Origin of the sequence: Rhizobium sp. R339 (assembly GCF_002211395.1) — a bacterium.
In the GTDB taxonomy this organism is placed as follows: Bacteria; Pseudomonadota; Alphaproteobacteria; order Rhizobiales; family Rhizobiaceae; genus Rhizobium.
The window spans coordinates 619,851-675,050 of the sequence record NZ_LOKV01000001.1; the positions used below are offsets into that span (position 1 = coordinate 619,851).

The window sequence follows — 55,200 nt, forward strand, 5'->3', positions numbered from 1 at the left end:
GCTACCGCATGATCGCGATCCGTTCGAGGGCTGGAAGGAATGACGGCCTGGATGCTCGATACCAATATCGTCAGCCATATCATCAAGGGCGATCGGCCGGAGATTATCGAACGATTGGCCGTGCTTCCGATGGAGGACATCGTCATCTCATCAGTCACGGAAGGGGAGCTGCTTTACGGTCTCGCTAAGCGTGGATACCCGAAGGCGCTGTCGGAGAGGATCAGACAATTCCTGCTCCGGGTCGGTGTCCTCCCTTGGGATCACGATGTTACGCGAACCTACGGCGACCTGCGCGCCACCTGCGAATCCAAGGGGGTAACCCTGGCACCGCTCGATGTGATGATTGCCGCTCATGCCGTCGCAACCGACGCGACCCTGGTCACACGCGACAAAGCTTTTGCTCAAGTTTCGGACCCTTTGAAGACCGACAGCTGGGCAAGCAACCGAAGCTGACGTTTACGTTGCCTTTTGAAAGCTTGTACTCGTGGCTTCGAGCTTTCGAGATCGCGCCTGTTGATGACGATCTTCACGACTTCCGTGGGGAAGCGACAGCGCCGCCCTCGCGTGAGCCGTCACGAGGCGTAGGCCGGCCGGGCCGCGCGCCAGACCAGGGGAACCAAAACCAGGGCCACAGCCGGAAGCACGATCCAGTTGATCGTTTCCCAGCCGGAGCTGTGCAGCAGCGATCCCGATGAGAAGGAGGCGCAGGCGACCGTTCCGAAGACGAGGAAGTCGTTCGCGCCCTGAACCTTGCTGCGCTCGGCCGGCGTGTGGCAGTCCGCCACCATGGCGGTGGCGCCGATGAAGCCGAAGTTCCAGCCGATCCCGAGCAGGACGAGCGAAATCCAGAAATGGGCGATGTCGAAGCCGGAAAGCGCAACCGCTGCCGAGCCGCCGATGAGCAGCAGGCCGACGGCCGCCACCCGCTCCTTACCGAAGCGCACCATCAGCCGCCCGGTCACGAAGCTCGGTCCGTACATGGCCAGGATATGCCACTGGATGCCGAGCGCGGCCTGGTCGATCGAATGGCCGTGCCCCACCATGGCGATCGGGGAGGCGGTCATCACGAAGGTCATCAGCCCGTAGGAGACGACGCCCGTCGCGATCGCCAGGAGATAACGCGGCGATGAGAGGATCTGGAACAGCGGACGCTCCGCATGGCTCTCCCGGCCCACGGTTTTCTGCGGCGAGGATGCGCGCAGCAGAAAGAGGATCGGGAAGGCGAGTGCGGCGAGGGCGGCTTGGCTGACGAAGCTTCCGGCGAAGGGTGTTCCCGGAACCGCATCGCGTGTCCAGATGACGAGCTGCGGCCCGATGATCGCTGCCGCGAGGCCGCCGATCATCACACGGGCGATCGCCTTCTGGCCCTCAGCGCCACTCGCATTGTCGGTCGCGGCGAAACGGTAGCTCTGCACATAGGACGAATAGAAGCCGGCAAGGCAGGTGCCGAGGCAGAAGATGATGAAACTGCCGAGCACGATGCCGGCCGCGGCGATCAGGCCGGAGACGGTGCCGATCATCGTGCCGAGCAGATAGCCCGCCCGCCGCCCGAAGCGGCGCATCACATAGGCCGCCGGCAGGGTTCCAAGCGCCAGCCCGAGATTGAGCAGGCTGACCGGCAAGGTGATGAGATCGGGATCGGGCGACAGCTGCTGCCCCACGAGCCCGCCGAGCGAAACGACCACGGGCGCGTTCGCACCGCCGAAGGCCTGGGCGAGCGTCAGGATCCATGAGTTGCGCCTTGCGATCTCAGGGTCTGCCGAAACTTGCTGGATGACGTTCATTCTCTATCCATCTTGGACCGGATCTCGGCGACCGCCCGCTTGGCGGCGATGACGGCGCCGGCGAGATAGCCGGGTTCGGTTTCGCTGGTCTCGCTTCCGGCGAGCAGAAGGCGGGCTTCCCATGGGCCGGATACCCAGCGCGGGCTTCCTGGTATCGGATGTCCGCCGCCGGAACGGTCCGCTGCGGTCGACGTCAGCGAATCGGCAGCCCAATCCTTCAGCAGGGTTGCGCCCGGGGCAAGCGCATCGGGGCCGAAAAGTCTCGCAAGCTGCACGAGGCATGCCTGCTTCAAAACCTCCTCGCCGAGCGCGGCGCGCTGATCCGCCCCGACGCCAAGGAAGCCGAAGAGCGCGGCCTTGCCCGAGGCGGTCGTCGCATCGTGGATTTCGACCAGCGGCCCGACCATGCTTTGCGCCGTCCCGGACAGGCCGTTTACGCGCCAGAAGGGCTTGTCGTAGATCGCGAAGAACTTCGCATGCGGCGCCATCCACGTCGGCGTGTCGCGCCAGCGGGCGGCGGTAGCCGGATCCTGCGGGGGCGTAAACGTGACCGTCGCTTCCAGGAGCCGCGGCGGCAGGGCGGCGACGACGAGTTCCGCATGCAGGCTCTCCGCGCTGCCGTCGCGCGCGTGGACGGTGAGCCGGACGCCGTCTGCAGCGAGGTCCATTGCCGTGACCTTTGTGTCGAGAAGGATGCGCTCCGTAGGAAGCTCTCTTGCCAGGGCGCGGATCGCCGCCACGGTGCCGCCTGCGAGCCGCATCGACTGCTGGTCCAGCGCCGCCGGCAGATAGCGCTGCGGCTTCTCACGCGACATGCGTTCGAAGACGACAGCCCCCTCGCTGTTCTGCCCGAAGGAGCGCAGCCCGAGTTCCCCGACGAGGCTCGCCATGGCCGGCTGCATCTCGGGCCAGTACCAGGAAGGGCCGAGATCGAAGCCGTCTTCGGCCGGCATGCCGGATCGATCGGCCGTCAGGATGCGGCCGCCGAGCCGGCCGCGCGCTTCCACCAGCAGGGTGTCGATGCCGGACGCGTGGAGCGCACGCGCCGCATAAAGCCCGGCGAGACCACCGCCGATGACGGCTACTTTGCAAGCCTTCATTTTCACTTGTCCTTGGGGAGTTCGGGATTGTCGAAGAGGCAGACGTCCTGATGCAGGAGCGGCGCGGATTTATGCCAGACGCGGGCGCCTTGCCCTCCTGTTCTGGCGTGAGGCTGCTGCCCGGCCGGCAGGCGAAGCCAGCTCCAGCGGCCGAGCGCGTCGCCCGCCTCGGTAAAGCCGCCGTCGATCACCAGCAGCTCCAATCCTTTGGGGTTGGCGACCTCGACGTCGGCATTCGGGCGCCAGTCCTCCAGCATCACGCACTCGTCCGACCCGTCGAAGAGTATCCTCGACGAGGCGACGCCGGCCCGCGGCTCAGATGGCCGGCCTTCTCCGGGCAGGCGAACGACGCGTTCGCGATCGGTTGCTTTGAACTGCCAGAGCTTGACCAGGATCGTGCATCCGTGCTCGCTCCGCGGCGCATGGCCTGACCCGGGCGGGTTGCGGACATAGCTGCCGGCGGGGAAATCGCCGCTCTCGTCCTGGAATACGCCGTCGAGGACGAGAAACTCCTCCCCGCCGGGATGCTGATGGTGCGAGAACCGGCTTTCGCTGATGTAGCGGACGATCGATGTCGCGCGGGCCTTCTCGCCGCCGATCCTGAAAAGCATGCGGCGGTCGACGCCCTTTATCGGGCTCGGCACCCAGTCGAGCTCTGCGGCATGGACGAGGGTGCGTTTGGAGAGATCTTCGTTCAAAAGCATGGTCAAAGCTCCGATCTGCCGCCGTCGACGACGATCTCCGCTCCGAGCATATAGCTCGAAGCCTCGCTTGCCAGGAAGAGCACGGCGGCCGCGATCTCCTCCGGCCTGCCCATGCGCCCGAGCGGCACCTGCGCGCCGACCCGGCCGGCATAGGCGCGGAACTCTTCCTCGCTCTGGTTCTTGCCGCGATGGATCGGCGTCTCGATAGAACCGGGGCTGACGGCATTGACCCTGATCTTCCTGTCGAGCAGTTCCGCCGACATCGTTCTGGCGAAGGAGCGGACCGCCGCCTTGGAGGCGGACAGGATCGCCCGGCCCGGCGTTCCGACCTGGTTGAGCCAGGAGGTGTTGAGGACGATCGAGCCGCCCTCGCGCATCAGCGGCAGCATTGCCTGCACCGTGAAGAAGACGCCCTTGACGTTCACATCCATGATCTTGTGATAGGTGGCCTCGTCCGTCGTCGCGAGCGGCGTGCCGAGGGCGGCGCCCGCATTCGCGAACAGGATGTCCAGCGATCCGAACGCCTCCTTTATCCTGCCGCTTGCCAGAATCAGATCCTCGCGGGAGGAAACGTCCGCCTGGATCGGGAGGACATCGCCGCCGATCTCGGTGGCCGCAAGGACGAGTTTTTCCTCGGACCGTCCCGTGATCGCGATGCGGGCGCCGTTGTCGCGCAGCATCCGCGCGGCCGCGAGGCCGATGCCGCTCGAACCGCCGGTCACCAATGCGGTCTTTCCTGTCAGAACCATGCGTCAATCCTCTTGTTCGCGACGAGTCTAGCGCTGGAATTTGCGTTCGCGAGGAAAAGACGCCATATCGGATAGAAAGAAAAACTTTGTCGTGAAGCCATGAGAAACCTCACCAGACTACGCTCGCTGCAGGCGCTGGAGGCCTCCGCCCGGCATGGCAGCTTCGTCGGGGCGGCCACCGAACTCGACGTCACACCGCCGGCCGTCGGCCAGCTTGTCCGCTCTTTGGAGGACTGGGTCGGATATCCCTTGTTCCGGAGAAGCCGTACCGGCGCGGAGCGCCTGACGCCGGTCGACGAGGCGCAGGACGCCCTCGAAGACATCGCCCAGGGGCTCGACCTTCTCGAATCCGGCCTTCGGAAGCTGCGCGGCCGCAAGGCCCGTTCGGTCGTGGTGGTGACGGCCTCGCAGGCGCTGGTCGCGAACTGGCTTATATCAAGGCTCGAAGATTTTTCCTCGGCCTATCCCGGCATCGACGTCCGGCTCGACGTTTCGGACCGGGTTATCGATCTCGCCCAGGACGAGGCGGATATCGGCATCAGATGCGGTCTCGGCTCCTGGAAGGGCGTGCGGTCCACCTTCCTGATGGGCGAGGAGATCATCGCCGTCTGCCATAACCGGCTCCTGCCTGCCGATCGCGACGCGACCGCAGGCTGGATCGCCGAGCAGACGCTGATTCACGACGGGACGCCGCATCCCGGCGGCGACTTTCCGAGCTGGGGTGAGTGGCTCGCCCGATCCGGCGCCAACCAGGCGCCCGCCGACGGCGGCCTGAAGATCAATTCGACCGCCGCCGTCATCCACGCGGCGGTCGCGGCAAGAGGGGTCGCCCTGGTGCGAAAGGCGCTCGTGGCGCAGGAACTGGACAGCGGCCGATTGGTGCATCTGCTGCCGGAGGTCCGCTGGCCCGTCAAATGGGCCTATTACATCGTCGCCGCGCCCAAGGCTCTGCGACGGCACGAGGTCGCCGCGTTTCACGACTGGCTGGCGGGGCGCTCCCTGCAGCGATGATCGCGGGCGGCCGTCGCCGCCGCTATTCGAGCATGACGACGGCTTCGACTTCGAACAGCATGGGGTCGATTGCGAGCTTGGGCACGGGGATCAGCGTCTGCGCCGGCAGCGCGTCGCCGAACATCTCCTTTACGTTTCTGGTCAGCACCTCGAGCTTGGACATGTCGTGATCGACCACGAAGACCGTGAGTTTAGCGACCTGATCCGGCCTTGCGCCAAGCGCATCGAGGGCGGCGCTGAGGTTTGCGTAGGCCTGCTTCACCTGCACGGCGAAGTCAGGCGACAAGGTTCCGGTGCCGTCCTGGCCGCCCTGTCCGGAGATATAGGCCAGCCGCGCTTGGCGGGGCACGATGACGGCAGTGCTGTAGCCGTTCGGCGTCGGGTCGTAGAGCGTCTGCGGATTGACGATGGTCAGCTTGCGGTCATCCGCATTCGCCGTCGTCATGTTTTGAACTCCTGTCGTCATGATGATGATGCCTCCAATGAGCAGATGCTTGATTGCGCGTGACATGGTTTCCCCTGCAGGATCGAATTGACTCGTACGATGTACGATTGGATGGCATCGTACATCGTACGAGTCAACCGTTCGGGATCGACATTCCCCAAGTCTCGGCTTAAATCGGCATGGTGATCGGCAGGGAAGACGGATGGCAGCCAAACGCAGCGGCGCGCAGAGCAGACGGCCTCGAGGGAAAGCCGCGTCACCGCGCTCCGCACGAGAGCCTGGCAATGAGCCGGCTTTGTCTCTGGAACGGATCGTGACGACCGCGGTCGAACTGCTGGATGCCGAGGGCATCGACGGATTGACGATGCGCCGGCTCGCCGATCGTCTGGGTTCAGGTGCGATGAGCCTCTATTGGCATGTCGAAAACAAAGAGAAAGTCTTCGATCTGGCGCTCGACTCGGTGCTCGAATATCGAGTGTCCGAGCCGGCCGGATCGCAGGACTGGCGCGGGGAAATCGTCCAAATGCTTGAGGACTGGCGCGCCAACATGCTGCGCCATCCCTGGTCGGCATCGCTGCTGCCGCGCCGGGCGCTCGGCCCGAACATCCTCGCCCGCCTGGAGCGGCTGAACAAGATCCTGTCCGGCGCCGGTGTCGCCGAGGCCGATTTGAACGTGGCGATATGGTCGCTCTGGAACTACGTGATCGGCGCTACCGTCACCCGGGCGAATTTCGATCTTTCGCAGGAGGACAGGGCGGCCGCGCAAGAGCGCCTTACCGATCTCGGCGAACGCTACCCGGCACTCGCACGCTCCCGTCTGCTGCTCGATGACGATTGGGACGGCGCTTTCAGGAAAGGCCTCGACTTCCTGCTCGACGGTCTCGCTCCGAGATAACGAGTTGCACCACGCGCCGACCATCGGCAATTATCGGTGGCAAGAAACACAAAGGCTTAGTAACGTAGGCTCGCTGCAACCGCCCATATTGCCTGGGCCAGCTTCAGTCTATGCAGCGATCTTCGGACGGCGCGGAGACGAGGACCATGAGTGAAACGCGGCGCAAGCTGACGACGATCTTCTGTGCTGACGTGCAGGACTATACACGGCTGATGGGCGCCGACGAGGAGGGGACGCTGGCAACGCTAAAGCGTTGCCGGGAGGCGATGGGGCACCTGATCGAAAGCCATGGCGGCCGCGTCGTCAACACCTGGGGCGACGGGCTGATCGCTGATTTTCCGAGCGTGGTCGAGGCGGTGCGTGCTGCCGTCGATACCCAGAACGAACTTGCCGGCTTCAATGCCGGCCGTCCGAGCGACGGGCGCATGCTCTTCCGCATCGGCATCAATCTCGGCGATGTGATCGTCGAAGGCGACGACATCTATGGCGACGGCGTCAACATCGCTGCGCGGCTGCAGACGTCGGCAGCGCCCGGCGGCATCGTCATTTCGAGCACCGTCTACGACCAGGTGCGAAACAAGGTGGCCGTCGGTTTCGAGTTTCTCGGGCCGCTGGTCGTCAAGAATGTCGAAGAAGGCGTGCCGAGCTATGCAGTCAGGATCGGCGGCGGGAGCGAGGAGGCGGCGCCTGCCGAAAGGCCGGCTGCCCGGCCGCAGCCCGTCGCCGCCGCCGCCGTGGATGCGGCAAGGCCGGTTCCCGGCAAACGCAGGCTGTTTGCCGTACTCGGCGTCATCGCCGCCGTGCTGATCGGCATCAATCTGCTGTCGTGGCAGGGCGTTTTCTGGGCGCGTTTCCCCGTGCTGGTGCTTGCCGTCGTCGCGGCGCTCATCTGGAATCGCGGGCAGACCTGGTTCGACCGCAAGGCCGCTGCCTTCGCGATCGTGGCGCTCGGCATTATCGGCATCAACCTGTTCACCTGGGAAGGCCGCTTCTGGGCGGTCTGGCCGATGCTGGGGCTGGCGGCGGCGGCCGGCCTGCGGTGGTCGTTGCGCCGCTAGAGCCGCCTCTGGTTTTGCCGCGCAATCTTGCCTCGAAATCGGTCGCGTCAAGACGTTTTCCAGCTTCGTTCAAGCAAAAGTGAGCGCCGGGGTTATTTCCATTCTTTGCTGATATTACAAATCGGTAATGCCGGGTGCTTATGCTTGCCGTTAAGCTGTAAACGCGCGATATTGTCGCATCAGCAGGGAATCTTGTTCCCTGGGGATCCGGACCCCTGGGGGATCTCGATCCCGCAGCGCCTCTTTCGACCGACCCTGGTCCAACCTCGAGTCCCTCCGGAGACGTGAATGGCCTTTTGGAAGCAGTTTATACTTTCGCTCATCGTCATCATTGCCGGCTTTGCCGCATGGGTTTTCTTTGTGCCGGGTGCCGGCGATACGATGCGCGCTGCAGGCATTCCGGAGAGCCTCGTTTCCAGGATCGCGCCCAAAACTGCTGAAACCGCCGATGCCGACGCTCCCGCCCGGGCGGAAGGACAGCAGCGCGGGCAAGGCCAAGGGCAGGGGCAGAATCGCCGCGGCGGCGGGCGCAACGGCGCCGTTCTCGTCGCCACCGAAGCCGTCGTCCAGGGCGTTGTCAACGACCGGCTGAACGCGATCGGCACCGGCGATGCGATCCGCTCGGTGGCGGTCACGCCGCAGGCAACGGGCACGATCCGCGAAATCCTCATCAAGTCGGGCGACAGGGTGAAGGCCGGCCAGGTGCTCGCCAAGCTCGACAGCGAGGAGCAGGTGATCGCTCGCGGCCAGGCGGATGTGGCGGTGAAAGCCGCCGTCGAGAAATCCAACCTCTATCACAACATCAAGTCCAGCGTGTCGCGCATGGACGTCTTCGATTCCGAGATCGCCGAGCAGGGCGCCCGGCTGCAGCTGCAGGCGGCCGAACTCAATCTCGCCCGGCGCAACATCACCGCGCCGATCGACGGCATCGTCGGCATCGTGCCGGTCAATATCGGCGACAACGTCACGACCACTACGCCGATCGTTACTCTCGACGACCGTTCGGAAATTCTCGTCGATTTCTGGGTGCCGGAGCGTTTTTCCAATACGGTCGCGGTGGGGCAGCCGGTCGAGGCGATGTCGGTGGCAAAGCCGGGGCAGATGTTCTCGGGCGTGATCGAGGCCGTCGACAACCGCATCGATGCGGAGAGCCGCACGTTGCGCCTGCGCGCCCGGATCGACAACTCGTCGGACGAGCTGCGCGCCGGCATGTCCTTCAGCGTCAGCATGAAATTCCCCGGCGACAAATATCCGGCGGTCGATCCGCAGTCCGTGCAGTGGGATTCGCAGGGCTCCTTCGTCTGGCAGGTGACCGACGACAAGTCGCACAAGGTGCGGGTCAGCGTCGTGCAGCGCAATCCCGATTTCATTCTCGTCAAGGCCGACCTCAAGGATGGCGACAAGATCGTGACGCAGGGCCTGCAGCGCGTGCGTGAGGGCGGTGCGGTGCGCGTTTCCGCCGATGTCGCTGCGAATGCGGAGGTCGCGACCCAATGAGCGTGACCGAAATTCATCAGGGCGGATCGTCGGGCAAGCAGAGCTTCACCGCGCTTTTCGTTCGCCGGCCGATCCTGGCGCTGGTGTTCAACACGCTGATGGTCGTCGCCGGGCTTGCGGCTTACGTCGGCGTCGAGGTGCGCGAGCTGCCGGATGTCGACCGTCCCGTCGTCACCGTGCGCACCACTTTCGACGGCGCATCGCCGCAGACGATCGACCAGGAATTGACCAAGGTGATCGAGGGCGCGGTCGCCCGCGTCAGCGGCCTGAAATCGATCTCGTCCACCTCTTCCTTCGGCCAGAGCCGGGTGACGCTCGAATTTTCCGATGCGATCGATCTCGCGGTCGCCGCCAACGACGTGCGCGATGCGATCGGCCGCATCACCCAGAACCTGCCCGACGAGGCGGATGCGCCGCAGATCGTCAAGGCGGATTCGGATTCCTCGGCGATCATGCGCCTTGCCGTCACCTCCACCAACCTCAACATGGACGACCTGACGCAGCTCGTCGAGAACGAGGTGATCGACCGGCTGGCGTCCGTCGACGGCGTGGCCGATGTCGAGGAATATGGCGACCAGGAGAAGGTCTTCCGCGTCGATGTCGACCAGGGGGCGCTCGCGAGCCGCGGGCTCACCATCGGCGACCTGACGAAGGCGCTCGACAATGCCGCGCTCGACGTGCCGGCCGGCTCGCTGAAGAGCGCGACGCAGGATATCGTCGTGCGCGCCACCGCCAACCTGCAGACGCCGGCCGATTTTTCCAACGTCATGCTGCAGGACCGGGTCCGCCTCGGCGACGTCGCGACGGTGACGCTTGGGCCGCGCGACGGCGACACGACGCTGCGCTCCAACGGCAAGCCCGGTATCGGCCTCGGCATCATCCGCCAGGCGCAGTCGAACACGCTGAATATCTCGACCGGCATCAAGGCCGCGGTCGAACAGCTGTCGAAGACGCTGCCCGAGGGAACGACGATCTCCATCACCAGCGACGACGCCGTCTTCATCCAGGGCGCGATCCATGAGGTGGTGCTGGCGCTGGTGCTCGCCGCCGTCATCGTCACGGCCGTCATCTATCTCTTCCTGCGCGACTGGCGGGCGACGCTGATTCCGGCGGTCAGCATGCCGGTGGCGCTGATCGGCACGCTGGCGGCGATCTACATGGTCGGCTTCTCGATCAACATTCTGACGCTACTCGCGATCGTGCTGGCGACCGGCCTCGTCGTCGACGACGCGATCGTGGTGCTCGAAAACATCGTGCGCCGGCGCGCCGAGGGCATGGGGCCGCGCGCGGCCGCCGTGCTCGGCACGCGCGAGGTGTTCTTCGCGGTCGTTGCCACGACCGCGACGTTGGCGGCCGTGTTCATCCCGCTCTCCTTCCTGCCGGGGCAGGTCGGCGGCCTCTTCCGCGAATTCGGCTTCGTGCTCGCCTTCTCGGTGGGGCTGTCGTCGATCGTGGCGCTGACGTTGTGCCCGATGCTGGCTTCACGCATGCTGACGAAGCCGATGATCGAGGATCACGGTGCGCTCGGCCGCTTCGGCGGCGCGCTCGCCCGGCTCTACAAATGGGCGCTGCATGGCTGCCTGAATGCGCCCTTCGTCGTCATCCTCTTCTCGGTGATCTTCGCCGGCGCCGCCCTCATCGCCTTCTCCACCGTCAAGAGCGAGCTGACGCCGGAGGAAGACCGTTCGATGGTGATGATGCGGCTGACGACGCCGCAGGGATCGAGCCTCGAATATACGCGCGACAAGATGCAGCTCGTCGAGGAATATCTGCAGCCGCTGGTCGACAGCGGCGACATCCGCAACGTCTTCTCGATCTCCGGCCAGGGCGGTTCGCTGAACAGCGGCTTCATGGTGCTGACGCTCGCTCCCTGGGGCGAACGCCAACGGTCGCAGGCGGAGATCGTCGCCGACATCAACCAGGCGGCGGCGAGGGTGCCGGCGCTGCGCGGCAACGCCATCTCGTCCAACAGCCTGCGCATCCGCGGCGCCGGCAGCGGCGTGCAGATGGCGCTGGTCGGTAACGATCACGAGGCGCTGACGGCGGCTGCCGCCAAGCTGGTTCAGGCGCTCGAAGCCACCGGCCAATATGATACGCCGCGCCTGACCAACGAGCCGAGCCAGGCGCAGGTGTCGGTGGCGATCGACCGCGAGCGCGCCTCCGATCTCGGCATCGACATTACCGGGCTTTCGACGGCGATCCAGTCGCTGCTCGAAGGGCGCTCGGTGGTCGATGTCTTCGTCGACGGCGAATCCTATCCCGTGCTTCTGACCTCGACGACGCGGCCGATCGATGATCCCACAGACCTCGAAAACGTCTTCCTGAAGACCGGCGACGGCAAGATCGTGCCGATGTCCGTCATCGCCACGATGAAGGAGGGCTCGGTCGCGCCGCAGCTGAACCGCGAGCAGCAGCTCGCCTCGGTCGCGATCACCGCCGGGCTCAAGGACAACATGTCGCTCGGCGACGCGGTCAAGCAGGTGACCGAACTCGCCGAGCCGCTGCTGCCGCCGGGCGCGCGCCTTCTGCCGCTTGCCGAAGCGGCGACGCTGGAAGAAAACTCGAACGGCATGGCGCTGACCTTCGGCTTTGCCATCGTCATCATCTTCCTGGTGCTGGCCGCGCAGTTCGAAAGCGTGCTGTCGTCGCTGATCATCATGTCGACGGTGCCGCTCGGCCTTGCCTGCGCCGTGTTCGCGCTCATCATCACCGGCTCCAGCCTCAACATCTACAGCCAGATCGGCCTGGTGCTGCTGGTCGGCGTCATGGCGAAGAACGGCATCCTGATCGTTGAATTCGCCAATCAGCTGCGCGACAGGGGCGAGGACGTGCGCTCCTCGATCGAGAAGGCCTGCGCGCTGCGCCTGCGCCCCGTGATGATGACGATGATCGCCACCATTCTCGGCGGCGTGCCGCTGGTCTTTGCGCATGGCGCCGGTGCCGAAGCGCGCGTGGCGCTCGGCTGGGTGATCGTCGGCGGCCTGGGCTTCGCGACGCTGGTGACGCTGTTCATCACGCCGGTCGCCTATCTCCTGCTTGCCCGCTTCGCCAAGCCGCACGCCCATGAGGAAGCGCGTCTGCACGAGGAAATGTCGGTTGCCACGCGGCCGCGGCCGGCGCCCGACGAGGAGCAGCTGCAGGCCGCCGAATAGGCCTTCCATCCCGCATCGAACGCGCCGCCGGATTGCCGTCCGGCGGCGTTTCTTATGGTGTATGAAGTCTTGGGAAATAAGATAAATTTCGTCTGAAGATTAGCCGTTTGTTAAGTATAAGCGGCAATGATCGTGACCAGGAACCGACTGGTCTTCTTCGTTTTTTTGAAGACTGCATGCGCTGGAACGCAGCGACCCCGGACATGAGTGTCTGCGCGGAAGGTTCATTCCTGTTCAGTTGCGTTCTGTTGTGTTTTTGGAGTTTAGTTCCCGTGAGTATTTATCAGCGCGTCTCCGTGGATGCAGCGCTCTATGTGCTGCGCGATATCAATCGCAATATGACGGTCACGCAGAATCACATCACGACGGGCATGCGTGTCGCAAAAGCGGCCGACAACGCCGTCTACTGGTCGATCGCCACCACCGCACGCACCGACAACAAGGCCGTTTCGGCCATTCAGGACGCGCTCGGCATGGCGGCTGCGACGATGGGCACGGCCTATACCGGCGTCCAGAACGTCATCGACGTCGTCTCCGAGATCAAGGCTAAGCTTGTCGCCGCCACCGAGGAGGGGGTCGACAAGACCAAGATCAACGAAGAGCTCAAGCAGCTGCAGGAGCAGCTGCGCAGCGTGTCGGAATCGGCGACCTTCAACAGCGACAACTGGGTGATCCTCAACAATGACGCGACGCCGACGCAGCCGCGCCAGATCCCGGCTTCCTTCATCCGCAATGCCGACGGCACCGTCTCGATCGGCATGCTGAGCTACCATATCGACAATACGCCGGTCGGCGCCACGACCTCCAAGGATGCACGCTACCTGATCGACGACCGCGCCACCGGCTCGGGCGAATACGGCGTGCTGACCTCGAGCTATTTCGCCACCGAGCTCGGGGCCGCGCAGAACTACGTGCTGATGACCAGCAAGAACGGCACCACCACAGGCCAGGTCGTCATTTCGCTATCGTCAGCCACGACGAAAGGGCAGATCGGTCAGATGATCAGCGTCGTCGACGCCGCGCTGACGCAGCTGACGACGGTCGGCTCTGCCTTCGGCGCGCTGGAAAAACGCATCGAGCTGCAAAACGATTTCGCCACCAAGCTGCACGACAACATCACCGCCGGCATCGGCCGGCTGGTCGATGCCGACATGGAGGAGGAGTCCAGCAGGCTGAGGGCGCTGCAGACACAGCAGCAGCTCGGCCTGCAATCGCTGAACATCGCCAATGCGACCTACGACACGGTCAGGCAGCTGTTCCAGAATTTCTAAAGGTTTGATTTGAAGAGCGGCGCAGCGCTTTCTATCCGACCATTGATCGCCCAGGCTATCGGCGGTCGATTTGGAGGGCGCGCTAACCCACCCTCCTTCATTCCTGTGCTCGTCACAGGAATCCAGCGCGCCCAAGTCCTTGGGCGCGAAAGACTTTTTCTATTGTCGTATTAGGTTATTCACCGCGCGGACGCGCGGTGGCTGGATTCCTGTGACGAGCACAGGAATGAGGTAGGCAGAGTGGGCGCGCCGCGAAAACTGGTGATATCAGCGCATTGCTGCAACATCGCCGTTGTTTCGGCGCCTGAAATTCCCCTATCAAGAGAATATTTTCATTTTCTTGCCGCAATCCTTGCCATTTGCTCGCAGCAGCTTCGAACGGAGACCGTCCTGTCCATGATCAAGAAATTCATACTTCTGGCTGTCGCAGCAAGCTATCTCAGCGCCTGCACGACCACCGATCCCTATACTGGTGAGCAGAAGGTTTCCAATACGGCGGGCGGTGCGGCGCTCGGTGCGCTCGGCGGCGCTCTCGTCGGTGTGGCCGTCGGCGGCGGCGGGCATGGCAAGCGCAATGCGGCGCTGATCGGCGCCGGTATCGGCGCGCTCGCCGGCGGTGCGATCGGCAACTACATGGACCAGCAGGAAGCGGAGCTTCGCGCACAGCTCGAAGGCACCGGCATTTCGGTGACCCGCAACGGCGACAACATCATTCTCAACATGCCCTCGAACATCACCTTCGACGTCGATCAGGATGCGGTGAAGCCGGGCTTCTATCCGACGCTGAATTCGGTGGCGATCGTGCTGCGCAAGTTCAACCGCACGCTGATCGACGTCAACGGCCATACGGATTCGACCGGCAGCCTGCAGCATAACCAGGATCTGTCGCAGCGCCGCGCGCTTTCGGTTGCCGATTATCTCGGCGGCCAGGGCATCGACCAGCGCCGCGTCTCCGCCGTCGGCTTCGGCCCGTCCCAGCCGGTCGCCTCCAATGCAAGCGAGGCCGGCCGCGCCCAGAACCGCCGCGTCGAAATCCAGATCGCGCCGATCACGCAGGGCTGAGCCCCGTCTCGCAGCGTTTGCGGAAAGGCCGGGTCATGCCCGGCCTTTTTCGTCAATGCTGCGTCGTCGCGCCCTTGGTGATCCTGTCGCCTGATTCCCTGGGGCGTTTAGGCATTCGCGTGACTTTGACGGTCACATGACGATCGAGCGCATTGAGGACACGCACGAGCCGGTCGATGGTGAAGCGGCCAAGGTCTGCATTGCGAATACGGGAAAGATCGGCAGCGGTGATGCCGGTCAGCTTTTCTCCTTCCCGCACGGTCAGCTTACGCCGATCAAGCGCTGCAATGATTTCGGCGGCAAGTTGAGCCTTCATTTGCTTCGTGTCGGCGTCGGGGTCGCCAAGGTCGGCGTAAATGTTGCCGCTGCCTCGAATGACTTCAAAATCACTGTCACTCATCGCAACATCTCCTTTAGTCGTTTTAAACGTGCTTGGATCAACTCAATCTCTTTTTGAGGTGTCGCTATTCCTTTGGTGGATTTCTTCTGGAAGGCGTGAACCACCCAAATGACATCTCCGAATTGAACCGCATAAATGGTTCGATAGGCATCCGTACGATAGGGCAGAGCTATTTCGAACACACCGGAACCCAAGCCTTTCATGGGTTTCGCGATGTCGGCCTTTTGACCCATGCTTGCGATGGCAAGGGCGTCCTTCATTCTATCCTGAACGGCTCGGGGAAATTCCCCGAAGTCCTTCAGTGCCGCCTTTACCCACGCAATCTCCTTCATGGGCCGATGTTGTCATATGTGACAACGATTGGCAAGTATTTCGCTAAAACGGAACCTATAGAGAGAAGGCTCGGGCAAGCGCAGGGCCGAAGATCGGGAAACGTTCCGGCTGCTTCCATCAATGCTGCATCGTCGCGCCCTTGGTGATCTTGTCGACGATCTTCTTTTCGGCGCGCAGAGCAATGCCCACCACCCTGGCATCTTCGGGCGCGAATTCGGCGAAGACGGCGCGGTTGGCGGCATCGTGGCCGGTCGCGAACATCTCCTCGATGAAGAGCGAAGCGGTGACATCGCGCTCCAGCGATCGGCGATGGATGGCCGACATCACCGCCTCGTCGGCGGAGAGCACAATGATCGGCTGGATCGATAGCGGGTTGTAGAGATTGCCGGCGCGATCCTTATAAGGTTCGCCGATGATTTCGGGGTGGCCGCCGGCGATGCCCGTCATCAGGAAGGCGGTGACGTTGAGCTTCTGCCAGCCGGCAAGATTGTTTCGCAGGACGACGGCAATTTTGGTATCAAACATCGGACGGTCTTTCACCTATATCAGGGTTATGGAGTATCGGGCGCCTTGAGCCAGGATCTACATCCGCAGGTCTTCGAAGGTCTTGAACGTTTGTGCACGGGGCCATCCGGCAACGGCATCCTGACGGCGCCCGCCTTTCCCGGCATCGAGCGCATCGAGGCGCAATTCTCCGGCACTGCCTTCGAGCCGCACCGGCACGATACCTATGCGCTCGGCGTGACGCTGAAGGGGGTGCAGACCTTCCGCTATCGCGGCGAGCGGCGCTTCAGCCTGCCGGGGCAGGTGATCGTGCTGCATCCCGACGAGGAGCATGACGGCGGAGCGGGGACCGAGGACGGGCTGCAATACCGCATGCTCTATCTGGAGCCGGCGCTGCTGCTCGAATGCCTGGAGGCGGACGGTGTCGGCCTGCCTTTCGTCAGCGAGCCCGTTATCGGCGATCCCGCGCTCGCCGGCGTGCTGCTGGCCGCCCTCGGCGAACTCGACCGCGAGCTGGACGAGCTTTTCGTCGACGATTTCGTCTCAAGGGTGACGGGTGGGCTCTCCCGGCACGCACGCCTTCCGCGCCGGCCGCTCGGCGGCGTGGCCTGGCGGCAGGCGCGGGCGGCGCGGGATTATCTCGAAGCGCATGCGACGCGGGCGGTACGCTCCGGCGAGCTGGAAGCGGTGACGGGGCTCGACCGTTTCGCGTTGTCGCGGCATTTCCGGGCGGCCTTCGCCACCAGCCCGCACCGTTATCTCCTGATGCGGCGGTTGCAGCAGGCCCGTGCGATGATCGGCGCGGGTGAGGGCATTTCGGATGCGGCGGCGGCAACCGGCTTTGCCGACCAGAGCCACCTCAACCGCCATTTCAAGAAGGCCTATGGGATGACGCCCGGGCAGTGGTCAGCACTCGTTCATGGCAACAGGACGCCCGCAGCGCTTCCTGTCGCACGCACGCCAGGCTCTTGATGGTGCAGCCATCACCGCGGCCCTCGCAGATTCTATCGCCTGCTTTGCGCCAATGGCGGTCATTTAAAAATGTGCTGGGCCAAAAAAACCGGGCGGCGCATCCGGCGGATCAACCAATATGTTTTTGAAGCAACTCGCGTGAGCATACCATACCTGCCATTTGCCATCAGATGTCTCGGCGGTGACACGAATGGGGTCAGGAGACTTGGCTTCAATGTCCTTGCCGCAAAGGCAACATGGGCCCCATTCGACGTGCTGACCATATTTCCCCACGCTAGTTCCTCATCGGCTCGCAAGAATGCTCCGTTCCATTCGGAACGAGTGAAGCCTTCGTTCAATCCCAAGACCCCACACTTTTTAAAGCCCATGAGGCAATCGGAGCTTCGTTAGCGCGGACATCTTTGTAGGCCGAGCCAATCTTGTTCAGCACGGTCTCGTCATCCGTCTCGACCTCGTAGAAAGTGCCGTCGGCGGCCCGGATGATCACCCATGACTTGCTCGGCTCTGTGGGTAGAGAGCCAACGAACTCTCCCCAGATTACCTGCCGCGTCTTCTCGGCTAATGTCGCCAAGTCAGAGCCGGAATCGTTGCATTGTCTTGTGCGAGAGCTTCAAGTTTCTCGCCGCCTTCACCTGTAGCCTCAAACCACTCATGTCCCGGTATCGAAGACTTAACGGTTGAAACCACCCAATTTGCTCGGTGGGACCGAGGAGACAACAGGCGTAGCAAATCGCGCAGCTCAGCGGCTAAAACGTGTCCGTCGAGATCGTAAATCCGAACTGATGGCATCGTGGCCTCCGGAGACAAAGTCGCATTGGCCAGAACACTTTGTCAACACGCCCTGGCATTCCGCAAAGGGGCCGGAAGGCGACAACAGCCTCATTCAGCACAGCGCCAGCCGTAAGGCTAGACGCTCAGGTGAAGGACGTTAGGCATTGTTTTCTGGCTTCGACATGCGCTTTTCCCATTCATCGTTTTCTCGAACGTTGTCGGCAATGATATCGTAGATTAGATCGCCTTCCAGAACGTCCTCATTTCCGAAAAAACGGGACAACTCGACGTGGTCGTCTTCAAATACGGAAATCTCTATACGCTCACCGACCAACGTTGCGTGGATATCGATCGTATCATCGCGATACCGGTTTAAGAAATATTTGATCCCGGCTTCATCAAGGACCTTCAAAATTCGAAAGACTGGCGAAGTCATGCGCTCGACCTTCCAACTTCTATTCACATCGTGTCGGTGACCTTATCGGTTGGTTGGCACGCCGCAAAGCACCACCTTCTGAGGAACGACTTGTCCGCTTCGGGCCGAACTAAGACGAGACTTCAAGTCCGGATTGTTGGGTCGATCTGCATCAGGCGGGATTTTCCGCAAGGCCGGAGCGGCGAGCGATGAAGCGGGCGAGCGCCGGGCCGATCAGCAGAATGACGAGGAAGCGGCCGGTCTGCATCGCCATGACGAAGGGCACGTCGACATCGCTGGAGGCGGCGATGATGGCGACGGAATCGGCGCCGCCCGGACTGGTGGCGAGATAGGCCGTCAGCGGATCGATGCCGGCGAAGACGTGAAGGGCGGCCGCCATGCAGCCGCAGAGCGCCATCAGCACGACTATACAGGCAGACACGCGCGGCAAGGCGCGCGCCACGTGGCTGATGATCGAGCGGGTGAAACGCAGACCGATGCTCCAGCCGACGAGCGCATAGGCGATGGCGAGCAGCCACATCGGCAGCTCGATCTTCAAGAGGCCAACGCCCTGCAGGAAGGCGCCGAGAAAGAGCGGCACGATGATCATGCCGCCCTGGATGCGCAGGCGGCGTACGCCATAGACGCAAAGGCCGGCGAAGGCGATCGTCGCCGCAAGGGCCGGCCAGTCGACTGCGGGGAAGAGGACGAGCGGCGGCGGTTCGCCGCCGTCGGCCGCCACCCAGAGGCGCGAGATCACCGAAGCGCCGACCGCGACGAAGACGACGCGAAGGTATTGCATGAAGGCGACGAGACGGGCATCGGCGCCATAGGCTTCCGACATGATGACCATGGCCGACGCTCCGCCCGGCGAGGAGCCCCAGACGGCGGTCGTCCCCGGCAGGACCTGCCAGCGCGTCAAGAGCCAGCCGAGGCCGGTGGCGATGGCGATGACCGAGAAGATGAACAGCAGGAAGAGCGGCGCGTCCTTGGCCATGGTGCCGAGAATATCGGGCGTGATGGTGCGCGCCATCATGAGGCCGACGAGGACCTGGGCGAGTTGCAGCGGCCAGAGCGGCACGCGCAGCTTTCCCTTGCCGACGGTCAGCGCCAGAACGATTGCCGCGACCATCGGCCCGATCAGCAGCGAGGCGGGCAGGGAGAAGAGTTCGAGGAAGACGGTGAAGGCGGTGGAAAGCGCGAGCAGCAGCGCCCATTTCGGCAGGCCGGCATCCCGCAGCAGGCGGCGTGCGTGGCTGATTGGCATGATTCCCCATGTCTTTTCCGGCCGGTGCAAGCCCTGAGGCTGAAGATGGGAGGAAGCTCCGGCATGACGAAGAGAGGCCGGCTCAAGGGCCGGTCGGCGCGGCTCCGGTATAGGCGGGGGCCGCAAGCACGGTCAATTGCGAAATCTGGCTTCCCGGCGATCCCTGATGCGAATTCGATTCAAGCCGCCGCTTCAAGTCATTGATCTCTCTCAGAGACGCACATGGCCGACGAGGAAATCGAGCAGGGCGCGCACGCGCGCCGGCAGCGGTCCGCCCTGGCCCATATAGAGGGCGTAGAATTCCTCGGTGTCGCCGGGATTGGCCGCTTCCAGCACCGGCGCCAGCCGGCCGGCTTCGATATCGGCGCGCACGGTGAAGGCGGCCAGCCGCGCCAGGCCGGCGCCTACGAGCGCGAGATGGCGCATGGCTTCGCCGTCTCCCACCTGCACGCCCGGCGTGATCGGCACCGTCACCGTCTCGCCGTCCTCGCGGACCGGCCAGCCCTCGACGGCGCGGGCGTAGGAAAAGCCGATGCGGCAATGGCGGCGCAGATCGGCGGTGCTCAGCGGTTCGCCGTGCCGCCTGAGGTAATCCGGCGAAGCGACGATGATCTTTCTGGCGGTGCCGAGCTTGCGGGCGATGAGGCTGGAATTCTTCAACGGGCCGGTGCGGATGGCGACATCGGCGCGCTCTTCCATCAGGTCGATCACCTTGTCGGTGTGGGAAATATCCAGCGTCACGGCTGGATGGAGCGCCATGAAGGCCGGCAGGAGCGGCGCCAGCACATGGTTGCCGAAGGAGCCGCTTGTGTTGATGCGGATGCGGCCCGAGACTTCTTCGCCAGATGAGGCCTGGCGCTCGGCCTCGGCGATATCGGCCAGGATCGCGATACTGCGCTCGTAGAAGGCGCAACCCTCCGGCGTCAGCTGCAGCTTGCGGGTGGAGCGGTTGACGAGGCGAGCACCGAGGCGCGCCTCCAGCCGGGCGACGAGCTTACTGACGGCAGAAGGCGTCATCCGCCGGGCGATGGCGGCCGCGGAAAAACCGCCGCGCTCGACAACGCTGACGAAGACTTCCATTTCGCCGGAGCGGTTGATGTCCTGACGGCTCATGATGAATTCAAGTCACAGATGATGTGCTGTGAGGCAATCTATATCAACGGAGCGGCCGGGTCTATCTCAGGAGAAGAAGGAGACAGATCCATGGAATACAGACATCTCGGTGCATCCGGTCTCAGAGTGCCGGCCTTGAGTTTCGGCGCGGGCACCTTCGGCGGCAGCGGCCCGCTGTTCGGCGCCTGGGGCAATACGGATGCGGATGAGGCGCGGCGTCTCGTCGACATCTGCCTCGAAGCCGGCGTCAATCTCTTCGATACGGCCGACGTCTATTCGGCCGGCGCTTCGGAAGAGGTGCTCGGCCAGGCGATCCGCGGCCGGCGCGACGGCGTGCTGATTTCGACGAAAACAGCGCTGCCGATGGGCGAGGGGCCGCAGGACTGGGGCACCTCGCGGGCGCGGCTGATCCGGGCGACGGAGGATGCGCTCCGCCGGCTCGGGACCGACTATATCGACCTGTTGCAACTGCACGCCTTCGATGCCTCGACGCCGGTGGAAGAGGTGCTGTCGACACTCGATCTCCTCGTGGCATCGGGCAAGATCCGCTATACCGGCGTTTCGAACTTTTCCGGCTGGGAGCTGATGAAGTCTCTCGCGGCGGCCGAGCGCTTGGGCTATCCGCGCTACGTCGCCCATCAGGTCTATTATTCGCTGGCGGGGCGCGATTATGAATGGGAGCTGATGCCGCTCGGCGCCGACCAGGGTGTCGGCGCGCTCGTCTGGAGCCCGCTTGCATGGGGGCGGCTGACCGGCAAAATCCGCCGCGGCGAGCCGCTGCCCAAGGCAAGCCGGCTGCACGAGACGGCGCAATACGGGCCGCCCGTCGATGAGGAAAAGCTCTACGACATCGTCGAGGTTCTCGATGCCATCGCCGCCGAGACCGGCAGGACGGTGCCGCAGATCGCCATCAACTGGCTGCTCGGCCGCCCGACCGTGTCGAGCGTCATCATCGGCGCCCGCAATGAAGAGCAGCTGCGGCAGAACCTCGGCGCGGTCGGCTGGAACCTGTCGAAGGATCAGATCGAAAGGCTCGATGTGGTCAGTGCCGTCACGGCGCCTTACCCGTACTTCCCGTATCGGCGGCAGGAGGGCTTCGCGCGGCTCAATCCGCCGATCGTTTAAGGCTCAGCTCCTGTCGGCCCGGTAGGCGACGCAGTCGACCTCGACCTTGCAGTCCACCATCATCCGCGACTGGACGCAGGCGCGGGCCGGCGGGTGCTTGCCGAAATACTCGGCATAGACACCGTTGAAGCCCCAGAAATCGCGCGGATCGTCGAGCCAGACGCCGACGCGCACGACGTCCTCGATGCCGTAGCCTGCCTCATGCAGGATGGCGATCAGGTTTTCGATCGCCTTGCGGGTCTGGGGAACGATGCCGCCGTCGATGATCTCGCCCTTTTCCATCGGCACCTGGCCGGAGACGTGCAGCCAGCCGCCGGCTTCGACGGCACGGGCAAAGGGCAGGGGCTGTCCGCCGGCGCCGGTTTCTCCGGCGCCGTAACGCTTGATCGTCATGGGATCTCTCTCTTCTTCAATTGAAACTGGATGTTTTCAGGAATTCCGCCAGGCGCTGCGTCTTCGGCTGCACGAACATCTCCTTGGGATCGCCTTCCTCGCAGATCACGCCCTTGTTCATGAAGATGACGCGGGAGGAGACCTCGTAGGCGAAACGCATCTCGTGGGTGACGAGCAGCATGCTCATGCCGTCGGCAGCGAGCCCCTTGATGACCTGCAGGACTTCGCCGACGAGTTCCGGATCGAGCGCCGAGGTGACTTCGTCGAACAGCATCAGCCGCGGGTTCATGGCGATGGCGCGAGCGATTGCGACGCGCTGCTGCTGGCCGCCGGAGAGCTGGCCGGGATAATGATCGGCGCGCGACGCCAGTCCCACCCGATCGAGCCATTTCTCGGCGACGGCGCGGGCCTCGTCGCGCGGCATCTTCTTCACCTTGACGAGGCCGAGCATGACGTTGCGGGCCGCCGTCATATGCGGAAACAGGTTGAACTGCTGGAAGGCCATGCCGGTCAGCGCCCGTTGGCGGGCAATTTCCTTTTCGCTCTTGCGCTTCCTTACGCCGCCGGACTGCTCGTAGCCGATCTCTTCGCCGTCGAGCAGGATGTGCCCGCCCTGGAAGTCCTCCAGCATGTTGATACAGCGCAGCATCGTCGTCTTGCCGGAGCCGGAGGAGCCGATGATGGAGATCACCTCTCCCTGCTGCATGGTGCAATCGACGCCCTTCAGCACCTCGACCGTGCCGTACTGCTTGTGAAGCCCCTGAATTTCGAGAAGTACCTTGCTCATGAACGAGCCCTCACGATGGAACGACCGTCTTGCGCTCGACATATTTGCCGAGGCGCTCGATGCCGTAATTGATGACGAAGTAGAGAAGCCCCGCGAAGAAATAGAACTGGAGGCTGAGGAAATTGCGCGAGATGATCTCCTGCGTGCGCAGCAGCAGCTCGGCGACGCCGATGACCGAAAGCAGCGTCGAGGCCTTGACCATTTCGGCCGCCGTATTGACCCAGGCGGGGAGGAACTGGCGCAGCGCCTGCGGCCAGAGCACATAGGCGAAGGTCTGGTTGAAGGTCAGCCCGATCGCCTTGGCCGCCTCGGTCTGTCCCTTGGGGATGGCCTGCAGGCCGCCGCGCACGATCTCGCCGACATGCGAGGAGCAGAAGACCGCAAGCGCCAGCACCCCGGCCTGGAACGGGCCGAGCTCGATGCCGACGGTGGAAAGCACGTAATAGCTTGCGAGCACCAGCACCAGAACCGGCGTTCCCCTAATGAAATCGGTATAGGCGCGCACGACGAGCCGCAGCACGCGGTTACCGTAGACGAGCGCCAGCCCGACGAGCACGCCGAGCAGCGATCCGATGACGATCGCCAGCAGCGAGATCGACACGGTGACGCCGAGCCCCTTGAGGATGACGAATCGGGCGATCCAGAGCTGGTCGAGAAAAGCAGCAAAACCCATCATGACATCACCTCGGAACGGCAAGCCGGCGCTCGACGACGCGCATCAGCGCGGCGAGCACGGAGCAGGTTGCAACATAAAGGCCGGAGGCGACGATCCAGGTTTCGATGACGCGGAAGGTTTCCACGTTGATCTTCCTTGCTTCGAAGGTGAGTTCGGGCACCGCGATCGCGGCGGCGAGCGAAGTGTCCTTGAACAGCGAGATGATCGTCGAAGACAACGACGGTAGGACGTTGCGCAGCATCAGCGGCGTGATGATCGACACGCGGATCTGCATCGGCGTCAGGCCGATCGCCAGACCCGCTTCCGTCAGCCCTTTCGGAATGGAGAGCAGGCCGGCCCGGAACACTTCGGCCAGATAGGCGCCGGAATAGATCGACAGCACGGCGATGAAGCTCTGGATCTTGCCGATCCTGAGGCCGAGCTGCGGCAGTGCGAAGAAGGCGAAAAGAACGAGAACCAGGATCGGCAGGTTGCGGATGATGGTGACGTAGAGTGCTGCGGGGCGCTGCAGCCAGCTGCTTTTCGAGATCAGGGCAAAGGCAATGATGAGGCCGATCGCTGCGCCGATGAGGATGGAAATGAACGCGAGGCCGAGACTGAGCAGCAGACCTTCGAGCAACTGGTCGAAGCTGCGCCAGACGGCAGCGAAATTAAGCGTATAACCCATGGCGCAATCCTGCAATCAAGGGTGAAGAACGGACGGAAGGGCCTTCGTCCCGGGAGCGACAATTCGGGGAGAGCGAATTTCGTGCCTGGGAGGAAGGCCCGCCGTCCTCGGCGGCCTTACTTGTATTCGACCGGGAAGCCGATCTGCGGCGGCGTCAGATCCTTGCCGAACCAGGTCTTGAACGACTTGGCGTAGAAGTCGAATTCGACGCCGGTCATCGCCTCGTGCAGAGCCGTGTTGACGAAATTCAGCCAGTCCTGATCGCCGCGCTTGACGCCGCAGGCATAGGTCTGCGGGTTCCAGCCGTAGCCGGCATCCTTATAGCGGCCTGGGTTCTGCGTCATGTACCAGGCGAGCGACGACTGGTCGGTGGCAACCGCATCGGCGCGGCCGGATTCCAGCGCCTGATAGATGAGGTCGACGGATTCATACTGATCGACGGTCGCTTCCGGCAGGGCCGCATGCACCATGGTTTCGGCATAGACGTTCTGCAGCACCGACACCGTGACGGAGGAGCCGGCCGCCTTGAGCGCGGCATAGTCGGCATATTTGCCGTCCGACTTCAGCATCAGGCCGACGCCCTCGCGATAGTAGGGAATGGTGAAGGCGATCTGCTGGGCGCGTTCGCCGGTGACCGTCATGAACTGGCAGGTGATATCGACCTTGTCGGTGGTGATGTTGGGAATGCGGGCATCGGACGATTGGTTGACGAACTCGATCTTGTCGGGGTCGCCGAACAGCGCCTTGGCGACGATGCGGCCCATATCGACGTCGAAGCCCTGAAGCTTGTCGTCGGCGCTCTTGAAGTGCCACGGCGCGTTGGTGCTGCCGGTGCCCATGACGAGATGGCCGCGGGCCAGCACTTCATCGAGCTTGCTCTTCGCCTCCTGGGCGGCGGCGGGCATGGCGGAAAGAACGAGAGCGGTGGCCAGCGAAAGCGCGCTGGTGCGGAGCGAGACGGTCATGATGGTTCCCCTTGTTTGAACGCTCAATTTGAGAATCCAATATATTGGACATGTGTCTTGTTTATTGGATTGGCCTATCGAGCGGCATGACCGGTGACTTGTCAATAGGCAGGTTCAAGAAAAAGGCATGACCGGCGCGCCGGCAGGGCGGAGCGGCCGGGGAGGAGGGCCGCTACAACAAAGGGGGAATGAAAACTTCTGCCAATCTTAACTGGACAGCCGCTTTGACTTGCCCCATACCCGGCCTATCTGCGAAAGAGGATAAGCATCCGCGGAATGGCAGGGAGATCAAAGGGATGGCGCTGAAGGACGCGAAGGCCGGCATACGCAACGAGGCGGGGATATCAGCCGTGCTCGGCATTCTCAAGCAAAGCTTCGGTGAGCGCTTCCAGACCGGCCAGTCCTTCCGGGCCCAGCATGCCCATACGACGACCTACATCCCCTCGCAATTGCCCGACGGGGTGCTCTTTGCCGAAAGTGCGGAGGATGTGAAGGCGGCTGTCAGGGCCTGTGCCGCCCACAAGGTGCCGGTGATCGCCTTCGGCACCGGGTCCTCGCTGGAAGGGCAGATCAATGCCGCAAGCGGCGGCATTTCCATCGATTTCAGCCGCATGAACCGGGTGCTCGAGGTCAATCCGGAGGATCTCGACTGCACGGTCGAGCCGGGTGTGACGCGCGAGGAGCTGAACGTCTACCTGCGCGATACCGGCTTGTTCTTTCCGATCGATCCGGGCGCCAATGCCTCGATCGGCGGCATGACCTCGACGCGAGCCTCCGGCACCAATGCCGTGCGCTACGGCACGATGAAGGACAATGTGCTTGCCGTCACCGCCGTCACCGCCAATGGCGAGGAGATCCGCACGGCCCGGCGCGCCCGCAAATCGTCCGCCGGCTACGACCTGACGCGGCTCTTCGTCGGCGCCGAAGGCACGCTCGGCATCCTGACCTCGGTGACGCTGCGCCTGCAGGCGATCCCGCAGAAGATCGCCGGCGGAGCCTGCGCCTTTCCGAGCGTCAAGGCGGCCTGCGACGCCGTCATCATGACGATCCAGATGGGCATTCCGGTGGCGCGCATCGAGCTGCTCGACGCGGTGCAGATGCGGGCTTGCAATGCCTATTCGGGGCTTTCCTACACCGAGAGCCCGACGCTCTTCCTCGAATTCCACGGCACCGACGAGACCGTGCCGCTGCAATCGGCGGCTTTCGCCGAGATCGCGGCCGAATGCGGCGGCGGCGAATTCCTGTGGACCGCCAATCCCGAGGAGCGGACGAAGCTCTGGAAGGCGCGCCACGACGCCTATTGGGCCTCGAGAGCGCTGGCGCCCGGGCTTGCCGCACTTTCGACCGATGTCTGTGTTCCGATATCGAGGCTTGCCGATTGCGTTTCTGAAACGCAGGCGGACATCGAGGAACATGGGCTGCTCGGCCCGATCGTCGGCCATGCCGGCGATGGGAACTTCCATGTGCTGCTGCTGTTCGACGACAAAAGCGCCGAAGATATTGCCAAGGCCGAGCGCTTCGTGGAGCGGCTCAACAGCCGGGCGCTCGAAATGGACGGAACATGCACCGGCGAACACGGGATCGGGCAAGGCAAGATGGCATTTCTCGAGCAGGAGCTCGGAGGCGCCGTGGATCTGATGCGACAGGTGAAACGGGCGCTCGATCCGGACGATATCTTCAATCCCGGCAAGATCTTCCGCCATGGCTGAAAACGAACATCCTCATGAAGTTGGGCCTTGCCCCCGGCATGAATAGCGCTAGAACAGGATGATTTCAGGCTGCGGCGGCCTGATGTCTGAATCCTGTTCTTCATTAAAGGGTTAGAGAATGATGTCGCCCGAAAACCACGAACGCTTTTCGGCATCATGCTCTAGCGTCGGCAACACCATCCCGAACGGAGACTCCTTGCATTGGTAGGCCGGTTCCTCGTCTTTCTGGGGGGATTGATCGTCGTAGTGCTCTTCGTGGCGCTGCTTGCGCCGCTGTTCATCGACTGGACGGACTTCCGCAAGAACTTCGAGGATCAGGCAAGCCGCATCATCGGCAAGAAAGTCACCGTTTACGGCACGGTGGATGCGCGGCTCCTGCCATTCCCGTCGGTGACGCTGCATGACGTGCGCGTCGGCCAGGAGGCGGACGGCACGCCGATCGTCAAGGTCGAGCAGTTCTCCATGGATGCCGAGCTCGCACCTTTCCTGTCGGGCGAGGCGCTGATCTTCGACATGCGCGTCGTCAATCCGAAGGTGCGCCTGAGATTGCTGAAGGACGGAACGCTCGACTGGATGCGCGGCAGCCGGCCGGAAATTCCGGCAAAGACCGTCGTTCTGGAAAACGTGCATGTCAACGGCGGCGAGATCGAGTTCATCGACGATCAGTCGGGCCGCTCGCGAGAGATCACCGGCCTCAATGCGGAAATGTCGGCGAAGTCGCTCGCCGGTCCCTGGCGCATCGAAGGCGATGCGGCGCTCGACGGCGAGCACGGCAAGTTTTCGATTTCCAGCAGCCAGCCGGACGAGAAGGGCGTGCTGCGCATGCGCACGAAGCTTTCTCCGGACAAGCATCCCGTCAGCATCGATCTCGATGGCGAACTGAAGCTCGTCGACAGCAAGCCCAATTACCAGGGCCAGCTTTCGGCGGCGATCGAAAACCGCAACAGCGCCAGGTCGGCCAACAAGAACGAGCAGCCGCCGCGCGTCAAAGGCCGCTTCGAGCTGACCAACGAACGCATCCGCATTCCGGAATACCGCATGGAGATCGGCCCCACGGACGATCCCTACGTCATAACAGGCGAGGCGACTCTCGATACCGGCAATGCGCCGGAATTTCTGCTGACCGCCGACGGGCAGCAGATCGACGTCAACCGCATCGGCAATCAGGGCGCCTCCGGCAAGACGACACGCGATGCGGCGGTTTCGGCGCGCCAGCGGCTGAGCTCGCTGATCGATATCGTCGCCCAGGTGCCGATCCCGCAAGTGCCGGGAAAGGCCAGCGTCAAGCTGCCGGCGATCGTCGCCGGCGATACGACGCTGCGCGACGTGCAGCTGGAGCTTGAACCGGCCGGCACCGGCTGGATGATCGACAGCGCCACCGGCACCCTGCCGGGGCGCACGCAGGTGGAAGGCAAGGGCAAGCTCCTGCTCAAGGGCGAGCCCTCGTTCAACGGGCAGATCGTCGTTGCCTCCAGCCAGCCGACCGGGCTCGCCTCCTGGCTCGCCGGCTCGGTCGATCCAGCCATCCGCCAGCTGCGGCAGGCGGGCTTTTCCGCCAATGTCAGCCTGACGCATGAATTGCAGCGTTTCGAAAATCTCGAGGTCGCCATCGGAGCGGCAACGCTGAAGGGGCGACTGGAGCGGCAGGCGGTCTCCGGCCAGACGCCGACCATGTCGGTGGCGCTGAATGGCGACAGCCTCGATCTCGACGCGCTACGGGCGCTGACGGGGCTGCTGACCGGCCAGGAGGCCGGCGACGATGTGCTCGACCACAGGATCGCCGCCCAGCTCAAGGCCGACAAGTTCACCGCTTTCGGCGTCGAGGCGGAAAATGTCGAGACCACCTTCACGATCGCCGACGGCGCGCTTGCGGTCGACCGGCTGGCGATCAAGAACATCGCGGGCGCCGAACTGACGGCGACGGGCAGGGCGGAAGGCTCGCTGCTCGACTATAAGGGCGCCGGCGAAATCACCTTCAAGTCGGCCGATCCGGGCGGCTTCTTCACCATGCTGCGCGAGCATCTGCCGCATCATCCGGCGCTCGACCGGCTGGTGCGCAATGCCGGCTGGTACGGCAATACGGCGCTGCGCGGCGCGCTGACGCTCGGCGGCGACGAGGGCAATGCGCTGACGGTCACGCTTGCCGGCGTGGCGAACGGCAGCCGCGTCAATCTCGATTACCGCATGTCCGATCTGCTGGCTTTGACCGGCAGCGGCACGACGAGCCTCGAGGCGACGCTGGAAAACGCCGTGCCGTCGATCCTGTTCGGCCAGGCTGGGCTCGATCCGCTGCCGGTCGATGTCGGCGCCAATGGCCGCCTGACGCTTAAAGTCCAGGCTTCGGACAACGATCCCGCCGAAGCGGCGCTGACGTTTGCGACCGACCGGACGTCCTTTACCGCCAACGGCAAGGTCGACGTACGGCCGGACAGTTTCATGAACGGAAAGATCGCGCTGTCGCTCGATAGCGCCGATCTCGACCCCTATCTCATCATGAACGGCATTGCCTTGCCACAGACCGGGACGGGGCTGCCGTTCGGCCTGCAGGCCAAGGCCGCCGTCGACGGCGACAAGATCGTGTTGTCCGATCTCAAGGGCCATGCCGCCGACAATGAGTTTTCAGGGGCACTGACCTTCGATCGCAAGGCTGCGAAGACGACGGCGAGCGGTGAGCTGGCGCTCGCCAAGGCCGATGCCGGCTGGCTCGGCGAGGCGGTGTTCGGCCAGATCGTCGATCCCGCCAACGGCGCGCTGACGAAGGCGCCGCTCGGCATGCCCGTTTTCAAGGACCTCGACGTCAATGTGAAGCTTTCGACGAAGGAGTTTTGGCCGGGCCTGCCGGAAACGGCGGTCTCCGACTTCACCAGCAACGTCGTCTACAAGGGCGACGAGCTGCAGCTCAACGACATGACCGGCAACTGGGACGGCGGCAAGCTTTCCGGCAACCTGCTCTTCACCAATGCCGACGGCACCGGCTTCCTGCAGACGAAGCTTTCGCTTGCCGATTCCGATCTTGGCGGCGTCGTCTGGCTGCGCGACGGCGCGCCGATCGCCAATGGCAAGTTCGGCCTGTCGCTGTCGATGGAAGCTTCGGGCAAGACGATCGGCGAAATCGCAAGCTCGCTCAACGGCTCCGGAGAGCTGAGGCTCGGGGAGAGCAGCATACGCGGACTGAACCTTGCCATCCTGCCGCCGCTGCTTGCCGCAACCGATCCGATGGAGGAGCAGATCAATGCCGGCAAGGTGCATCCGATCGTCGAGACGTTGCTCAGCAACGGCGAGGCGAAGCTGCCGCCGCTCGGCATTCCTTTCAACATCGCCGACGGGACGCTGAGGGTGCAGAATGTCAGCGTCGCCAACGATCTCGCCCGGATCACCGCCGATGCGCAGATCGCGCTGCCGGAAAAACGGATCAGCGCGACGCTCGGCGTCGGGCTCGATCCGGGCAAGGAGGCGCTTTCCGGCGCCGAACCCTCGCTCCGGCTGAATTTCTCCGGCATGCTCATGTCGCCCGGCAAGACGATGGATGTGACTGACATCACCAGCTATCTCTCGCTGCGCGCCTTCGAGCGCGAGCGCCGCCGCGTCGAGCGGCTGCAGGCGATTGTGCTCGAAAAGCAGCGGCTGCGCCGCGAGGTGGCGCTCTACCGGTTCAATGATGCCGAGCGCGTCAAGGCGGCAGAGATGGAGCGGCAGCGGCAGGCGGAAGAAGAGCGTTTGCGCACGCTGGCGCAAAAAGCAGCCGAAGAGAAGGCTGCTGCCGAGGCCGAAGCCGCCCGCGCGGCGGCGGAAGCCCAGGCCAAGGTGGATGCCGAGGCGAGGGCGGCTGCCGAAGCGGAAGCGGCGCGGCGCGCCACCCCGCTGCCGCCCGGTTCGCTCAATTTCGACCAGGTGCCGGGCGTTCAGGCGCAATAAGCGCCGTGAGATGAGAAACTGATTCAGGCGACTGGCTTCAAGCCCTTGTTTTCATATGTTCCACCGCTTCAGAAGCGCCGCGCCTCACGGCTCGGTGCCGCCGCGCTTGAGCCAGGCGAGCACATGGAGCCGCAGCGCCGAGGATAGGTTGCTGTCGGCCGGACGGGTGTCGTCGATCTCGGAAATCAGGGCGGCAAGCGGCATCGCACGGCTTGCGGCAATCGTCTTCAGTTCGCTCCAGAACTCATCTTCCAGGGAAAAACTGGTGCGATGGCCGTGCAATGTCGCCGAATGCTTGCGGATCATGAAGCGGCTTCACATCCCGGTTGGATATTGGCAGATCGATTCAAGGAAGCCGCCTAAGTGGCTGATCGCAGACTCCATTCCGGCTGTTCAGGCTCTGCGTGAGGGTTTCAGGCGCCGTCGTCATCCGTTTCGATGCGGCCGGCGCGATGGGCCTTGTCGGCCCTTTCGTTCAGGCTGCGGGTCAGCTGCTTCTCGGTCTTGGTGCGGCCGAAGGAGATGCGGTTCTGCTCGGCCTGCTTCTCCTTTTCCGAGCGGGCCTGCTTCTTGCGGAACTGGCGCAGATTGACGATTTCGGCGCTCATGCGGTGCCTGGCTCCTTATGAAAAAGGGAGGCTGGAGCCTCCCTTGAGATCACTGCTTCTTGCGGAAGGAGTCGAGCGAGACGACGGAGCCCGGCTTTTTCTCCTCGCCGTCGGCGGGCTTTGCCGCCGCGTCATCGGACTTGGCTGCCGCATCGACCGGATAGGCGGTGATTTCGCCGGAGGGCAGTTCCTCGCCATCGGCAAGCGGCACGTCGAATTCAAGCTCGAAATTGACGGAAGGATCGTAGAAGCCGCGGATGGCATTGAACGGGATGACCAGCTTCTCGGGCACGTCGGAGAAGGAAAGGCCGATCTCGAAATGCGTCTCGGTGATCTTCAGGTCCCAGAACTGGTGCTGGATGACGATGGTCATCTGCTCGGGATATTTCGACTTCAGATGCTGGGAGATGCGCACGCCGGCCGCGCCTGTGAGGAAGGTGATGAAGAAGTGGTGATCGCCGGGCAGACGGCCCGTCGTTGCTACCTCCGCCAAAACCTTGCGGATGACGCCGCGAAGTGCATCCTGCGCCAGAATGTCGTAGCGGATATGATCCTGCCCCATGCTTTTCCTGTCTTTCGTCGGTTCTGAAGTCTTTTCACAAGGTATATGCCACGTTCAGGCGCCTTGGGAAAGTCCGGAGCCGAGTCACGCTAAGATCAGCATACATGATTTCGTCAGGAGGGAGAAGGTGAAGGCTTCTGTTGCCAGGTGCCTTCGGACCCCGCCTAGAGGTGCGAACCACTAGGACTTTGATTGAAGTGTCACACTGCGATTAAGCAGCGAGACGAGCTTCCGCATAGTTGTCGTTTGCAACTACAATTTTAGCCCGATAACGGCGGTACAATGCCGAGCAAAAAGACGATCTTTACACCCTTGTCGATCCTGTTTCGCCCCCATCAAAAGCCGGCCTTCAAGCCCGCCGGTTTTTGGTGGAGGCGCCGGGTACCGCCCCCGGGTCCAATAGGTTTATTACACCGCTCATTTATCGCCATAGCCGGCCCGAAAGCCGGCAGGGTTGATATAGTGATTTCCTCTGCGCATGGAAAGGGCAATCGTCACAAAAGCTTTATCTCCCGCTGCAGAAATTGCGGGAAAACGCCTGCGGGCTGCTGACGTCCCGCCGCTGAAGACTTAAATTGAGGGAAACGGAATCAGCGCGACATGAAGCAATATCTCGATCTCCTCAACCATGTGATGGAAAAGGGCTCCGACCGGGGCGACCGCACCGGCACCGGCACGCGCTCGGTCTTCGGCTATCAGATGCGCTTCGATCTCGAAGAGGGCTTTCCCGTTCTCACCACCAAGAAGCTGCATCTGCGCTCGATCTTCCACGAGCTCCTGTGGTTCCTGAAGGGCGAGACGAACATCGGCTACCTCAAGGAGAACGGCGTTTCCATCTGGGACGAATGGGCCGACGAAAACGGCGATCTCGGCCCGGTCTACGGCGCCCAGTGGCGCTCCTGGCCGGCGCCGGACGGCGGCCATATCGACCAGATCGCCAATCTCGTCAAAGGCATCGTCAACAATCCGAATTCGCGCCGCCATATCGTCTCGGCCTGGAATCCGGCCGAGGTGGACCAGATGGCGCTGCCGCCCTGCCATTGCCTGTTCCAGTTCTACGTGGCCGACGGCAAGCTTTCCTGCCAGCTCTACCAGCGCTCCGCCGACATCTTCCTCGGCGTGCCCTTCAACATCGCCTCCTACGCGCTGCTGACGTTGATGGTGGCTCAGGTGACGGGGCTCAAACCCGGCGATTTCGTCCACACGCTCGGCGACGCCCATCTCTACCACAACCATTTCGACCAGGCGAAGCTGCAGCTGACGCGCCAGCCGAAGCCGCTGCCCTTCATGCGCATCAACCCCGATGTGAAGGATATCTTCGGTTTCAAGTTCGAGGATTTCGAGCTGGTCGGCTATGAGGCCGACGCCAATATCAAGGCGCCGATCGCCGTTTGATCCGGGACATTCCATGGCCGACATCCTGAAGACCATCATCGTCGCCGTTTCCCGCAACGGCATCATCGGCCGCGACGGAGATATGCCCTGGCGGCTTTCGAGTGATCTCAAGCGCTTCAAGGCACTGACGTCGGGCAAGCCCGTGGTGATGGGCCGCAAGACGTACGAGTCGATCGGCAAGCCGCTGCCGGGGCGGCCGAACGTCGTCATATCAAGGCAGGTGGTGATCGATAGCCCCGATGTCGACATGGCGCAGTCGCTGCCCGACGCGCTCACGATCGCCGAGAAGATCGCGGTCGAAACCGGGGCCGGCGAGATCTGCATCATCGGCGGCGGGCAGGTCTATGCCCAGGCGATCGGCCTTGCCGACCGGATGTGCGTCACGCATGTCGAGGCCGACCTCGAAGGCGATGCGGCATTTCCTGACGTCGATCCCGCCGTCTGGCAGGCGGGCGAGACGATCGAGGTGCCGGCCGGCGAAAAGGACAGCTATGCGACGCGCTACGTCGTCTACGATCGCCGGCGGACCTGAAAACGAACTATTTTCCAATTAAATTGACCAAGTTTCTCACGCTGCGTTGAAAGCCGGTGCGGCGATACCTATAACGGTCGCAACGCATCCGCCGGGTCGGCCCCCACGGTCCCCGGATGCGGGGAAGACTTAACGAACAACGAGGTTTTGATGCCCTGGAGCAATCAGAATGGCGGCGGCGGCCCTTGGGGCGGCGGCGGCGGTAACAATCAGGGACCATGGGGCCAGGGGCCGAACCGCCCGCGCGGCGGTGGCGGCGGCAAGGGCGGACCGCCCGACCTGGAAGATATCATTCGGCGCGGCCAGGATCAGCTGCGCAGCATCGTTCCCGGCGGCTTCAACGGCGGCGTCGCCGTCATCGTCGTGGCGATCGTGGCCGTTTTCTGGCTGATCCAGTGCGTCTACACCGTGCAGCCGGATGAGCGCGGCGTCGAACTGCGCTTCGGCAAGCCGCGGGAGGAAATCTCCATGCCGGGCCTGCATTTCCATGTCTGGCCGATCGACACGGTCGAGATCGTCAAGGTGACCGAGCAGCAGCAGAATATCGGCGGCCGCAACAACAGCAACTCGACGGTCGGGCTGATGCTTTCCGGCGACCAGAACATCGTCAACGTGCAGTTCTCGGTGCTCTATACGATCAACGATCCGAAATCCTATCTCTTCCGCCTCGAAAATCCGGCTGAGACGCTGCAGCAGGTTTCGGAAAGCGCGATGCGCGAGATCGTCGGCCGGCGCCCGGCGCAGGATGCCTTCCGCGACAATCGCGGACCGATCGAAACCGAAGTGCGCAACATCATCCAGGACACGATGGACCGCTACGGCGCCGGCATCGCGATCAACCGCGTGACGATCGAAGACGTCGCTCCGCCGCGTGACGTGGCCGACGCTTTCGAGGAAGTGCAGCGCGCCGACCAGGACAAGCAGCGCCTCGTCGAAGAGGCGAACCAGTACGCCAACCAGAAGCTCGGCCAGGCCCGCGGTGATGCAGCCCGCATCCGCGAAGCCGCGGCAGCCTACAAGGACCGGATCGTCAAGGAGGCGCAAGGTGAAGCCCAGCGCTTCGTTTCCATCTACGACGAATATTCCAAGGCTCCTGACGTAACGCGGGAGAGGCTGTTCCTGGAAACCATGGAGCAGGTTCTGAAGGGTTCGAAGAAAGTGATCATAGACCAGAAGGCGGGCGCAGTGCCCTATCTGCCTCTCAATGAGATCAGCAGGCCGACGCAGCAACAGCAGCAGGGAGGCTGAGACCCATGTCGAACAGGCTTCCCATTATCCTCATCCTCCTGGCGGTCGTGCTGGTGGCGGTTTATTCCTCGATCTTCGTGGTCAATGCCCGCGAGCAGGCGATCGTCGTTCGCTTCGGTGAAATCCAGTCGGTCAAGACCGATCCCGGCATCTACTTCAAGCTGCCGTTCTCCTTCGCCGATGCCGACCGGGTACAATATGTTCCGAAGCAGGAACTGCGCTTCAACCTCGACAATATCCGCGTTCAGGTTTCAGGCGGCGCATTCTACGAAGTGAATGCCTTCATCATCTACCGCATCAACGACGCGCGCCGCTTCCGCGAAACGGTGTCGGGCGACAGGGAGGCGGCGGAAGCGCGGCTTCGCACGCGTCTCGATTCCGCCTTGCGCCGGGTCTACGGCGTTCGCAGCATCGAAGCCGCGCTCTCCCGCGAGCGTGTGGCCATGATGCTCGAGGTGCGCAACGAGCTGCAGGCCGATGCGGAAACGCTCGGCATCACGCTCGACGATGTGCGCATCAGCCGCACGGACCTGACGCAGGACGTTTCCGAGCGCACCTTCAACCGCATGCGGGCCGAGCGTCTGGCGGAAGCCGAGCTTCTCAGAGCGCAGGGCACGGAGGAGGGCCAGCGCCGCCGCGCCATCGCCGACCGCCAGGTCGTCGAGTTCACGGCGGATGCGCAGCGCGATTCCGAAATCCTGCGTGGTCAGGGCGATGCCGAACGCAACCGCGTCTTCGCCGAGGCCTTCTCCAGAGACCCGGGCTTCTTCGAGTTCTATCGCTCGATGGCGGCCTATTCGGCAGCACTCGCGTCGCAGGACACGACGCTCGTCCTGTCGCCGGATTCGGAATTCTTCCGCTATTTCGACAACGCCGCCGGCGCCTCTCAGCAGGCGCCCGCCAACCCGGCCGCGCCGGCACCAGGAGCGACCGCTCCGGCAGCGCCAGCCCAACCGGCGAATTGAGAATAGGGAACCCGTTCCCCGCCAGAAATGACAAGGGGCCGGCCTCAGCGCCGGCCCTTTTCAGTTTCCACGAGCGATGGCTCAGGCATTCGTGACGATCCGTCGGATTGCACGGGGATTTCGCGAAAAGGTGATTTCGCCCTCCATCATTCCGCCTTATGCTGGTGCTCAATGTGCGCATTTACCCCCTTATGAGGAAGCTTATGGCCCCCACGACTCGCTCGCCCTTCAGACGAACGCTCGCGCTACTGGCCAGCGCCGCAATCCTGGCCCAGGCCGGCGTGAGTGGGGTTGCTTATGCGCAGACCGCGCCTGAGGCGGCCGCACCCGGGGTTGCCACGCCTGCGCCTCCTGCCGCTGTGCAGACCGCTCCGGCTCCTGCCGCGCCGCAGCAGACTCCGGCGATCCAGTCCGCGGTGCCGGGCAATGGTCCGGCTTCGGTCGCCGATCTCGCCGAAGGCCTGCTCGATGCCGTCGTCAACATCTCGACCTCGCAGAACGTGAAGGACGACGAGGGCGTCGGCCCGGCGCCGCGCGCGCCCGATGGATCGCCTTTCCAGGAATTCTTCAACGATTTCTTCGACAAGAAGCAGGGTAACAAAGGCCCCAACCACAATGTCAGCTCGCTCGGCTCCGGCTTCGTCATCGATCCGGCCGGCTATATCGTCACCAACAATCACGTGATCGAGGGCGCCGACGATATCGAGGTCAATTTCGCCAATGGCTCGAAGCTCAAGGCGAAGCTGATCGGCACGGATACGAAGACCGATCTTTCGGTGCTGAAGGTCGAGCCGAAGGTGCCGCTGAAAGCGGTCAAATTCGGCGATTCCAGCGAGATGCGCATCGGCGATTGGGTGATGGCGATCGGCAATCCGTTCGGCTTCGGCGGTTCGGTGACGGTCGGCATCATTTCCGGGCGTGGCCGCAACATCAATGCCGGCCCCTACGACAACTTCATTCAGACGGATGCAGCGATCAACAAGGGCAATTCCGGTGGTCCGCTCTTCAACATGAAGGGTGAAGTCATCGGCATCAATACGGCGATCATTTCGCCGAGCGGCGGCTCGATCGGCATCGGCTTCTCGGTGCCGTCGGAACTCGCCTCCGGCGTCGTCGCGCAGCTGCGCGAATATGGCGAGACGCGGCGCGGCTGGCTCGGCGTGCGCATTCAGCCGGTGACCGATGATATCGCCGACAGCCTCGGGCTTGATACGGCCAAGGGCGCGCTGGTCGCCGGCGTTATCAAGGGCGGACCGGTCGACGACGGCTCGATCAAGGCGGGCGACGTCATCCTGAAATTCGACGGCAAGGCCGTCAACGAAATGCGCGATCTTCCGCGCGTGGTGGCGGAAAGTGCCGTCGGCAAGCAGGTCGACGTCGTCGTGCTGCGCGACGGCAAGGAACAAACCGTCAAGGTGACGCTCGGCCGCCTCGAAGACAGCGACCAGGCGGCGGCGTCCGGCGGTTCGCAGGACGGCGTGATCACGCCGGATCCTGACGAGAACAACGATATGGACCAGCCGGATACGGGCGATCAGGTCCAGCCGGCGCCCGATGCGCCCAACCAGAATCAGGGCCAGGATCAGGCGACGCCGGATACAGGCACGCCGAAGAACGTGCTCGGCCTGTCGCTGTCGCTGCTCAGCCCCGAAACGCGCAAGGCCTTCGGCATCGCCGAAAGCGTCGACGGCGTCGTCGTGACCGAAGTGACGCCCGGCTCCGCTTCTGCCGAAAAGGGCCTGAAGCCCGGCGATGTGATCGTCGAGGTGGCGCAGGAGTTCATGAAGTCACCGGACGCGGTGGCCTCCAAGGTGCAGGCGCTGAAACGCGAAGGCCGCCGCAACGCCCAGCTGATGATCGCATCGGCCAATGGCGATCTGCGTTTCGTGGCGGTCCCTATGGAATAGGGAGCGGCGGCGATGGCTTCGCCGCCACAGGTTCTACTTCCCTCAACCAGGGCAGTTTACGTAGAGACGGGCACCACCTTTCCTCCCTCATCCCTGTGACAAGCACAGGGATGAGGGAGGTCGGATTAAACGTCCGCGTCAAACTTCATGCCGACATATTCGATAGCGCCGGATGGTCCATCATCGACGAGGTGATTTAGTAATCGTCCGGAGACGATGAGCTTTCGACAAGCCGGCGGAGAAATTGTCCTTTCGCGCGAACCGCCAGCGGTTATCCACTATCTCCGGAATGTCGCTGGTGTCGATATCTTTGTCCTCAAGCGCTTCCAACGCGCGAAGTTCCGTCAGCTGTTCATCAGTCAAAGTGCTCTTGCTCATTCATTTTCTGTAGCACGATTAAACATTCAGCCCGTCACAAAATCCGTCTTCCTGTACCCCTGGATATAAAGCAGCGCAGTCAGGTCAGCGTGGTTGATGCGCATTTTAGCCTGGGCGGCGACGGTGGGCTTGGCGTGGAGGGCGACGCCGGAGCCGGCGAGCTGCAGCATGCCGAGGTCGTTGGCGCCGTCGCCGACGGCCATCGCTTCCGCCGGCGAAATGCCGAGGCTGGCGGAAATCTCGTTCAGGGCATCGACTTTGGCCTGTTTGCCGAGAATCGGTTCGGCGACGAAGCCTGAGAGGACGCCGCCCTCTTCGAGCAGCGTGTTGGCGCGGTTCTCGTCGAAGCCGAGGGTGGCGGCGATGCGGCTGGTAAAGACGGTGAAGCCGCCGGAGACGAGGGCGGTATAGTGGCCCTTTGATTTCATCGTAGCGATCAGTTCCGGCCCGCCCGGGGTCAGCGTGATGCGCTTGGCGATGACCTCGTCGACGACCGAGATCGGCATGCCTTTCAAGAGAGCGACACGCTCACGCAGCGCCGGTTCGAAGGCGATCTCGCCGTTCATGGCGCGGGCGGTGATGTCAGCCACCTTTTCTTTTAGGCCGACTTCTGCGGCGAGTTCGTCGATGCATTCCTGGCCGATCATCGTCGAATCCATGTCGGCGATCAGCAGCTTCTTGCGGCGGCTGTCCTGCTCCTGGATGACGAGATCGATCGGCGCGCTTGCGATGACGGCAAGGAGATTGGCCTCGGCCGCCTCAGCGTCCGTGCCGTCGCGCAGCGCGATATCGCAGGCAACGCCGTCGGCCAGCCAGTAGAGACCGGATGCGTTCACGGCCCCGGCCGCTTGTTCGGCAATCTCCGGGGTCAGGACAGGATTTGACGGATTGGCAACAAGCGTGGCAACGAGGGCCATGATGGAAAACCTTCTGAGCATAGAGAACGCGATCCTGATAACCGGGCCGACCGCCAGCGGCAAGTCCGCGCTCGCCGTCGAATTGGCGAAGCGTCACGGCGGCGCGGTGATCAACGCCGACAGCATGCAGGTCTACGACACGCTGCGGGTGCTGACCGCGCGCCCGTCGGAGGAGGAGATGGGCGGCGTGCCGCATCATCTCTACGGACATGTGCCGGCGGGTGCGGCTTATTCCACCGGGGCCTGGCTGCGGGATGTGACCGCGCTCCTACCGGCGCTCAGGGCGGCCGGGCAACTGCCGGTCTTCGTCGGCGGCACCGGGCTTTACTTCAAGGCGCTGACCGGCGGCCTCTCCGACATGCCCGAAGTACCCGAAGCGCTGCGGGAGAAATTGCGGGCGCGACTGCTGGAGAAGGGGCCGGACGCGCTCTATGCGGAGCTTGCCGAGGCCGATCCCGCAATGGCGGCGAGCCTCAACCGCCAGGACGGGCAGCGCATCGTCCGAGCGCTGGAGGTGCTGAAGGCAACGGGGCGCTCGATCGCCGATTTCCAGGGCCGGGCCGGACCTCAAGTGATCGATGCCGAGGAGGCTCGCAAGATCGTCGTGCTGCCGGACCGCGCCGTGCTGCATGCGCGCATCAACGGCCGTTTCGAAAAGATGCTGCAGCAGGGCGCGGAGGATGAGGTGAGGGCGCTGCTTGCGCTCGGCCTGCCCGCCGAGGCACCGGTCATGAAGGCCATCGGCGTCTCACAGATCGCGGCCATGCTGAAGGGCGAGATGACGCGCGCGGAGGTGATGGAGAAGGGGGCGGCGGCAACGCGGCAATATGCCAAGCGGCAAATGACGTGGTTCCGCAACCAGATGGACGACAGCTGGCAGCGCCTGACGGTTTAGCCCATCGTCATGCCTTCAGCCGCCGCATTTGTGCTGGGCATCGGGCAGAATCCAGCTTTCCCGCGTGCGGTCGTTCGTCACCAGAAACAGTCTGCCGCTCTCGCCGGGGCTGCAATCGCGGTCGATTTGGACCAGGCACATGGTCACCTGGTCGCCGGGTTTCGATCCGATCAGCGCCTCCTCGCGACGATAGGAGACCTGATAGCCGTCATTGGCGTAATCGACGCCCGTGCCGCTGTCGAAGTCCACATCACCATCGAGACGGGGATGGACCTCGACGATTGAGGTGGCCGCGCATTGGCCGACTTTCGCGGGGATAGCCTTGGCTTCGGGCGACCGGTTGTCGGCCAGGGACTTGGCGGAAATCCCTCCCATGAAATCGCTCTTGTCGGCCGAGATCGTCCAGAGGACGGCGAGATAGGCGCTCAGTATGCACGATCTGTCGCTGCCGCAATCGCGTCGGTCCGCCAGGAAGTTGCGAGCGGTATGGACGAGATCGTCACCGGTCGATGTCTTTTTCTGCGCGGCGTAGCGCTCGTTGAAAAGTTCGTCCAGGCGGGAAAGCTCGCTGTCGCCGCAGACGATCTTTTCATCGGCGCGGCTGGCCTTGCTGCAGTCGAAGCCGGCGGCTTCGGCGGCCGTCGCCAGAAGAAGACCGGCGCAGGCGACGATGATGAAGTTCAAGATGGATCTCATGATCGTCCTCTTTCGAAGCTGCAGTCGCCGGCGACGCAACGCCAATGCGCATTAGATCGGCTATAACAGGCGTGTTTGCAAGCGAGGAGGGTGCCATGCTGCTCAAGGGAGAACGCAGCTTCATCGTGCGTGACATGGGAGGCTTCGTCATTCGCATCAACATGCCCGGATGGCTGAAGCCGAGGCCGAGCGATCACGGTCACGGCGCCCTCGCGATGGTGGTCGAATCCTTCCTCGATCCCGGACGCCTCGTCGCGATGCACGAGCACAGGAACGATGAAATCATCTCCTGGGTGCCTGACGGCGTCATGCGCCACGACGACAAGATCACCGGCCGGTTGACGACGGACGCGGACCATCTCACGGTGATGAATGCCGGGCGCGGCTTCTGGCATTCGGAGCAGACGTTTACGTCGGATCCGCCTCTGCGCATGCTGCAGATCATGGTGCGGCCGAATGCGGTCGATCTTGAACCGAGGATTCAACACGGGCCGATTTTACCGGCGCCGCTGAACAGCTGGAGACATCTGGTCGGACCGGAAGGCGGGCCGGCGCCTTTCTTCGTGCGCAATGCCGTCGATTTCTTCGATATCCGGCTGGAGCCCGGCGTTCGCGTCGAACTTCCCAATAAGCCGGAGCGGGATCTCTATTTCTATGTCTTCAGCGGTTCCGTCGTTATCGATGGGCAGACCTTCTGCGAGGCCGAGCAGGGCCTGCTGCTTCAGGATCGGCGATTGACCGTCGAGGCGGCGTCTCCAAGCGTGATGGTCGCTTTTCTGGTCGATGTGAAGGCTCCGGTCACAAGGCAGGGCACGATCGGCGATCACAGGAAGATCCCACCGCCTTTGGTTTTCCGTCTCCTGAAACGCTGGAAGCAGTTGCAGCGCCTGTGGCGGAGATCGTGAAGTCTCCGCTCATACTGCGGTTTCAGATCACGCGCATCTCAAGGCGCAACAGTCTGACGAATTGACCGACCGCCGCCCGCAACTGGTCCGGCGGGAAGCCGCCGAAACCCAGCATCAGGCCGGGGCGGGCGGGCCGACCGGCATACATCGGTGAGATGGCGCGAATCGCGATCCCGGCCGACATGGCGCGGGCTGCGAGCCGCACGTCGTCGATCCCTTCGGGGAGCCACAGGAGAATATGCATGCCCTGGTCGCTCGGCTGAATGCGGCAGGTCTCGGGCAGGGACTGCTCCAGGCAGGAGAGCAGGATGGCGCGGCGTTCGGCATAGAGGCCGCGGATGCGGCGGATATGGGCTTCGAAATAGCCCTCCTTCATATAGGCGGCGAGGACATGTTGCTCGGTGGTCGGCGAATGCCGGTCGAGAATGGCGCGCGCCCCGGCGAAGGCTTCCGCAAGCGCCGGAGGGACGATGACATAACCGAGGCGCAGCGAGGGAAAGAGCACCTTGCTGAAGGTGCCGAGATAGACGACGCGTGAAGGGCGGAGGCCCTGCATCGACGGGAAGGGGTGCCCGGCGTAGCGCAGTTCGCTGTCGTAGTCGTCCTCGACGATCCAGGCGCGGTTCTGGACGGCCCAGCCGATCAGGGCGTTGCGCCGCGCCATGCTGAGCGGCATGCCGACCGGATATTGGTGCGATGGCGTCACGAAGGCGGCGCGCGCCTGCGGGCAGAGTTCCAGGCCGCGCTCAACGTTCATTCCCTGCGCATCGACGGGAATGCGGTGCGTGCGCAGGCCGAGATCGTCGAGCACGGCAGTGAGCCCGGGATAGGCCGGATCCTCGGCCCAGACGGGATCGTCGCGCGACAGCAGCACGCGACCGGCCATGTAGAGACCCTGCTGGGTGCCCGATGTGACGATCACCTGGCCCGGTTCGCAATGAACCGCCCGGGCGCGGCGGACATGGTCGGCTATGGCGATGCGCAGTTCGAGCAAGCCCATCGGATCGTGATAGCCCGCGGGAGCCGCCTCTTTCGAGGCGCGCACGCGATTGCTAAGACGGCGCCAGTTGTCGTCGGGCGCAATGCCGGCGGCCGGCACCGCGATGGCGAAGGGAACGGGCGGGTGCGGGGTGAGCGCGCGGGCGGCGGCGATCAGCCGCGCAGCCGGGGCGGGCAAGTCGATGGCCTCGGCAATTGGCGGCACGGGTGTGGGCGGCAGCGCCGGAGCAGCATCCATCAGGGCGGCGGCGACACGCGTTCCGGCGCCGATTCTTGCTTCGAGGTAGCCCTCGGCGGTCAGTTGATCGAAAACGTCGACGACGGTGCCGCGGGCGATCTTCAGGGAAGCCGCAAGGGTGCGCGTCGAGGGGAGGCGCTCGCCTGATCTCAGCTCGCCACGGGCAATGGCGCTTCTGAGGGCCTGCGCGAGTTGGCGGCTGATATTGGCGGTTCGACCGATCGCCTGGAGCGAGGGGATTTCGATGGTGCTGCGCCGCTTGGACATCGTGAAAATGGTCCATCTATATTCTTGAAAATGGAGCTTCATGATGAACCATTTTTCCAAGAGAAGGAAGCATATCGGCAGCTTCTGGAAAATGGTCATGCAGGATCTTCTCGTCGTCTATATCGCCTATATCATCGCGGCAGGCAGTCCGGGGCCAAGCAACATGGCCATCATGAACGTGGCGATGAGCCGGGGGCGCCGGCCGGCGCTCGCGCTTGCCGCAGGCGTCATCACCATGTCGACATGCTGGGGGCTGATCGCGGTCACCGGGATCTCGACGCTGCTTGTGAGCTATGTCCATGCGCTGCTCGTCGTCAAGCTCGCCGGCGGCGTCTACCTGCTCTGGCTCGCCTGGAAAGCGGCCCGCTCGGCCATCACTTCTGAGGTGACGGCGGGCGAGGTCGTGCGGCCCGCCGTCCCGCTCGTCGCGCTTTATCGGCGCGGGATCCTGATGCATCTCGGCAATCCGAAAGCGGTTCTCGGCTGGGTCGCGATCATGTCGCTCGGCCTCAAGCCCGGCGCTTCGCCTGAAATGGCCGTCACGGCCTTCGGCGGCTGCGTGCTTCTGGGGATCACGATATTCGCCGGCTATGCGCTGCTCTTTTCGACCGCGCCGATGGTGCGCGCCTATGCCCGGGCGCGGCGCTGGATCGAGGTCAGTCTCGCCGTCTTCTTCGCGGGCGCCGGATCGCGCCTGCTGTTCTCCCACTGATTGTTCAGGATCGCATCATGTCTTCCGCTTCTCCGTTTCATGGTCTTTCGGCCTTCCCGCCAACGCCCGCCGATAGAAATGGCTTCGTCGACACCGAGGCCCTCGGCCGCCTGCTGGAACCGCTATGCGGGGCCGGCGTGGCTTCCATCGGTCTTCTCGGCAGCACGGGGATTTACGCCTATCTCAGCCGCGAGGAGCGGCTGCGGGCGGTCAAGGTGGCGGTTGAATGCGTGCACGGCCGTGTTCCCCTTATCGTCGGCGCCGGCGCTTTGCGGACGGACCATGCCATGGATCTCGCCAGGGATGCGGAAGCCGCCGGCGCCGATGCGCTTCTCGTCGCACCCGTTTCCTACACGCCGCTGACCCAGGACGAAGCCTACGAACATTTCCTTGCCGTGGCGAAGGCGACCAGGCTTCCGCTCTGCATCTACAACAATCCCGGCACCACGCATTTCACCTTCAGCCGCGAGCTGCTGCAGCGCCTTTCCGATATCGAGACGATCAGGGCGGTGAAGATGCCGCTGCCGGCCGACGGCGATCTGCGCGGGGAGATCGCCGCCTTGCGGGAAAAGACCAGTCTCGCGATCGGCTACAGCGGCGATTGGGGTGCGGCCGAAGCGCTCTCGTCGGGCGCTGACGCCTGGTACAGCGTCGTCGCCGGCCTGCTTCCGCGCACGGCGCTTGCTCTGGCGAAAGCCGCTATGGCCGGCGATGAGGGCGAGGCGCGCCGGCTCGATGGCCTGCTGCAGCCGCTTTGGGGCGTGTTCAAGGCCTATGGAAGCATTCGCGTGGTCTATATGCTCGCCGGGCATCTGCTCGGCGTCCCGGTGGAGCTGCCGCGCCCGATTTTGCCACTTGGACCGGCGGATCGAGAGCATGCGCTCGATGCGGCCCGGCCGCTGATCGCGCTGGAACGTCAATCCTTGTTGTAAAGGCTGCTCAGCGGCTTTTTCAGAATGCTCTCGCGCAGCGAGGTGCCGGGTTCCCGGCGGGTGATCGGCGGCTGGTCGCCCGGCGGCGTGGGCCGGGGAAAGACCGGCTCCTCGCGACGCAGCTCGCGGCGCAGTGCGTCAAGCCGCGGGTCGGTCGGGATCGGCTCGGCCGGATCCAGGCGCGGGGTCTGCGGCAGCAATTCGCGGCGGTAGGATTCGAGCGGCGCCGAAGCCGGCGGGGGTGAGGCGGGCGAGGGCGGCGCGTAAGGCTGGGGAGCGAAATCCTCCTCGGCGGCATCAGCCTCATCGGCGCTTGCGATCGATGCGGCAACGCTCTGCTGGAAATTCGAGATATCAGGCCCGACGGTCACCGCCCGCATGCGGGTGACGATCTTGCGCAGGTCGACGGTGTCGGGATCTTCCTCGCTGTGCTTGCTGTTGGCGCTGGCCGCCTTCGGCAACAGGTTTTCCTCGACGCGGGAGAAACGCATGCGCATCGGCACGCTGATCGCCTCCCCGAAGGCGATGGCCTCGCCATTGCCGATCGAAGAGATGAAGCTGGTGGTCGAGATCGATGAATTCGGGATGGCCGAACGGATGATTTCCTGGTCGCGGTCGTTGGCAAGACGCATGGCAAAGAGCGTCGAGCACTGCGACAGGATCGTCTGGTCGAGCTCGCCTGGCCGCTGGGTGATGATGCCGAGCGAGACGCCGTATTTGCGGCCTTCCTTGGCGATACGGGCGATCGCCTGGCGCGTCGGCACGAAGCCGAGGCTGGGATCGGACGGGATATAGCGGTGCGCTTCCTCGCAGACGACGAGCATGTGGATGGCGCCGTCGCTCCAGAGCGCCACCTCGAAGGCCATGCGGCAGAGCACAGAGGCGACCGAATTGACCACTTCGGAGGGGATGCCGGCGAGCTGGAAGGTGCAGATCGGTCGGTTGTCGCCCGGAATGCGGAAGATTTGCGCGATGGTCTCGGTGATCGTGTCGCTGATCGTATTGTTGGAGAACATGAAGTGATAGCGCGGATCGTTGATCGCGGCGATCAGGCGCATCTTCAAGGAACGCAGGAAAGGTTTTTCCGCACGGCCCTCCAGGCGGCCGATGCGCTCGTCGATCAGTGCCAGGAGATCGGCCATGCGGTAGGGAACGGGCGTATCTGCGGTGATCGAGCTTTTTTCCGTCGTGCGCCGCACCAGCGAGTTGTCGCTGCCGCGGAAGGCGCGCTTGGCCTCCGGCATGATGTCGCGCAGCATGTCGAGCTCTTCGGGCACCGGCGGACGGCCGCGGAAGACGACCTCGGCGAATTCCTCGAGGCGCATCAGCCAGAAGGGCAGGTCGAGCGTATCGGTATCGATGGTGACGGCGTGCTTGGGAAAGGCGGCGGCAAATTCATTGTGTGGGTCGAGGATCAGCACGCGCAGCTTCGGGTCGGCCGCAATCGCTTTGTGCAGTAGCAGAGAGACGGCCGTCGATTTGCCGACGCCGGTCGAGCCGACGACGGCGAAATGCTTGGAGAGCATCGAGGGGATGTGGATCGCCGCATCGATGCTTTCGTCCTGCGTAAGCTTGCCGATGACGGCGGTCGTGCCCGTTCCGGCATCGTAGATGCGCATCAGGTCGGCAGAACGAATGCGGTGGGCGATGGCGCCGAGATAGGGATAACGCGAAATACCGGTCGAGAATTCCTCGCGCCCGTCCTCGTCGACGCGGACTTCGCCGAGAAGCTCGGTCTCGATCTTGAAAGTATTGTCCTCGCCTTCGCCCCAGGCATGGCTGCCGGTGTTCATCTGATAGACGAGGGCAACGACGCGGTTGCGGCCGACGCTGATGGAGATCAGCCGGCCGACGGACCAGAGTTCGGTGAGATCGGTGTTGCCCTCGACGGCGACGGCGGCAATCGTGGCCCTCGATCCGCTGCATGCAACGACGCGGCCGAGAAAGCGATTTCCCGGCGCATGGCCGTCGCGTCTATCGTGCTCGCCTGCCTTGCCAGACATGCGCAAGTCGTTGTTGAGCAAAGGCTACTCCCTGCGGTAGCGTTAAAGGATAAAGTTGATCCTTTAACAAATCCTTCATCCTATCGATTTTCAGGGGGCGAAGGCGCGGGGTAGTTTTTTATTGCGGCATGCGTTGACGCTGCGAAATTTTCTGTCTATCACTTCCCGCCATGAAAATGGCAACGGCTCTTATCGTGGTGGGAAGGCGCATGGGCAGGATGGTGTAACCATCCGGCGACAGCCACCCATGCGCTAGATGACAGGCTCCTCCGGGGCCTTTTTTTGTGCCCGAATTTCGGGCTTCCGGCCACAAACGCAAATCCCAGCATCAAACGGAACAGACAGATGAGCACGGACAATCAGGCGGCAGGCAATCGGATGACGGGAGCGGAGATCGTTCTCAAGGCGCTGAAGGACAACGGCGTCGAACATATCTTCGGCTATCCCGGCGGCGCGGTTCTGCCGATCTATGACGAGATCTTCCAGCAGGACGAGGTCAAGCACATCCTCGTGCGCCACGAGCAGGGGGCAGGCCATGCGGCCGAAGGTTATGCCCGCTCCACCGGCAAGGTCGGCGTCATGCTCGTCACCTCGGGTCCCGGCGCCACCAATGCGGTCACGCCGCTGCAGGACGCGCTGATGGATTCGATCCCGCTCGTCTGCCTGACCGGCCAGGTCCCGACCTCGCTGATCGGCTCCGACGCCTTCCAGGAATGCGACACGGTCGGCATCACCCGGCCCTGCACCAAGCACAACTGGCTGGTCAAGGACGTCAACGAGCTCGCCGCCATCATTCATGAAGCCTTCCGCATCGCCCAGTCAGGCCGTCCGGGTCCCGTCGTCGTCGATATTCCGAAGGACGTGCAGTTTGCGACCGGCACCTATACGCCGCCGGCCGATTATCCGATCCAGAAGAGCTACCAGCCGAAGATCCAGGGCGACCTCAACCAGATCCATGCGGCGATCGAGCTGATGGCCAATGCGCGCCGGCCGATCATCTATTCCGGCGGTGGCGTCGTCAATTCCGGCCCCGAGGCCTCCAAGCTGCTGCGCGAGCTGGTCGATCTCACCGATTTCCCGATCACCTCGACGTTGATGGGCCTCGGCGCATATCCGGCTTCAGGCAAGAACTGGCTGAAGATGCTCGGCATGCACGGCTCCTACGAGGCCAACATGGCGATGCATGACTGCGACGTCATGGTCTGCATCGGCGCCCGCTTCGACGACCGCATCACCGGCCGCCTCAACGCCTTCTCGCCGAATTCGAAGAAGATCCATATCGATATCGATCCGTCCTCGATCAACAAGAACGTCCGCGTCGATATCGGTATCCGCGGCGATGTCGGCCATGTGCTGGAAGACATGGTCCGCCTGTGGCGGGCGCTGCCGAAGAAGCCGGAGAAGAACCGTCTCGCCGATTGGTGGAGCGATATCACCCGCTGGCGGGCGCGCAACTCCTTCGCTTACACCAAGAGCAATGACGTAATCATGCCGCAATATGCGCTGGAGCGCCTCTATGCTCATACCAAGGATCGCGACACCTACATCACCACCGAGGTCGGCCAGCATCAGATGTGGGCGGCGCAGTTCTTCGGCTTCGAACAGCCGAACCGCTGGATGACCTCGGGCGGTCTCGGCACGATGGGCTACGGCCTGCCGGCGGCCCTCGGCGTCCAGATCGCTCATCCGGAAAGCCTCGTCATCGACATTGCCGGCGACGCCTCGATCCAGATGTGCATTCAGGAAATGTCGACGGCGATCCAGTATGACGCGCCGATCAAGATCTTCATCATGAACAACCAGTACATGGGCATGGTGCGCCAGTGGCAGCAGCTCCTGCACGGCAACCGCCTGTCGCACTCCTATACCGAGGCGATGCCTGATTTCGTCAAGCTGGCGGAAGCCTATGGCGGGGTCGGCCTGCGCTGCGACAAGCCGGGTGAGCTCGACGACGCCATCGTCGAGATGATCGAGGTCAAGAAGCCTGTTATCTTCGATTGCCGGGTTGCCAATCTCGCCAACTGCTTCCCGATGATCCCCTCGGGCAAGGCCCATAACGAAATGCTGCTGCCCGACGAAGCCACGGATGAAGCGGTCGCCAACGCGATCGACGCCAAGGGCCGTCAGCTCGTATAACGATAAGGTAGGAACCCAGGACCATGAACGCACATCTTCAGCCCACCGGCTCTGCCTACTTCATCTCGCCGGAAACGACAGCAGTCGAGAGCCACACGCTTTCGGTTCTCGTCGATAACGAACCGGGCGTCCTTGCCCGCGTCATCGGCCTGTTCTCCGGCCGCGGCTACAATATCGAAAGTCTTACGGTTTCGGAGACCGAGCACCAGGCGCATCTTTCGCGCATCACCATCGTCACGCGCGGCACGCCGCACGTGCTCGAGCAGATCAAGGCGCAGCTCGATCGCATCGTGCCGGTCCATCGCGTCGTCGATCTGACGGTGCGTGCCCGCGAACTCGGCCAGGAACGGCCAATCGAGCGTGAAGTGGCGCTGGTCAAGGTGATCGGCGAGGGTGACACCCGCGCCGAGACGCTGCGCCTTGCCGATGCCTTCCATGCCAAGGTGGTGGATGCGACTGTCGGTCACTTCATTCTGGAGATCACCGGCAAGTCGTCGAAGATCGACCAGTTCGTCGCGATCATGAAGCCGCTTGGTCTGATCGAAGTCTGCCGCACGGGCATCGCCGCGATGAACCGTGGCGCGCAGGGGATGTGAGCCCGCAACTTTACTCGACATCATCCTCGCCTTGTACCGGAGTTGTCCGGTGGGCGGGGGACGGAGAGGTTGCCACAAGTTTCTTCTCCCCAGCGGGGAGAAGGTGCCGGCAGGCGGATGAGGGGGCTGCACGGCACGACGTCGGCCACGTGATTTGGCGAAACGTTTCCTTCTCGTCATTCCTACGAATCCCTTGGACGAAGCAGTAGGGAATGAACTGTGGAGAGGGTGTGCCGCGCGGCCCCCTCATCCGCCCTACGGGCACCTTCTCCCCGCCGGGGAGAAGAGGGAATCGCGAGGCTGCGGCATATAACGGGATAGGTGCGGAAGAGTCTTAAAGCATCTCCAGCGGCTTTTTCCCTGCCGGCGGCGGGAAGGCGGCGTCCAGCGCCTGCCAGTCCTCGTCGGTGATCTCAAGCGCGACGCAGTCGCGGTTCTCCGCCACGCGTTCGGCATTCGACGTTTTCGGGATGACGATGACGCCGTCGCGTTGGAGCAGGAAGGCAAGCGCCAGCTGGGCGGGCGTCGCCTGATAGGCCTTGGCGATGCGGATCAGTTCGGGATGGTGGAGGATATGTCCCTGCTCGATCGGCGAATAGGCCATGACGGGAATGCCGCGGCTTTGGCACCAGGGCAGGAGATCGTATTCGATGCCGCGGCGGGAGAGATTGTAGAGCACTTGGTTGGCCGCGACATTGGCGCCGTCGGGAACCCCGAGCAGCTCTTCCATGTCGTCGGTATCGAAATTGGAGACGCCCCAGGCGGCGATCTTGCCTGACGCTTTCAGCATTTCGAAGGCGGCGACGGTTTCGGCAAGGGGATAGTTGCCGCGCCAGTGCAGGAGATAAAGGTCGATCCGATCGGTGCCGAGTCGTTCCAGGCTGCGCTCGCAGGCCTCGACCGTGCCTTTCAGGCTAGCGTTCCAGGGATAGACCTTGCTGACGAGAAAGACTTCGTCGCGCCGTCCCCCGATCGCCTGGCCGACGATCTCCTCGGCGCCGCCGTCGCCATACATTTCGGCGGTGTCGATCAGCGTCATGCCGAGATCGATGCCCGCCTTGAGGCTTTCGATCTCGATTCTGGCATGGCCGGCATCCTCGCCCATGGCCCAGGTTCCCTGGCCGAGCGCCGGCACGTCCGTGTCGTTCGGGAATTTGACGGAGGGGATAGGGTCGTCCTGCAAGATATTTTCCATTTTCCAGGAGATTGCGCAGCGTCCTTATCTTTCAACCAATCCTGTCACCATGACAATGATGTAATGGCGTCAAGAGTTTAGGGCAGTTATGCTGACCTAAATAAAGCAGGCCGCGGAAAAGAGCCGGCTTTGGGAGGTCGCATGCCGCTGGATACGTTTTTCGCCCTTGTTCTTTTTGCGTTCACGACGTCGATCACGCCGGGGCCGAACAATATGATGCTCTTTGCCTCTGGCGTGAATTTCGGCTTCCGCAGGACGATCCCGCATATGTTCGGCATCGGCGCCGGTTTCTTCTCGCTGCTGATCGGCGTCGGTCTCGGGCTCGGGGCGCTGCTGCACACGCTGCCGCTGGTCTATACGGTGCTGAAGTTCGCCGGCGGCGCCTATCTCGTCTGGATCGCCTGGAAGATCGCCTCCTCGCGTTCGCTGAGGGAGGGCAGCAACAGTGCCGCCCCGATGTCCTTCGTCTCGGCGGCGGCCTTCCAGTGGGTTAACCCGAAAGCCTGGGTGATGGCGGTCACCGCGATGGCGACCTACACCAATCCCGAACTCTATCTCGCCAGCGTGCTGATCGTCGGCCTGGCTTTCGCGGTGGTCAACGTGCCGAGCGTCTCGACCTGGGCGGGCTTCGGCTCGGCGCTGAGAGACTGGCTTTCCGATCCGGTGCGGTTGAAGTGGTTCAATATCACCATGGCAGTGCTTCTCGTGGCGAGCCTTTGGCCGATGCTAAAATAATGCGATCGACGGTTTCGTCAGCATCAGCCAGAAAATGCCGATGACGGCTGCAAAGGCCGGAAAGCCGAAAACGAACCAGACGCGGTAGAGCCTGAAATAGGCGGGCGGCAGGGCGCTCGCCGATGCCGCGGCAGCGCGGGCGAGATCGCGCAGGCGGATCTGGATCCAGACGACCGGCAGCCAGAACAGGCCGGTGACGACGTAAAGCAGCAGCGACAGCGCAATCCAGCTCTCCGACAGGTCCCAACCGATCGAGCGGGCAAGGAGATAGCCGGTCACGGGCTGGAGAATGGCGGCCGTTGCGGTGAAGACCGTGTCGGCGATGACGACAGTTCCGGCGACATGAGCGATCAGGGCGGGATCACGCGTGCGGTGCGCCATCACCATGAAGAACGCGATGCCGGCGCCGGTGCCGAAGAGCACGGTCGCGCCGATGACATGGGCAAGCAGCAGCCATTCTTCGAGCATCAGCGTTCATCCAGTGTGGCCAGCGCCGTCAGCGTCAGCAGGAGCGACGGCAGCACCTTGACGAGGGGGCCGAGCGGATCGAGCCAGAGCGCGGGTTCGAGAAGCGTGCCGCCGGAAAGATAGGCCGATGAGACGGCGAGCATGCCGAGAAGGGCGCGTCTGGCGAGCGGCCGAACGAGCACGGCGGCGCCGAGCGCCAGATCGATGAGGCAGGTCGCGAGCGTCAGCGCCGTTGCTGCCGCTTCGGGCATGAAGGGCAGAAAGTGCGCCGAGGCCCTTTCCATCGAAAGCAGCGGGATCAGGCCGGAGAGCAGCCAGAAGGCCGAGAGGCCCGATATGACGAGCGGCTTCAGGAGATAGAGCCGGGCAAACCAGAGATCCTGCACCCCGGAGGGATTGGCGGCGAGCGTGGCCGCCGCCGATGTCGCAGCGAGGCCGCTTTCTCCCTTGCTTCGTATGCCCTCCGACATGACTGTCATCGCCGTCGAGCGCAGCGGCGAACGCCAGCCGAGCAGGCCTGCCATATCGGCAAGCCAGGTCACCGGTCGCGTAAGCCAGGGAGCAAGCGAAAAGACGCGGGCCGGCGGCAGCCCCAGCCATTGCCGGTGAAGGCTGACGAGTTCGGCGAGTGTCAGCACCTCGCCGGCGGCGAGATCGATATCGCCGCGTAGACCGCCTGCGACCGCCCGCGACACGGCCTCCGCCACATCATCCACCGAAAGCGTTTCGACCGGGCTTTCGGCATGGACGAGCGGCAGCGCCAGCGGAAAGGCGGCGAGCGCTCTGACGAGCGACGAGCCGCCATGGGCGTTGCGGCCGAGAACCAGGGCAGGGCGCAGGATGAGATGAGGCAGGCCGCTTGCCGCCAGCGCCTCGTCGGCCCGCCGCTTGGTGGCGAGGAAGGGCAGCGCGCCTGCAGCACCCGTCGTCCTTGCAGATATCTGCACGATCAGCGGACGCGAGCGTGTCGCCGCGGCATAAAGCGCCAGCATCGCATCCGCCTGGGTCGCCGCGAGATCGTCCGAAAGCCCGTCCTGCAGGGCGCCGGCGCAATTGACGACGGCGTGCTGGTCTTTGAGCAGGTCCTTCCAGTCCTGGGGCTTTGTCATCCGCGAGAGATCGGCCTGCCGCCAGTCGATCGCCGGCTGTTTCAGGCGGGCGCGCGCGGGATTGCGGCCGAGCCCGGTCACGGCATGGCCGTCCGCAACGAGCCGGGCCGCGACGACGGAGCCTATGAAGCCGGTTGCGCCGAGAATCAGGATGTTCATGGCGGGAGATTAGCGGAAAAGTTTGAGTGGGATAGGAGGGCTTGGCGGGGTTGTGGTGTATGGTAGAAAGGAAAGGCGACGGTTTCAGGATCCGTTAGGTTGGGCGAGACGTTGCGGCGATTCCGCTTCTCCCCGGCGGGGAGAAGATGCCGGCAGGCAGATGAGGGGGTGAGCGGCGTAGGCCGCGAATGCACGGAGCGTAAGCGAAGGGCAACATGACGGGTGTGCCGTGTGGCCCCCTCATCCGACCCTTCGGGCCACCTTCTCCCCGCTGGGGAGAAGAGGGAGCAAGCCGCCGGCCTTGCGATCCTTAGACCGCCGTTTTGGAGGATATTATCTTGCACGACGATCACGACGATCACGATCACGACCACAACTACGACCATCACCACGATCACGACAACCACTATTCCGACATGCAGGCGCGCGTGAAGGCGCTGGAAACGCTGCTGACGGAGAAGGGGCTGATCGACCCGGCGGCGATCGATACGATTGTCGAGACCTACGAGACGAAGGTCGGGCCGAGGAATGGCGCGCATGTCGTCGCCAAGGCCTGGAGCGATCCTGATTTCGCCGACTGGCTGAGGCGCGATGCGACGGCGGCGATTGCGAGCCTCGGTTATACCGGCCGGCAGGGCGAGCATATGCGCGCTGTCTTCAATACCGCCGACACCCATAACCTCGTCGTCTGCACGCTCTGCTCCTGTTATCCCTGGTCGGTGCTCGGCCTGCCGCCGGTCTGGTACAAGGCGCCGGCATATCGTTCCCGGGCGGTGATCGATCCGCGCGGCGTGCTTGCCGAATTCGGGCTGAGCCTGCCGGAGGACAAGAAGATCCGCGTCTGGGATTCGACGGCGGAGCTGCGTTATCTCGTGATCCCCGAACGGCCGGAGGGCACGGAGGGAATGGATGAGGTTGCACTTGCCGGCCTCGTCAGCCGCGACGCGATGATCGGCACGGCGGTCGCCGGCAGCCCGGAGGCTTTGTCATGAACGGACCGCACGATCTCGGCGGGCAGATGGGCTTCGGGCCCGTCGCGCCTGAGAAGGACGAGCCCTATTTCCATGCCGAATGGGAAAAGCGGGCGCTTGGCATCACGCTCTCCTGCGGTGCCTTCGGCGCCTGGACGATCGATGAAAGCCGGCATGCGCGCGAGAATATCCCGCCGGCCGATTACCTCTCGGCGAGCTATTACGAGATCTGGATCCGCGGCGTCGAGACGCTGCTTGCGCGCCACGGCTTTGCGACGCGCGAGGAGCTCTTGTCCGGCCACAAGCTGCAGGAGGGTGCTGCGCCGAAACGGGTGCTGAAGGCGGAGATGGTGCCCGCCGTGCTTGCCAAGGGCGGGCCTTGCGACCGGCCGATGGATGGCGAGCCACGCTTTGCGGCCGGCGAGCGGGTGAAGACGAAGAATTTCAATTCGGCGACGCATACACGATTGCCGCGCTACGCCCGGGCCAAGGCCGGCGTCGTCGAAGCGGTGCAGGGCTCCTTCGTCTTTCCCGATGATAATGCGCATGGCAAGGGCGAGAACCCGCAATGGCTCTATACCGTCGTTTTCGACGGCGGCGAGATCTGGGGCGAGGGCGCGGATCCGTCGCTGACGGTCTCGATCGACGCATGGGAGAGTTATCTTGAGCGAGCATGAAACGCCGCCGTTGACGCAATCACCCGGCTTGCCGAAGTCGCCGGAGGGCGAGCCAGTCTTTGCCGCGCCATGGATGGCCGATGCCTTCGCCATGGTTGTGGGCCTATACGAAAAAGGCATCTTCGACTGGGACGAATGGACCCATGCGCTTTCGATGCAGTTGAACAGGCGCGGTCGGGCCGAAGACGGCAGCGACTATTTCGACTGTTGGGTGGCGGCGCTCTCCAACATCATCGTCGACCACGGCATCGTCGA

At 63.5% G+C, this 55,200-nt stretch carries 55 protein-coding genes and 1 other RNA gene (2 of these 56 running past the window's edge); 28 read left to right on the forward strand and 28 right to left on the reverse strand.

The window, feature by feature from the left end; translation table 11 throughout:
• Together ATY76_RS02965 and ATY76_RS02970 are read left to right on the forward strand one after the other, a co-directional pair.
• Positions 1–43, forward strand: partial view of an AbrB/MazE/SpoVT family DNA-binding domain-containing protein gene (locus ATY76_RS02965; RefSeq protein ID WP_088673268.1) — the 3' portion only. It extends 221 nt beyond the left edge of the window; the window shows 43 of its 264 coding nt (coding positions 222–264); its start codon lies beyond the left edge, outside the window; its stop codon occupies positions 41–43.
• On the forward strand, positions 40–453 hold the full coding sequence (locus tag ATY76_RS02970) for a type II toxin-antitoxin system VapC family toxin (RefSeq protein WP_088673269.1): 414 nt from the start codon (positions 40–42) through the stop codon (positions 451–453). Before ATY76_RS02965 ends, ATY76_RS02970 begins: the two co-directional genes overlap by 4 nt.
• A 119-nt stretch (positions 454–572) precedes the next feature.
• Here ATY76_RS02970 and ATY76_RS02975 read toward each other — a convergent pair whose 3' ends face one another.
• Genes ATY76_RS02975 through ATY76_RS02990 form a run of 4 tightly spaced genes read right to left on the reverse strand, consistent with a single transcriptional unit; the run spans position 573 to position 4,337 of the window.
• The gene (locus tag ATY76_RS02975; protein WP_088673270.1) at positions 573–1,784 is read right to left on the reverse strand and encodes an MFS transporter; all 1,212 of its coding nucleotides are present in this window, start codon (positions 1,782–1,784) and stop codon (positions 573–575) included.
• Positions 1,781–2,884, reverse strand: coding sequence for an FAD-dependent oxidoreductase (locus tag ATY76_RS02980; protein WP_088673271.1), 1,104 nt, complete (start codon positions 2,882–2,884; stop codon positions 1,781–1,783). Before ATY76_RS02980 ends, ATY76_RS02975 begins: the two co-directional genes overlap by 4 nt.
• A 2-nt stretch (positions 2,885–2,886) precedes the next feature.
• Positions 2,887–3,588, reverse strand: coding sequence for a cupin domain-containing protein (locus ATY76_RS02985; protein ID WP_088673272.1), 702 nt, complete (start codon positions 3,586–3,588; stop codon positions 2,887–2,889).
• A gap of 2 nt (positions 3,589–3,590) precedes the next feature.
• Positions 3,591–4,337, reverse strand: a complete 747-nt coding sequence (locus ATY76_RS02990; protein ID WP_088673273.1) for an SDR family oxidoreductase — start codon at positions 4,335–4,337, stop codon at positions 3,591–3,593.
• A gap of 99 nt (positions 4,338–4,436) precedes the next feature.
• Here ATY76_RS02990 and ATY76_RS02995 point away from each other — a divergent pair, with 99 nt between their 5' ends.
• On the forward strand, positions 4,437–5,348 hold the full coding sequence (locus tag ATY76_RS02995) for a LysR substrate-binding domain-containing protein (protein WP_088673274.1): 912 nt from the start codon (positions 4,437–4,439) through the stop codon (positions 5,346–5,348).
• 22 nt (positions 5,349–5,370) lie between these two features.
• On the opposite strand, the gene ATY76_RS03000 is transcribed toward ATY76_RS02995, so the two are convergent.
• Positions 5,371–5,859, reverse strand: coding sequence for a RidA family protein (locus tag ATY76_RS03000; RefSeq protein ID WP_088673275.1), 489 nt, complete (start codon positions 5,857–5,859; stop codon positions 5,371–5,373).
• Positions 5,860–5,995: 136 nt separating this feature from the next.
• On the opposite strand from ATY76_RS03000, the gene ATY76_RS03005 reads away from it, so the two are divergent.
• The 6 genes from ATY76_RS03005 to ATY76_RS03030 all read left to right on the forward strand — a co-directional run bounded on the left by ATY76_RS03005 (position 5,996) and on the right by ATY76_RS03030 (position 14,728).
• Positions 5,996–6,688 carry a TetR/AcrR family transcriptional regulator C-terminal domain-containing protein gene (locus ATY76_RS03005; protein WP_088673276.1) on the forward strand — a complete coding sequence of 231 codons (693 nt, stop codon included), beginning with the start codon at positions 5,996–5,998 and terminating at the stop codon, positions 6,686–6,688.
• Positions 6,689–6,834: 146 nt separating this feature from the next.
• Entirely contained in the window at positions 6,835–7,746 is a 912-nt protein-coding gene (locus ATY76_RS03010) for an adenylate/guanylate cyclase domain-containing protein (RefSeq protein ID WP_088673277.1), read from the forward strand.
• Between the two features lie 288 nt (positions 7,747–8,034).
• Positions 8,035–9,243, forward strand: a complete 1,209-nt coding sequence (locus ATY76_RS03015; RefSeq protein ID WP_088673278.1) for an efflux RND transporter periplasmic adaptor subunit — start codon at positions 8,035–8,037, stop codon at positions 9,241–9,243.
• Complete coding sequence (locus ATY76_RS03020; protein WP_088673279.1) at positions 9,240–12,395, forward strand: efflux RND transporter permease subunit; 3,156 nt, start codon at positions 9,240–9,242, stop codon at positions 12,393–12,395. Before ATY76_RS03015 ends, ATY76_RS03020 begins: the two co-directional genes overlap by 4 nt.
• Before the next feature lie 272 nt (positions 12,396–12,667).
• Positions 12,668–13,666 (forward strand): flagellin, encoded by a 999-nt coding sequence (locus tag ATY76_RS03025; protein WP_088673280.1) that lies wholly within the window; start codon positions 12,668–12,670, stop codon positions 13,664–13,666.
• Between the two features lie 396 nt (positions 13,667–14,062).
• Positions 14,063–14,728 (forward strand): OmpA family protein, encoded by a 666-nt coding sequence (locus ATY76_RS03030; RefSeq protein ID WP_004673336.1) that lies wholly within the window; start codon positions 14,063–14,065, stop codon positions 14,726–14,728.
• 52 nt (positions 14,729–14,780) lie between these two features.
• On the opposite strand, the gene ATY76_RS03035 is transcribed toward ATY76_RS03030, so the two are convergent.
• From ATY76_RS03035 to ATY76_RS03045, 3 genes are all read right to left on the reverse strand, one after another.
• Complete coding sequence (locus tag ATY76_RS03035; RefSeq protein ID WP_088673281.1) at positions 14,781–15,128, reverse strand: helix-turn-helix transcriptional regulator; 348 nt, start codon at positions 15,126–15,128, stop codon at positions 14,781–14,783.
• Positions 15,125–15,460 carry a type II toxin-antitoxin system RelE/ParE family toxin gene (locus ATY76_RS03040; RefSeq protein ID WP_088673282.1) on the reverse strand — a complete coding sequence of 112 codons (336 nt, stop codon included), beginning with the start codon at positions 15,458–15,460 and terminating at the stop codon, positions 15,125–15,127. Before ATY76_RS03040 ends, ATY76_RS03035 begins: the two co-directional genes overlap by 4 nt.
• A 118-nt stretch (positions 15,461–15,578) precedes the next feature.
• Positions 15,579–15,986, reverse strand: a complete 408-nt coding sequence (locus tag ATY76_RS03045; RefSeq protein ID WP_088673283.1) for a DUF2000 family protein — start codon at positions 15,984–15,986, stop codon at positions 15,579–15,581.
• A 45-nt stretch (positions 15,987–16,031) separates the two neighbouring features.
• On the opposite strand from ATY76_RS03045, the gene ATY76_RS03050 reads away from it, so the two are divergent.
• A complete protein-coding gene (locus ATY76_RS03050) occupies positions 16,032–16,937 on the forward strand; it encodes an AraC family transcriptional regulator (protein ID WP_088673284.1) in 906 nt (301 codons plus the stop codon).
• A 928-nt stretch (positions 16,938–17,865) separates the two neighbouring features.
• Here the strand turns inward: ATY76_RS03050 and ATY76_RS03060 are convergent.
• The 3 genes from ATY76_RS03060 to ATY76_RS03070 all read right to left on the reverse strand — a co-directional run bounded on the left by ATY76_RS03060 (position 17,866) and on the right by ATY76_RS03070 (position 20,503).
• A complete protein-coding gene (locus ATY76_RS03060) occupies positions 17,866–18,144 on the reverse strand; it encodes a hypothetical protein (RefSeq protein WP_088673286.1) in 279 nt (92 codons plus the stop codon).
• Positions 18,145–18,295: 151 nt separating this feature from the next.
• Complete coding sequence (locus tag ATY76_RS03065; RefSeq protein ID WP_088673287.1) at positions 18,296–19,390, reverse strand: AbrB family transcriptional regulator; 1,095 nt, start codon at positions 19,388–19,390, stop codon at positions 18,296–18,298.
• 210 nt (positions 19,391–19,600) lie between these two features.
• Positions 19,601–20,503 (reverse strand): LysR family transcriptional regulator, encoded by a 903-nt coding sequence (locus ATY76_RS03070; RefSeq protein ID WP_088673288.1) that lies wholly within the window; start codon positions 20,501–20,503, stop codon positions 19,601–19,603.
• 90 nt (positions 20,504–20,593) lie between these two features.
• On the opposite strand from ATY76_RS03070, the gene ATY76_RS03075 reads away from it, so the two are divergent.
• Positions 20,594–21,628 carry an aldo/keto reductase gene (locus ATY76_RS03075; protein WP_088673289.1) on the forward strand — a complete coding sequence of 345 codons (1,035 nt, stop codon included), beginning with the start codon at positions 20,594–20,596 and terminating at the stop codon, positions 21,626–21,628.
• Positions 21,629–21,631: 3 nt separating this feature from the next.
• On the opposite strand, the gene ATY76_RS03080 is transcribed toward ATY76_RS03075, so the two are convergent.
• From ATY76_RS03080 to ATY76_RS03100, 5 genes are all read right to left on the reverse strand, one after another.
• A complete protein-coding gene (locus tag ATY76_RS03080) occupies positions 21,632–22,021 on the reverse strand; it encodes a RidA family protein (RefSeq protein WP_088673290.1) in 390 nt (129 codons plus the stop codon).
• Between the two features lie 16 nt (positions 22,022–22,037).
• Positions 22,038–22,808, reverse strand: coding sequence for an amino acid ABC transporter ATP-binding protein (locus ATY76_RS03085; RefSeq protein ID WP_088673291.1), 771 nt, complete (start codon positions 22,806–22,808; stop codon positions 22,038–22,040).
• Between the two features lie 10 nt (positions 22,809–22,818).
• Positions 22,819–23,484, reverse strand: a complete 666-nt coding sequence (locus ATY76_RS03090; protein WP_190233574.1) for an amino acid ABC transporter permease — start codon at positions 23,482–23,484, stop codon at positions 22,819–22,821.
• 4 nt (positions 23,485–23,488) lie between these two features.
• A complete protein-coding gene (locus ATY76_RS03095; RefSeq protein ID WP_088673292.1) occupies positions 23,489–24,151 on the reverse strand; it encodes an amino acid ABC transporter permease in 663 nt (220 codons plus the stop codon).
• Positions 24,152–24,267: 116 nt separating this feature from the next.
• The gene (locus ATY76_RS03100; protein WP_088673293.1) at positions 24,268–25,116 is read right to left on the reverse strand and encodes a transporter substrate-binding domain-containing protein; all 849 of its coding nucleotides are present in this window, start codon (positions 25,114–25,116) and stop codon (positions 24,268–24,270) included.
• 296 nt (positions 25,117–25,412) lie between these two features.
• Here ATY76_RS03100 and ATY76_RS03105 point away from each other — a divergent pair, with 296 nt between their 5' ends.
• Positions 25,413–26,825 carry an FAD-linked oxidase C-terminal domain-containing protein gene (locus tag ATY76_RS03105; RefSeq protein ID WP_088673294.1) on the forward strand — a complete coding sequence of 471 codons (1,413 nt, stop codon included), beginning with the start codon at positions 25,413–25,415 and terminating at the stop codon, positions 26,823–26,825.
• A gap of 201 nt (positions 26,826–27,026) precedes the next feature.
• The gene (locus ATY76_RS03110) at positions 27,027–30,740 is read left to right on the forward strand and encodes an AsmA-like C-terminal region-containing protein (RefSeq protein WP_088673295.1); all 3,714 of its coding nucleotides are present in this window, start codon (positions 27,027–27,029) and stop codon (positions 30,738–30,740) included.
• An 84-nt stretch (positions 30,741–30,824) separates the two neighbouring features.
• On the opposite strand, the gene ATY76_RS03115 is transcribed toward ATY76_RS03110, so the two are convergent.
• The 4 genes from ATY76_RS03115 to ssrA form a co-directional block, all read right to left on the reverse strand.
• On the reverse strand, positions 30,825–31,046 hold the full coding sequence (locus ATY76_RS03115; protein ID WP_088673296.1) for a ribbon-helix-helix domain-containing protein: 222 nt from the start codon (positions 31,044–31,046) through the stop codon (positions 30,825–30,827).
• Positions 31,047–31,153: 107 nt separating this feature from the next.
• The gene (locus tag ATY76_RS03120; protein WP_088673297.1) at positions 31,154–31,348 is read right to left on the reverse strand and encodes a DUF4169 family protein; all 195 of its coding nucleotides are present in this window, start codon (positions 31,346–31,348) and stop codon (positions 31,154–31,156) included.
• 49 nt (positions 31,349–31,397) lie between these two features.
• Positions 31,398–31,910, reverse strand: a complete 513-nt coding sequence (locus tag ATY76_RS03125; RefSeq protein ID WP_088673298.1) for an SspB family protein — start codon at positions 31,908–31,910, stop codon at positions 31,398–31,400.
• 126 nt (positions 31,911–32,036) lie between these two features.
• Positions 32,037–32,399, reverse strand: a transfer-messenger RNA (tmRNA) gene (ssrA, locus tag ATY76_RS03130).
• Positions 32,400–32,510: 111 nt separating this feature from the next.
• Between ssrA and ATY76_RS03135 the strand changes: the two genes are divergently transcribed.
• The 5 genes from ATY76_RS03135 to ATY76_RS03155 all read left to right on the forward strand — a co-directional run bounded on the left by ATY76_RS03135 (position 32,511) and on the right by ATY76_RS03155 (position 37,957).
• Positions 32,511–33,305 carry a thymidylate synthase gene (locus ATY76_RS03135; RefSeq protein WP_088673299.1) on the forward strand — a complete coding sequence of 265 codons (795 nt, stop codon included), beginning with the start codon at positions 32,511–32,513 and terminating at the stop codon, positions 33,303–33,305.
• A 13-nt stretch (positions 33,306–33,318) separates the two neighbouring features.
• Entirely contained in the window at positions 33,319–33,837 is a 519-nt protein-coding gene (locus ATY76_RS03140; protein WP_088673300.1) for a dihydrofolate reductase, read from the forward strand.
• 150 nt (positions 33,838–33,987) lie between these two features.
• Positions 33,988–35,085 (forward strand): FtsH protease activity modulator HflK, encoded by a 1,098-nt coding sequence (gene hflK / locus ATY76_RS03145; protein WP_088673301.1) that lies wholly within the window; start codon positions 33,988–33,990, stop codon positions 35,083–35,085.
• A 5-nt stretch (positions 35,086–35,090) separates the two neighbouring features.
• Positions 35,091–36,050: a protease modulator HflC gene (locus tag ATY76_RS03150; RefSeq protein WP_088673302.1), complete on the forward strand. Its 960-nt coding sequence runs from the start codon at positions 35,091–35,093 to the stop codon at positions 36,048–36,050.
• A 203-nt stretch (positions 36,051–36,253) separates the two neighbouring features.
• Entirely contained in the window at positions 36,254–37,957 is a 1,704-nt protein-coding gene (locus ATY76_RS03155) for a Do family serine endopeptidase (protein ID WP_088673303.1), read from the forward strand.
• A 180-nt stretch (positions 37,958–38,137) separates the two neighbouring features.
• Here ATY76_RS03155 and ATY76_RS03160 read toward each other — a convergent pair whose 3' ends face one another.
• Both ATY76_RS03160 and serB read right to left on the reverse strand, forming a co-directional pair.
• Positions 38,138–38,335, reverse strand: a complete 198-nt coding sequence (locus ATY76_RS03160) for a hypothetical protein (protein ID WP_088673304.1) — start codon at positions 38,333–38,335, stop codon at positions 38,138–38,140.
• 26 nt (positions 38,336–38,361) lie between these two features.
• Complete coding sequence (gene serB, locus ATY76_RS03165) at positions 38,362–39,252, reverse strand: phosphoserine phosphatase SerB (RefSeq protein ID WP_088673305.1); 891 nt, start codon at positions 39,250–39,252, stop codon at positions 38,362–38,364.
• Between serB and miaA the strand changes: the two genes are divergently transcribed.
• Complete coding sequence (miaA, locus tag ATY76_RS03170) at positions 39,251–40,147, forward strand: tRNA (adenosine(37)-N6)-dimethylallyltransferase MiaA (RefSeq protein WP_190233575.1); 897 nt, start codon at positions 39,251–39,253, stop codon at positions 40,145–40,147. The genes serB and miaA overlap by 2 nt on opposite strands.
• 15 nt (positions 40,148–40,162) lie before the next feature.
• Here miaA and ATY76_RS03175 read toward each other — a convergent pair whose 3' ends face one another.
• On the reverse strand, positions 40,163–40,843 hold the full coding sequence (locus ATY76_RS03175) for a hypothetical protein (RefSeq protein WP_088673307.1): 681 nt from the start codon (positions 40,841–40,843) through the stop codon (positions 40,163–40,165).
• 95 nt (positions 40,844–40,938) lie between these two features.
• Between ATY76_RS03175 and ATY76_RS03180 the strand changes: the two genes are divergently transcribed.
• Positions 40,939–41,748, forward strand: a complete 810-nt coding sequence (locus ATY76_RS03180; protein ID WP_088673308.1) for a pirin family protein — start codon at positions 40,939–40,941, stop codon at positions 41,746–41,748.
• Positions 41,749–41,770: 22 nt separating this feature from the next.
• Here ATY76_RS03180 and ATY76_RS03185 read toward each other — a convergent pair whose 3' ends face one another.
• The gene (locus ATY76_RS03185; RefSeq protein ID WP_088673741.1) at positions 41,771–43,252 is read right to left on the reverse strand and encodes a PLP-dependent aminotransferase family protein; all 1,482 of its coding nucleotides are present in this window, start codon (positions 43,250–43,252) and stop codon (positions 41,771–41,773) included.
• A 97-nt stretch (positions 43,253–43,349) separates the two neighbouring features.
• Between ATY76_RS03185 and ATY76_RS03190 the strand changes: the two genes are divergently transcribed.
• Together ATY76_RS03190 and ATY76_RS03195 are read left to right on the forward strand one after the other, a co-directional pair.
• Positions 43,350–43,964 (forward strand): LysE family translocator, encoded by a 615-nt coding sequence (locus ATY76_RS03190; RefSeq protein ID WP_088673309.1) that lies wholly within the window; start codon positions 43,350–43,352, stop codon positions 43,962–43,964.
• 17 nt (positions 43,965–43,981) lie between these two features.
• Positions 43,982–44,896, forward strand: coding sequence for a dihydrodipicolinate synthase family protein (locus tag ATY76_RS03195; RefSeq protein WP_088673310.1), 915 nt, complete (start codon positions 43,982–43,984; stop codon positions 44,894–44,896).
• On the opposite strand, the gene ATY76_RS03200 is transcribed toward ATY76_RS03195, so the two are convergent.
• A complete protein-coding gene (locus ATY76_RS03200) occupies positions 44,881–46,920 on the reverse strand; it encodes a DUF87 domain-containing protein (RefSeq protein WP_088673311.1) in 2,040 nt (679 codons plus the stop codon). The two genes, ATY76_RS03195 and ATY76_RS03200, sit on opposite strands and share 16 nt — an antisense overlap.
• Before the next feature lie 324 nt (positions 46,921–47,244).
• Between ATY76_RS03200 and ATY76_RS03205 the strand changes: the two genes are divergently transcribed.
• Complete coding sequence (locus ATY76_RS03205) at positions 47,245–49,035, forward strand: acetolactate synthase 3 large subunit (RefSeq protein WP_088673312.1); 1,791 nt, start codon at positions 47,245–47,247, stop codon at positions 49,033–49,035.
• A gap of 23 nt (positions 49,036–49,058) precedes the next feature.
• The gene (gene ilvN, locus ATY76_RS03210) at positions 49,059–49,631 is read left to right on the forward strand and encodes an acetolactate synthase small subunit (RefSeq protein WP_088673313.1); all 573 of its coding nucleotides are present in this window, start codon (positions 49,059–49,061) and stop codon (positions 49,629–49,631) included.
• A 334-nt stretch (positions 49,632–49,965) separates the two neighbouring features.
• On the opposite strand, the gene ATY76_RS03215 is transcribed toward ilvN, so the two are convergent.
• Positions 49,966–50,814, reverse strand: a complete 849-nt coding sequence (locus ATY76_RS03215; RefSeq protein WP_088673742.1) for an aldo/keto reductase — start codon at positions 50,812–50,814, stop codon at positions 49,966–49,968.
• A gap of 153 nt (positions 50,815–50,967) precedes the next feature.
• Here ATY76_RS03215 and ATY76_RS03220 point away from each other — a divergent pair, with 153 nt between their 5' ends.
• Positions 50,968–51,561: a LysE family translocator gene (locus ATY76_RS03220; protein WP_088673314.1), complete on the forward strand. Its 594-nt coding sequence runs from the start codon at positions 50,968–50,970 to the stop codon at positions 51,559–51,561.
• Here ATY76_RS03220 and ATY76_RS03225 read toward each other — a convergent pair.
• Complete coding sequence (locus ATY76_RS03225; protein ID WP_088673315.1) at positions 51,553–52,029, reverse strand: DUF2269 domain-containing protein; 477 nt, start codon at positions 52,027–52,029, stop codon at positions 51,553–51,555. The genes ATY76_RS03220 and ATY76_RS03225 overlap by 9 nt on opposite strands.
• Positions 52,029–53,297 (reverse strand): SDR family oxidoreductase, encoded by a 1,269-nt coding sequence (locus tag ATY76_RS03230; protein ID WP_088673316.1) that lies wholly within the window; start codon positions 53,295–53,297, stop codon positions 52,029–52,031. Before ATY76_RS03230 ends, ATY76_RS03225 begins: the two co-directional genes overlap by 1 nt.
• A gap of 338 nt (positions 53,298–53,635) precedes the next feature.
• Here ATY76_RS03230 and nthA point away from each other — a divergent pair, with 338 nt between their 5' ends.
• The 3 genes in view from nthA to ATY76_RS03245 are tightly spaced (each overlapping or abutting the next) and all read left to right on the forward strand, a layout consistent with a single transcriptional unit that may run on beyond the window.
• Positions 53,636–54,289, forward strand: a complete 654-nt coding sequence (gene nthA / locus ATY76_RS03235; protein ID WP_088673743.1) for a nitrile hydratase subunit alpha — start codon at positions 53,636–53,638, stop codon at positions 54,287–54,289.
• Positions 54,286–54,945, forward strand: coding sequence for a nitrile hydratase subunit beta (gene nthB, locus ATY76_RS03240; RefSeq protein ID WP_088673317.1), 660 nt, complete (start codon positions 54,286–54,288; stop codon positions 54,943–54,945). The genes nthA and nthB overlap by 4 nt, the downstream gene beginning before the upstream one ends.
• Positions 54,932–55,200: the 5' portion of a nitrile hydratase accessory protein gene (locus ATY76_RS03245; protein WP_088673318.1), read on the forward strand. The gene runs 100 nt beyond the window's last position; 269 of the gene's 369 nt are visible here — the first part of the coding sequence; it begins with the start codon at positions 54,932–54,934; its stop codon lies off the right edge, out of view. The genes nthB and ATY76_RS03245 overlap by 14 nt, the downstream gene beginning before the upstream one ends.

What these genes read in the sequence shown, in the direction of transcription:
- ATY76_RS02975 (WP_088673270.1), bottom strand. Translation starts at nt 1,784, where the DNA reads ATGAACGTCATCCAGCAAGTTTCGGCAGACCCTGAGATCGCAAGGCGC.
- ATY76_RS03135 (WP_088673299.1), top strand. Translation starts at nt 32,511, where the DNA reads ATGAAGCAATATCTCGATCTCCTCAACCATGTGATGGAAAAGGGCTCC.
- ATY76_RS03125 (WP_088673298.1), bottom strand. Translation starts at nt 31,910, where the DNA reads ATGGGGCAGGATCATATCCGCTACGACATTCTGGCGCAGGATGCACTT.
- ATY76_RS03155 (WP_088673303.1), top strand. Translation starts at nt 36,254, where the DNA reads ATGGCCCCCACGACTCGCTCGCCCTTCAGACGAACGCTCGCGCTACTG.
- ATY76_RS03100 (WP_088673293.1), bottom strand. Translation starts at nt 25,116, where the DNA reads ATGACCGTCTCGCTCCGCACCAGCGCGCTTTCGCTGGCCACCGCTCTC.
- ATY76_RS03105 (WP_088673294.1), top strand. Translation starts at nt 25,413, where the DNA reads ATGGCGCTGAAGGACGCGAAGGCCGGCATACGCAACGAGGCGGGGATA.
- ATY76_RS03015 (WP_088673278.1), top strand. Translation starts at nt 8,035, where the DNA reads ATGGCCTTTTGGAAGCAGTTTATACTTTCGCTCATCGTCATCATTGCC.
- ATY76_RS03040 (WP_088673282.1), bottom strand. Translation starts at nt 15,460, where the DNA reads ATGAAGGAGATTGCGTGGGTAAAGGCGGCACTGAAGGACTTCGGGGAA.
- ATY76_RS03080 (WP_088673290.1), bottom strand. Translation starts at nt 22,021, where the DNA reads ATGACGATCAAGCGTTACGGCGCCGGAGAAACCGGCGCCGGCGGACAG.
- ATY76_RS03115 (WP_088673296.1), bottom strand. Translation starts at nt 31,046, where the DNA reads ATGATCCGCAAGCATTCGGCGACATTGCACGGCCATCGCACCAGTTTT.
- ATY76_RS03030 (WP_004673336.1), top strand. Translation starts at nt 14,063, where the DNA reads ATGATCAAGAAATTCATACTTCTGGCTGTCGCAGCAAGCTATCTCAGC.
- ATY76_RS03220 (WP_088673314.1), top strand. Translation starts at nt 50,968, where the DNA reads ATGCCGCTGGATACGTTTTTCGCCCTTGTTCTTTTTGCGTTCACGACG.
- ATY76_RS03225 (WP_088673315.1), bottom strand. Translation starts at nt 52,029, where the DNA reads ATGCTCGAAGAATGGCTGCTGCTTGCCCATGTCATCGGCGCGACCGTG.
- ATY76_RS03020 (WP_088673279.1), top strand. Translation starts at nt 9,240, where the DNA reads ATGAGCGTGACCGAAATTCATCAGGGCGGATCGTCGGGCAAGCAGAGC.
- ATY76_RS03085 (WP_088673291.1), bottom strand. Translation starts at nt 22,808, where the DNA reads ATGAGCAAGGTACTTCTCGAAATTCAGGGGCTTCACAAGCAGTACGGC.
- miaA (WP_190233575.1), top strand. Translation starts at nt 39,251, where the DNA reads ATGATGGAAAACCTTCTGAGCATAGAGAACGCGATCCTGATAACCGGG.
- ATY76_RS02970 (WP_088673269.1), top strand. Translation starts at nt 40, where the DNA reads ATGACGGCCTGGATGCTCGATACCAATATCGTCAGCCATATCATCAAG.
- ATY76_RS03000 (WP_088673275.1), bottom strand. Translation starts at nt 5,859, where the DNA reads ATGTCACGCGCAATCAAGCATCTGCTCATTGGAGGCATCATCATCATG.
- hflK (WP_088673301.1), top strand. Translation starts at nt 33,988, where the DNA reads ATGCCCTGGAGCAATCAGAATGGCGGCGGCGGCCCTTGGGGCGGCGGC.
- serB (WP_088673305.1), bottom strand. Translation starts at nt 39,252, where the DNA reads ATGGCCCTCGTTGCCACGCTTGTTGCCAATCCGTCAAATCCTGTCCTG.
- ATY76_RS03060 (WP_088673286.1), bottom strand. Translation starts at nt 18,144, where the DNA reads ATGACTTCGCCAGTCTTTCGAATTTTGAAGGTCCTTGATGAAGCCGGG.
- ATY76_RS03185 (WP_088673741.1), bottom strand. Translation starts at nt 43,252, where the DNA reads ATGTCCAAGCGGCGCAGCACCATCGAAATCCCCTCGCTCCAGGCGATC.
- ATY76_RS03195 (WP_088673310.1), top strand. Translation starts at nt 43,982, where the DNA reads ATGTCTTCCGCTTCTCCGTTTCATGGTCTTTCGGCCTTCCCGCCAACG.
- ATY76_RS03075 (WP_088673289.1), top strand. Translation starts at nt 20,594, where the DNA reads ATGGAATACAGACATCTCGGTGCATCCGGTCTCAGAGTGCCGGCCTTG.
- ATY76_RS03090 (WP_190233574.1), bottom strand. Translation starts at nt 23,484, where the DNA reads ATGATGGGTTTTGCTGCTTTTCTCGACCAGCTCTGGATCGCCCGATTC.
- ATY76_RS03205 (WP_088673312.1), top strand. Translation starts at nt 47,245, where the DNA reads ATGAGCACGGACAATCAGGCGGCAGGCAATCGGATGACGGGAGCGGAG.
- ATY76_RS02995 (WP_088673274.1), top strand. Translation starts at nt 4,437, where the DNA reads ATGAGAAACCTCACCAGACTACGCTCGCTGCAGGCGCTGGAGGCCTCC.
- ATY76_RS03070 (WP_088673288.1), bottom strand. Translation starts at nt 20,503, where the DNA reads ATGAGCCGTCAGGACATCAACCGCTCCGGCGAAATGGAAGTCTTCGTC.
- ATY76_RS02980 (WP_088673271.1), bottom strand. Translation starts at nt 2,884, where the DNA reads ATGAAGGCTTGCAAAGTAGCCGTCATCGGCGGTGGTCTCGCCGGGCTT.
- ATY76_RS03045 (WP_088673283.1), bottom strand. Translation starts at nt 15,986, where the DNA reads ATGTTTGATACCAAAATTGCCGTCGTCCTGCGAAACAATCTTGCCGGC.
- ATY76_RS03065 (WP_088673287.1), bottom strand. Translation starts at nt 19,390, where the DNA reads ATGCCAATCAGCCACGCACGCCGCCTGCTGCGGGATGCCGGCCTGCCG.
- ATY76_RS03005 (WP_088673276.1), top strand. Translation starts at nt 5,996, where the DNA reads ATGGCAGCCAAACGCAGCGGCGCGCAGAGCAGACGGCCTCGAGGGAAA.
- ATY76_RS03160 (WP_088673304.1), bottom strand. Translation starts at nt 38,335, where the DNA reads ATGAGCAAGAGCACTTTGACTGATGAACAGCTGACGGAACTTCGCGCG.
- ATY76_RS02985 (WP_088673272.1), bottom strand. Translation starts at nt 3,588, where the DNA reads ATGCTTTTGAACGAAGATCTCTCCAAACGCACCCTCGTCCATGCCGCA.
- ATY76_RS03230 (WP_088673316.1), bottom strand. Translation starts at nt 53,297, where the DNA reads ATGAACATCCTGATTCTCGGCGCAACCGGCTTCATAGGCTCCGTCGTC.
- ATY76_RS03035 (WP_088673281.1), bottom strand. Translation starts at nt 15,128, where the DNA reads ATGAGTGACAGTGATTTTGAAGTCATTCGAGGCAGCGGCAACATTTAC.
- ATY76_RS03010 (WP_088673277.1), top strand. Translation starts at nt 6,835, where the DNA reads ATGAGTGAAACGCGGCGCAAGCTGACGACGATCTTCTGTGCTGACGTG.
- ATY76_RS03180 (WP_088673308.1), top strand. Translation starts at nt 40,939, where the DNA reads ATGCTGCTCAAGGGAGAACGCAGCTTCATCGTGCGTGACATGGGAGGC.
- ATY76_RS03175 (WP_088673307.1), bottom strand. Translation starts at nt 40,843, where the DNA reads ATGAGATCCATCTTGAACTTCATCATCGTCGCCTGCGCCGGTCTTCTT.
- ATY76_RS03120 (WP_088673297.1), bottom strand. Translation starts at nt 31,348, where the DNA reads ATGAGCGCCGAAATCGTCAATCTGCGCCAGTTCCGCAAGAAGCAGGCC.
- ATY76_RS03140 (WP_088673300.1), top strand. Translation starts at nt 33,319, where the DNA reads ATGGCCGACATCCTGAAGACCATCATCGTCGCCGTTTCCCGCAACGGC.
- ilvN (WP_088673313.1), top strand. Translation starts at nt 49,059, where the DNA reads ATGAACGCACATCTTCAGCCCACCGGCTCTGCCTACTTCATCTCGCCG.
- ATY76_RS03190 (WP_088673309.1), top strand. Translation starts at nt 43,350, where the DNA reads ATGCAGGATCTTCTCGTCGTCTATATCGCCTATATCATCGCGGCAGGC.
- ATY76_RS03150 (WP_088673302.1), top strand. Translation starts at nt 35,091, where the DNA reads ATGTCGAACAGGCTTCCCATTATCCTCATCCTCCTGGCGGTCGTGCTG.
- ATY76_RS02990 (WP_088673273.1), bottom strand. Translation starts at nt 4,337, where the DNA reads ATGGTTCTGACAGGAAAGACCGCATTGGTGACCGGCGGTTCGAGCGGC.
- ATY76_RS03095 (WP_088673292.1), bottom strand. Translation starts at nt 24,151, where the DNA reads ATGGGTTATACGCTTAATTTCGCTGCCGTCTGGCGCAGCTTCGACCAG.
- nthB (WP_088673317.1), top strand. Translation starts at nt 54,286, where the DNA reads ATGAACGGACCGCACGATCTCGGCGGGCAGATGGGCTTCGGGCCCGTC.